This window comes from Citrobacter sp. Cf136 (genome assembly GCF_030333815.1).
GTDB lineage: Bacteria > Pseudomonadota > Gammaproteobacteria > Enterobacterales > Enterobacteriaceae > Citrobacter > Citrobacter freundii.
Genome location: NZ_JAOWFE010000038.1, coordinates 1 through 56273, shown reverse-complemented (window position 1 = coordinate 56273; position 56273 = coordinate 1). Strand labels below are relative to the sequence as shown.

Annotated in this window: 50 protein-coding genes, 2 rRNA genes and 1 pseudogene; 22 read left to right on the top strand and 31 right to left on the bottom strand. The window is 53.1% G+C overall.

Features of this window, described 5'->3' with window-relative positions:
- The 4 genes and pseudogenes from OGV98_RS18380 to malK form a co-directional block, all read right to left on the bottom strand.
- Positions 1–197, bottom strand: a pseudogene (locus OGV98_RS18380) (type VI secretion system tip protein VgrG); the annotation flags it as partial.
- A 229-nt stretch (positions 198–426) separates the two neighbouring features.
- Positions 427–1374 (bottom strand): maltose operon protein MalM, encoded by a 948-nt coding sequence (gene malM / locus OGV98_RS18375; RefSeq protein WP_210943498.1) that lies wholly within the window; start codon positions 1372–1374, stop codon positions 427–429.
- A 113-nt stretch (positions 1375–1487) separates the two neighbouring features.
- Positions 1488–2843, bottom strand: coding sequence for a maltoporin (locus OGV98_RS18370; RefSeq protein WP_003031683.1), 1356 nt, complete (start codon positions 2841–2843; stop codon positions 1488–1490).
- A 78-nt stretch (positions 2844–2921) separates the two neighbouring features.
- Positions 2922–4031 (bottom strand): maltose/maltodextrin ABC transporter ATP-binding protein MalK, encoded by a 1110-nt coding sequence (malK, locus tag OGV98_RS18365; protein ID WP_138828106.1) that lies wholly within the window; start codon positions 4029–4031, stop codon positions 2922–2924.
- A gap of 360 nt (positions 4032–4391) precedes the next feature.
- On the opposite strand from malK, the gene malE reads away from it, so the two are divergent.
- The 4 genes from malE to xylE all read left to right on the top strand — a co-directional run bounded on the left by malE (position 4392) and on the right by xylE (position 9963).
- Positions 4392–5582 carry a maltose/maltodextrin ABC transporter substrate-binding protein MalE gene (gene malE, locus OGV98_RS18360; protein WP_003031680.1) on the top strand — a complete coding sequence of 397 codons (1191 nt, stop codon included), beginning with the start codon at positions 4392–4394 and terminating at the stop codon, positions 5580–5582.
- A 131-nt stretch (positions 5583–5713) separates the two neighbouring features.
- Positions 5714–7258, top strand: coding sequence for a maltose ABC transporter permease MalF (malF, locus tag OGV98_RS18355; RefSeq protein ID WP_210943499.1), 1545 nt, complete (start codon positions 5714–5716; stop codon positions 7256–7258).
- Positions 7259–7272: 14 nt separating this feature from the next.
- Entirely contained in the window at positions 7273–8163 is an 891-nt protein-coding gene (gene malG, locus OGV98_RS18350; protein WP_003031677.1) for a maltose ABC transporter permease MalG, read from the top strand.
- Between the two features lie 324 nt (positions 8164–8487).
- A complete protein-coding gene (gene xylE, locus OGV98_RS18345) occupies positions 8488–9963 on the top strand; it encodes a D-xylose transporter XylE (RefSeq protein WP_049003154.1) in 1476 nt (491 codons plus the stop codon).
- 45 nt (positions 9964–10008) lie between these two features.
- Here xylE and psiE read toward each other — a convergent pair whose 3' ends face one another.
- A complete protein-coding gene (gene psiE, locus OGV98_RS18340) occupies positions 10009–10419 on the bottom strand; it encodes a phosphate-starvation-inducible protein PsiE (protein ID WP_003031674.1) in 411 nt (136 codons plus the stop codon).
- A 140-nt stretch (positions 10420–10559) separates the two neighbouring features.
- Between psiE and OGV98_RS18335 the strand changes: the two genes are divergently transcribed.
- Positions 10560–11069 (top strand): GNAT family N-acetyltransferase, encoded by a 510-nt coding sequence (locus tag OGV98_RS18335; protein ID WP_199400556.1) that lies wholly within the window; start codon positions 10560–10562, stop codon positions 11067–11069.
- Between the two features lie 10 nt (positions 11070–11079).
- Positions 11080–11535: an acyltransferase gene (locus OGV98_RS18330; RefSeq protein ID WP_163199255.1), complete on the top strand. Its 456-nt coding sequence runs from the start codon at positions 11080–11082 to the stop codon at positions 11533–11535.
- Between the two features lie 97 nt (positions 11536–11632).
- On the opposite strand, the gene OGV98_RS18325 is transcribed toward OGV98_RS18330, so the two are convergent.
- The 5 genes from OGV98_RS18325 to pgi all read right to left on the bottom strand — a co-directional run bounded on the left by OGV98_RS18325 (position 11633) and on the right by pgi (position 17533).
- Positions 11633–13729: a YjbH domain-containing protein gene (locus OGV98_RS18325; protein ID WP_049003145.1), complete on the bottom strand. Its 2097-nt coding sequence runs from the start codon at positions 13727–13729 to the stop codon at positions 11633–11635.
- On the bottom strand, positions 13729–14466 hold the full coding sequence (locus tag OGV98_RS18320; protein WP_199999162.1) for a capsule biosynthesis GfcC family protein: 738 nt from the start codon (positions 14464–14466) through the stop codon (positions 13729–13731). The genes OGV98_RS18325 and OGV98_RS18320 overlap by 1 nt, the downstream gene beginning before the upstream one ends.
- Complete coding sequence (locus OGV98_RS18315) at positions 14463–15101, bottom strand: YjbF family lipoprotein (RefSeq protein WP_174775170.1); 639 nt, start codon at positions 15099–15101, stop codon at positions 14463–14465. The genes OGV98_RS18320 and OGV98_RS18315 overlap by 4 nt, the downstream gene beginning before the upstream one ends.
- Positions 15102–15220: 119 nt before the next feature.
- The gene (gene yjbE, locus OGV98_RS18310) at positions 15221–15463 is read right to left on the bottom strand and encodes an exopolysaccharide production protein YjbE (RefSeq protein WP_003826562.1); all 243 of its coding nucleotides are present in this window, start codon (positions 15461–15463) and stop codon (positions 15221–15223) included.
- 420 nt (positions 15464–15883) lie between these two features.
- A complete protein-coding gene (pgi, locus tag OGV98_RS18305; protein ID WP_003031668.1) occupies positions 15884–17533 on the bottom strand; it encodes a glucose-6-phosphate isomerase in 1650 nt (549 codons plus the stop codon).
- Positions 17534–17847: 314 nt separating this feature from the next.
- On the opposite strand from pgi, the gene lysC reads away from it, so the two are divergent.
- Positions 17848–19197 carry a lysine-sensitive aspartokinase 3 gene (lysC, locus tag OGV98_RS18300; RefSeq protein ID WP_003031667.1) on the top strand — a complete coding sequence of 450 codons (1350 nt, stop codon included), beginning with the start codon at positions 17848–17850 and terminating at the stop codon, positions 19195–19197.
- Positions 19198–19239: 42 nt separating this feature from the next.
- Here lysC and OGV98_RS18295 read toward each other — a convergent pair whose 3' ends face one another.
- Both OGV98_RS18295 and OGV98_RS18290 read right to left on the bottom strand, forming a co-directional pair.
- Positions 19240–20025 carry a nucleotidyltransferase domain-containing protein gene (locus OGV98_RS18295; protein WP_003031665.1) on the bottom strand — a complete coding sequence of 262 codons (786 nt, stop codon included), beginning with the start codon at positions 20023–20025 and terminating at the stop codon, positions 19240–19242.
- Between the two features lie 5 nt (positions 20026–20030).
- Positions 20031–21158 (bottom strand): slipin family protein, encoded by a 1128-nt coding sequence (locus OGV98_RS18290; RefSeq protein ID WP_049016177.1) that lies wholly within the window; start codon positions 21156–21158, stop codon positions 20031–20033.
- Between the two features lie 448 nt (positions 21159–21606).
- Here OGV98_RS18290 and rtcR point away from each other — a divergent pair, with 448 nt between their 5' ends.
- The gene (gene rtcR, locus OGV98_RS18285; RefSeq protein ID WP_205688219.1) at positions 21607–23193 is read left to right on the top strand and encodes an RNA repair transcriptional activator RtcR; all 1587 of its coding nucleotides are present in this window, start codon (positions 21607–21609) and stop codon (positions 23191–23193) included.
- 20 nt (positions 23194–23213) lie between these two features.
- Here the strand turns inward: rtcR and OGV98_RS18280 are convergent, their stop codons facing one another.
- The gene (locus OGV98_RS18280) at positions 23214–23552 is read right to left on the bottom strand and encodes a helix-turn-helix domain-containing protein (RefSeq protein ID WP_003841397.1); all 339 of its coding nucleotides are present in this window, start codon (positions 23550–23552) and stop codon (positions 23214–23216) included.
- A complete protein-coding gene (locus tag OGV98_RS18275) occupies positions 23549–23905 on the bottom strand; it encodes a type II toxin-antitoxin system RelE/ParE family toxin (protein WP_057102310.1) in 357 nt (118 codons plus the stop codon). The genes OGV98_RS18280 and OGV98_RS18275 overlap by 4 nt, the downstream gene beginning before the upstream one ends.
- A 191-nt stretch (positions 23906–24096) precedes the next feature.
- Here OGV98_RS18275 and OGV98_RS18270 point away from each other — a divergent pair, with 191 nt between their 5' ends.
- Positions 24097–24369 carry a YjbD family protein gene (locus tag OGV98_RS18270; protein ID WP_003826541.1) on the top strand — a complete coding sequence of 91 codons (273 nt, stop codon included), beginning with the start codon at positions 24097–24099 and terminating at the stop codon, positions 24367–24369.
- Here the strand turns inward: OGV98_RS18270 and rluF are convergent.
- Positions 24366–25241: a 23S rRNA pseudouridine(2604) synthase RluF gene (rluF, locus tag OGV98_RS18265; RefSeq protein WP_008786901.1), complete on the bottom strand. Its 876-nt coding sequence runs from the start codon at positions 25239–25241 to the stop codon at positions 24366–24368. The genes OGV98_RS18270 and rluF overlap by 4 nt on opposite strands.
- 343 nt (positions 25242–25584) lie before the next feature.
- Between rluF and OGV98_RS18260 the strand changes: the two genes are divergently transcribed.
- The 8 genes from OGV98_RS18260 (at position 25585) to OGV98_RS18225 (ending at position 32131) form a co-directional block, all read left to right on the top strand.
- Positions 25585–26538, top strand: a complete 954-nt coding sequence (locus OGV98_RS18260; RefSeq protein ID WP_048234163.1) for a sugar-binding transcriptional regulator — start codon at positions 25585–25587, stop codon at positions 26536–26538.
- Positions 26539–26608: 70 nt separating this feature from the next.
- Complete coding sequence (locus OGV98_RS18255; protein WP_003031649.1) at positions 26609–27415, top strand: SDR family oxidoreductase; 807 nt, start codon at positions 26609–26611, stop codon at positions 27413–27415.
- Between the two features lie 9 nt (positions 27416–27424).
- Positions 27425–27832 (top strand): mannose/fructose/sorbose PTS transporter subunit IIA, encoded by a 408-nt coding sequence (locus OGV98_RS18250; RefSeq protein WP_003031647.1) that lies wholly within the window; start codon positions 27425–27427, stop codon positions 27830–27832.
- Positions 27832–28326 (top strand): PTS sugar transporter subunit IIB, encoded by a 495-nt coding sequence (locus tag OGV98_RS18245; RefSeq protein ID WP_003844693.1) that lies wholly within the window; start codon positions 27832–27834, stop codon positions 28324–28326. The genes OGV98_RS18250 and OGV98_RS18245 overlap by 1 nt, the downstream gene beginning before the upstream one ends.
- Before the next feature lie 65 nt (positions 28327–28391).
- On the top strand, positions 28392–29189 hold the full coding sequence (locus OGV98_RS18240) for a PTS mannose/fructose/sorbose transporter subunit IIC (RefSeq protein ID WP_003841402.1): 798 nt from the start codon (positions 28392–28394) through the stop codon (positions 29187–29189).
- A gap of 11 nt (positions 29190–29200) precedes the next feature.
- On the top strand, positions 29201–30025 hold the full coding sequence (locus OGV98_RS18235) for a PTS system mannose/fructose/sorbose family transporter subunit IID (RefSeq protein WP_106902780.1): 825 nt from the start codon (positions 29201–29203) through the stop codon (positions 30023–30025).
- Positions 30026–30093: 68 nt separating this feature from the next.
- The gene (gene sorE, locus OGV98_RS18230) at positions 30094–31317 is read left to right on the top strand and encodes an L-sorbose 1-phosphate reductase (protein ID WP_106902779.1); all 1224 of its coding nucleotides are present in this window, start codon (positions 30094–30096) and stop codon (positions 31315–31317) included.
- Between the two features lies 1 nt (position 31318).
- Positions 31319–32131, top strand: coding sequence for a shikimate 5-dehydrogenase (locus OGV98_RS18225; RefSeq protein ID WP_003844691.1), 813 nt, complete (start codon positions 31319–31321; stop codon positions 32129–32131).
- A gap of 33 nt (positions 32132–32164) precedes the next feature.
- Here the strand turns inward: OGV98_RS18225 and OGV98_RS18220 are convergent, their stop codons facing one another.
- From OGV98_RS18220 to OGV98_RS18210, 3 genes are all read right to left on the bottom strand, one after another.
- Positions 32165–32482: a CcdB family protein gene (locus tag OGV98_RS18220; RefSeq protein ID WP_003841409.1), complete on the bottom strand. Its 318-nt coding sequence runs from the start codon at positions 32480–32482 to the stop codon at positions 32165–32167.
- Complete coding sequence (locus OGV98_RS18215) at positions 32482–32775, bottom strand: type II toxin-antitoxin system CcdA family antitoxin (protein ID WP_003844689.1); 294 nt, start codon at positions 32773–32775, stop codon at positions 32482–32484. Before OGV98_RS18215 ends, OGV98_RS18220 begins: the two co-directional genes overlap by 1 nt.
- A gap of 96 nt (positions 32776–32871) precedes the next feature.
- Entirely contained in the window at positions 32872–33237 is a 366-nt protein-coding gene (locus OGV98_RS18210; RefSeq protein ID WP_061549631.1) for a hypothetical protein, read from the bottom strand.
- 141 nt (positions 33238–33378) lie between these two features.
- Here OGV98_RS18210 and OGV98_RS18205 point away from each other — a divergent pair, with 141 nt between their 5' ends.
- Positions 33379–33540, top strand: a complete 162-nt coding sequence (locus tag OGV98_RS18205; RefSeq protein ID WP_003841416.1) for a phage protein — start codon at positions 33379–33381, stop codon at positions 33538–33540.
- A gap of 159 nt (positions 33541–33699) precedes the next feature.
- Here OGV98_RS18205 and OGV98_RS18200 read toward each other — a convergent pair whose 3' ends face one another.
- The 4 genes from OGV98_RS18200 to OGV98_RS18185 form a co-directional block, all read right to left on the bottom strand.
- On the bottom strand, positions 33700–34686 hold the full coding sequence (locus OGV98_RS18200) for an aldo/keto reductase (protein WP_210943502.1): 987 nt from the start codon (positions 34684–34686) through the stop codon (positions 33700–33702).
- 25 nt (positions 34687–34711) lie between these two features.
- On the bottom strand, positions 34712–35740 hold the full coding sequence (locus OGV98_RS18195; protein ID WP_210943503.1) for an alpha/beta hydrolase: 1029 nt from the start codon (positions 35738–35740) through the stop codon (positions 34712–34714).
- Positions 35741–35753: 13 nt separating this feature from the next.
- Positions 35754–36983 (bottom strand): MFS transporter, encoded by a 1230-nt coding sequence (locus OGV98_RS18190; RefSeq protein ID WP_210943504.1) that lies wholly within the window; start codon positions 36981–36983, stop codon positions 35754–35756.
- A gap of 133 nt (positions 36984–37116) precedes the next feature.
- On the bottom strand, positions 37117–37605 hold the full coding sequence (locus OGV98_RS18185; protein ID WP_226796415.1) for a cyclophilin-like fold protein: 489 nt from the start codon (positions 37603–37605) through the stop codon (positions 37117–37119).
- A 92-nt stretch (positions 37606–37697) separates the two neighbouring features.
- Here OGV98_RS18185 and OGV98_RS18180 point away from each other — a divergent pair, with 92 nt between their 5' ends.
- The 3 genes from OGV98_RS18180 (at position 37698) to pepE (ending at position 40080) form a co-directional block, all read left to right on the top strand.
- Positions 37698–38597 (top strand): LysR family transcriptional regulator, encoded by a 900-nt coding sequence (locus tag OGV98_RS18180; protein WP_035897671.1) that lies wholly within the window; start codon positions 37698–37700, stop codon positions 38595–38597.
- A gap of 415 nt (positions 38598–39012) precedes the next feature.
- On the top strand, positions 39013–39291 hold the full coding sequence (locus OGV98_RS18175) for an addiction module antidote protein (protein ID WP_057102318.1): 279 nt from the start codon (positions 39013–39015) through the stop codon (positions 39289–39291).
- A gap of 99 nt (positions 39292–39390) precedes the next feature.
- A complete protein-coding gene (pepE, locus tag OGV98_RS18170; protein ID WP_003841421.1) occupies positions 39391–40080 on the top strand; it encodes a dipeptidase PepE in 690 nt (229 codons plus the stop codon).
- Between the two features lie 65 nt (positions 40081–40145).
- Here pepE and OGV98_RS18165 read toward each other — a convergent pair whose 3' ends face one another.
- A complete protein-coding gene (locus OGV98_RS18165) occupies positions 40146–41777 on the bottom strand; it encodes a Na/Pi cotransporter family protein (RefSeq protein ID WP_210943505.1) in 1632 nt (543 codons plus the stop codon).
- Between the two features lie 192 nt (positions 41778–41969).
- Positions 41970–45653 carry a methionine synthase gene (metH, locus tag OGV98_RS18160; RefSeq protein WP_032948291.1) on the bottom strand — a complete coding sequence of 1228 codons (3684 nt, stop codon included), beginning with the start codon at positions 45651–45653 and terminating at the stop codon, positions 41970–41972.
- A 195-nt stretch (positions 45654–45848) separates the two neighbouring features.
- On the opposite strand from metH, the gene iclR reads away from it, so the two are divergent.
- The gene (iclR, locus tag OGV98_RS18155; RefSeq protein ID WP_003841425.1) at positions 45849–46673 is read left to right on the top strand and encodes a glyoxylate bypass operon transcriptional repressor IclR; all 825 of its coding nucleotides are present in this window, start codon (positions 45849–45851) and stop codon (positions 46671–46673) included.
- 21 nt (positions 46674–46694) lie between these two features.
- Here iclR and aceK read toward each other — a convergent pair whose 3' ends face one another.
- The 7 genes from aceK to OGV98_RS18120 all read right to left on the bottom strand — a co-directional run.
- A complete protein-coding gene (gene aceK, locus OGV98_RS18150) occupies positions 46695–48443 on the bottom strand; it encodes a bifunctional isocitrate dehydrogenase kinase/phosphatase (RefSeq protein WP_003841427.1) in 1749 nt (582 codons plus the stop codon).
- A gap of 102 nt (positions 48444–48545) precedes the next feature.
- On the bottom strand, positions 48546–49850 hold the full coding sequence (gene aceA, locus OGV98_RS18145; RefSeq protein WP_003031609.1) for an isocitrate lyase: 1305 nt from the start codon (positions 49848–49850) through the stop codon (positions 48546–48548).
- A gap of 31 nt (positions 49851–49881) precedes the next feature.
- Positions 49882–51483: a malate synthase A gene (gene aceB / locus OGV98_RS18140; RefSeq protein ID WP_003844674.1), complete on the bottom strand. Its 1602-nt coding sequence runs from the start codon at positions 51481–51483 to the stop codon at positions 49882–49884.
- Between the two features lie 268 nt (positions 51484–51751).
- Entirely contained in the window at positions 51752–52681 is a 930-nt protein-coding gene (gene metA / locus OGV98_RS18135) for a homoserine O-acetyltransferase MetA (RefSeq protein ID WP_003841431.1), read from the bottom strand.
- Positions 52682–52817: 136 nt separating this feature from the next.
- Positions 52818–53231 (bottom strand): YjaA family stress response protein, encoded by a 414-nt coding sequence (locus OGV98_RS18130; RefSeq protein WP_202580872.1) that lies wholly within the window; start codon positions 53229–53231, stop codon positions 52818–52820.
- 84 nt (positions 53232–53315) lie between these two features.
- Positions 53316–53431: ribosomal RNA gene (gene rrf, locus OGV98_RS18125) — 5S ribosomal RNA — on the bottom strand.
- Between the two features lie 90 nt (positions 53432–53521).
- Positions 53522–56273 (bottom strand): 23S ribosomal RNA (locus OGV98_RS18120); the annotation flags it as partial.

The window sequence follows — 56273 nt, the reverse complement described above, 5'->3', positions numbered from 1 at the left end:
GCCCCCTGCCAGACAGTGAGGGTGGCGTTTTTCTCGAGAAAATCTGTGGCGGTGAGGTCAGGCAGGCCGCTGGCGATATCGACACTGAGTGTAAAGGGGGTGGAGAGATTCTGGCAGAGGGTGAAGCTGACGACGGCGGTATCCGTCGCCAGTAACCCGTCCACGTCGAGCGTAAAGCGCAGTCCCTGCTGTGACATGAGTTACTCCGTGACGTATTCATACGTTTGCAGAGAACCATACGTCCCGAACAATGCAGGGAAAAGTACGTTGTATAAAAAGCAGCTTAAATTCAGAAAACGTTTAGATTACTTTCCATTTCAGAGTGGAATTTATCAAATTACATACACATGCCGAATCATTACAGATAAAAAAAGGTGCGCCAGGAGACGCACCAGTTGTTGCAAAATCAGCACTGCGGGGAGACGTTTACCCCTTGCCTTTTACACTGCTGATAAAGGTGGATCGGGCAGATTTGGATCCCAGACGTTCAGCTTCATCAAGCAGCTTCAACGCTTTATCGACATCGCCTTTCGCCACGGCATCCTTAATGCCCTGGTTAAAATAACTTTCCGTGTCATTTAACATCGGCTCACTTTTCTTCACCGGTTGTGGCGCTGGAGCAGCAACGGCTGCCGCCGGAGCCGCATAAGTAACTGCAGGCGCTGCGGTATTACCCACCGTGACAGGGCCAGGGCCGGATGAGCCAAACAGCGGCCCTACCAGCACGCTGGAGGAGGAACTGGTTTTGACTTTCAGCTTCAGCAGACCGTCGGTGGTATGACGGGCGATCGGGTCAGGAATATCCGGAACAGCGTTACCTACACCCTTGGCATAGGCTTTTGCCGGGTCAAGCAGGGTCGTGGTCTGCTGGAGATCTTTATCTGTGGTAAAGACCAGAACATAGAGCTTTTGCTGGCCCAGCGCTGGCGTCAGACGCATTACGCCTTCCAGACGATCGGCACTCATCACGCCGGGTTCCTGGTAGGTGAAATAGCTGCTGGGGAAGAACGCAGATGGCGTCATGTTCTGATCAAGAATTAAAACGTTTGGTGCAAATACACTGGTTTGTTTGTTGACTTCACTGGTCAGCGTCAGAGTTAACTCACCAATATTCGCGGGTACGCTGTACGCAGCGACTGGGCTAGTAATACCAGCAACATCAAGACGCTGACCCGCTGTCGCTAGCTGTGTCGACTGGGTTTTGGATTGATCAACCGGCGTCCAGGTTAACTGTTGTAGCGCAGCAGTGGGAATAGCTGGAGCCGCGGTGGTGTTCTGCGGAACAATATTTACATCGGCCAGGCTGATGCCAGGCGCGCTGGCAAATAACCCTGCAGATAAACAAAGGGCAACGAGACTTTTCTTCATTTTCATTGTTATCACCTCAGATAGCATGGGTTCAGCGGTGGCCAGGCAATAGCGCGCTAAACCGTAATCAAGAGGGGCTGGCGCCCCTCTTTCGGTCTTTACGTCAGGTTAGTGCTGAATTACCACCAGATTTCCATCTGGGCACCGAAGGACCACTCATCGCTGTCGCCACGGCTGGTTGTGCTGATACCAGAGTTGGTTGCAGCGGCGTATTTGGTTACGTCGTTACCATTTTTAACGTAGCCCCACTCTTCATCCCATTTGGCATAGGTTGCAAAGACACGAATTGCCGGGCGGGACCAGATGCTGTCGCCAGCCTGCCACTGTTGCGCCAGGGTGATTTTGTACTGGCTGTTGCGATCGCCAGTTTGCTGAGATTTGACGTTGTCGTAACCGACTTCCAGCAGGGTGCTCATGATCGGTGTCCATTTGTACATCGGACGAATACCGACGGTGTACCATTCGGTCCCCAGGTCGTTATCCATATCGAGGTTCTGGTACATACCGACGTACATCAGATCCCATTTGTCGCCCAGGGAGATTGCACCGTGGTCAAGTACGCGGAACAGGCTACCGTTGTTATTAATAACGTTATTGGCGTAATTCGTTTTACTACCGTCTGGGTTAGTAACGGTGAAGGAGGATGAACCGTAAGACCCTTGGTTCAGACCTTTACCCTGAGTGGTCATAGAATCTGTCGCGTACTGAACAACAAACTTGTTGTAGCCCTTCAGCATGCTCTGGGTATGTTCAGCGGTGAACATCCAACCATCTTTAGATGCGCCGTCTGCCAGGTGGTAATCATCGGTGGTATTCGCACGGCCATAGTCAACGCCCAATTCCAACATCCCATCCGGGTTAGTTGCCAACTGTGCTAAACGAACGTCAAATACGTCGTTGGCGGTGTCTTTGGTACGATCATAGATATTCTGGCTGCTGAAAGCATATGAACCACCCGCTTCCTGTGAACGGCTCGCGGCCAGAGACAGTTTACCGAAGCCCAGATCGATGTTTTCAATACCAGCACCAGGACCTGAAATATCCCAGTAGTAGAAGTCGATCATGTGAACATCATGACGCTGATAGAAGCGCTTACCTGCCCAGATAGTGGAGCCTGGCAGCCATTCAATCAGGTTTTTACCCTGCACGTTGGCTTCACGGAAGGCCGGGTCAGTCCCTTCCCAGTCATTCTGCTGTGCGACGGAATAGGCAACGTTAGTGTCGAAGTAGAAGCTCTTATCGCCCTCTTTCCACACTTCCTGACCTAATTTAATTTCCGCATAGGTTTCACATTCGTTACCAAGACGGTATTTACTTTGGGCGCCGGTTGCCTGGAAACACTGTTGTTCACCGCCGCTACCCGTCCAGCCAATGCCGGAACGTGCATAGCCATGGAAATCCACAGCCATTGCCTGAACAGACATAATGCCTGCCGCCACAGCAACCGCCAGAGGGAGTTTGCGCAGAGTAATCATCGTTCTATCTCCTGAGATCATTGCTTTTCTTTAAACGCTTCACCTTGACGGTTTTGCGCTTTTTTTTAATGGGATACCTTAAACGCCCGGCTCGTGATGCAACCGACGACATGCACTGCCATCCTCACGGAACAGATGGCAACGCTCTGGCGGCAGGCCGATAGCGAATGTGGCACCCTCTTCTACCAACACCACGTCATTCTGGCGGTAAACCAGGTTTTGACGGATGGCGGGGATCTGGATATGAATTTGTGTTTCGTGACCAAGCTGCTCGACCACCTGCACTTCACCTTCGAGGGTGACATCGGCGATATCGCTGGGCAGCAGATGTTCCGGGCGGATACCTAAAGACATGTTGGCGCCAACCTGCACCGCATGGCTGTCTACCGGGAGCCATATTTGCTGGCGGTTAGGCAGTTCAACCTGCACCTGATCGATGGCCGTCCCGGTGACTTTCACCGGCAGGAAGTTCATCTTCGGCGAGCCAATAAACCCGGCAACAAAGCGGTCAGCCGGGTAGTGGTATAGCTCCAGCGGTTTACCGACCTGCGCTACGCGACCGGCATCCAGCACCACAATTTTGTCAGCCAGGGTCATCGCTTCGACCTGATCGTGGGTGACGTAAATCATCGTGCGACCAAGACGTTTATGCAGGCGGGAGATTTCAATTCGCATCTGGACGCGCAGCGCGGCGTCGAGGTTTGACAGCGGTTCGTCCAGCAGAAATACACGCGGTTCGGCGACCAGCGTACGGCCAATCGCCACACGCTGACGTTGTCCGCCGGAAAGCGCTTTTGGTTTACGCTCCAGCAGGTGTGCCAGTTGCAGAACTTCCGCAACCTGGTTCACACGCTGGTTCATCACTTCTTTTTTCGCCCCGGCCAGTTTGAGGCCGAATGACATGTTTTCCGCGACAGATAAATGGGGGTATAACGCGTAGGACTGAAAGACCATACCCACACCGCGTTCGGCGGGCGGAATGTCGTTCATCCGGGTCTCCCCGATAAACAAGTCACCACTGGTGATGGTTTCAAGCCCGGCGATCATACGCAGCAAGGTCGACTTACCGCAGCCTGACGGTCCGACAAACACCACGAATTCCCCTTCGTGAATGTCGAGATTGATATCTTTCGATACCACCACGTCACCCCAGGCTTTCGTTACATTTCGCAGCTGTACGCTCGCCATGCCCTTCTCCCTTCGTTACAACCTGTCATCGACAGCAACATTCATGATGGGCTGACTATGCGCGATCACTTGACTGCGTGAATCCTCCACCCCCCGGCTTTTTTATGGGGGAGGAGGCGGGAGGATGAGAGAGCAGCGTCTGAGACCCGGGCTACCCGCCTCAGAGGAATTTCGTGATGCAGCCTGCAAAAATCGGTGGGTTTTTATGTGCGCCAGTACGCAATACTCACATTTATGTAACACAGATCACATAAAGAGCGGGTGGGGCGTAGGGGTAAGGAGGATGGAAAGAGGTTGTCGTATAAAGAAACTAGTAACCGTTAAGCCACCTCTGCAAAATCACCAAACAGGATGGGAACTATGAAAATCAAAACTGGCGCACGCATCCTCGCATTGTCTGCATTGACGACGATGATGTTTTCCGCCTCGGCTCTCGCCAAGATTGAAGAAGGTAAGCTGGTTATCTGGATTAACGGCGACAAAGGCTATAACGGCCTCGCTGAAGTGGGCAAAAAATTCGAGAAAGACACCGGGATCAAAGTCACTATTGAGCACCCGGACAAACTGGAAGAGAAATTCCCGCAGGTTGCCGCGACCGGCGACGGCCCGGACATCATCTTCTGGGCTCATGACCGTTTTGGCGGTTACGCTCAGTCTGGCCTGCTGGCTGAAATCACGCCTGACAAAGCGTTCCAGGACAAACTCTATCCGTTCACCTGGGATGCCGTACGCTATAACGGCAAACTGATTGCCTACCCGATCGCGGTTGAAGCGCTGTCGCTGATTTACAACAAAGACCTCGTGCCAAACCCACCGAAAACCTGGGAAGAAATTCCTGCACTGGATAAAGAGCTGAAGGCGAAAGGTAAATCTGCGCTGATGTTCAACCTGCAAGAGCCGTACTTCACCTGGCCGCTGATTGCCGCCGACGGCGGTTACGCATTCAAGTTTGAAAACGGCAAGTACGATGTGAAAGACGTGGGCGTGGATAACGCCGGCGCGAAAGCGGGTCTGACCTTCCTGGTTGACCTGATCAAGAACAAACACATGAACGCGGATACCGATTACTCCATCGCCGAAGCGGCCTTTAACAAGGGCGATACCGCGATGACCATCAACGGTCCGTGGGCGTGGTCCAATATCGACAAGAGCAAAATCAACTACGGCGTCACGCTGCTGCCAACCTTCAAAGGCAAAGCGTCTAAACCATTTGTTGGCGTTCTGAGCGCCGGTATCAACGCCGCCAGCCCGAACAAAGAACTGGCGAAAGAGTTCCTCGAAAACTACCTGCTGACCGATCAGGGTCTGGATGAAGTGAACAAGGACAAGCCGCTGGGCGCCGTTGCGCTGAAATCCTTCCAGGATCAGTTAGCAAAAGACCCACGCATCGCCGCCACCATGGATAACGCCCAGAAAGGCGAAATCATGCCGAACATCCCACAGATGTCCGCATTCTGGTATGCCGTTCGTACCGCAGTGATCAACGCAGCCAGCGGCCGTCAGACCGTCGATGCCGCGCTGAAAGATGCACAAGGTCGTATCACCAAGTAATGCTGTAGCACACGTGCCGGATGGCGGCATAAATGCCTTATCCGGCCTACAACACACCGTAGGCCTGATAAGCGCAGCGCCATCAGGCACGCTGACCAACAGGTTTTCATTGTTGTTGAGGATTGAACCCCATGGATGTCATTAAAAAGAAACACTGGTGGCAAAGCGACACGCTGAAATGGTCAGTGATGGGTCTGCTTGGGCTGCTGGTCGGTTACCTTGTTGTTTTGATGTACGCTCAGGGGGAGTACCTGTTTGCCATCATGACGCTGATTTTAAGCTCTGCTGGCCTGTATATTTTCGCTAACCGTAAAGCCTATGCCTGGCGCTATGTTTACCCGGGCGTTGCCGGTATGGGGCTGTTTGTCCTGTTTCCGCTGATTTGTACGATCGCCATTGCCTTTACCAACTACAGCAGTACCAACCAGCTGACCTTTGAACGTGCTCAGGAAGTCCTGATGGATCGTTCGTATCAGGCTGGGAAAACCTACAACTTTGGCCTGTATCCGGCGGGTGATGAGTGGCAACTGGCTCTCACCGACGGTGAAACCGGCAAGAATTATGTTTCCGACGCCTTCAAATTTGGCGGCGAACAGAAACTGCAACTGAAAGAAACGGATGCTTTGCCAGCGGGCGAGCGTGGGACGCTGCGCATCATCACGCAGAATCGCCAGGCGCTGAACCAACTGACCGCCATCCTGCCGGATGAAAGCAAAGTGATTATGAGCTCGTTGCGCCAGTTTTCCGGCACGCAGCCACTTTATACGCTCGCTGATGACGGTACGCTCACCAACAGCCAGAGCGGCGTAAAATACCGCGCCAATAACGATATTGGTTATTATCAGGCGATTAACGCTGACGGTAGCTGGGGTAGCGAAAAACTCAGTCCAGGCTATACCGTGACCATCGGCTGGGATAACTTCACTCGCGTGTTTACCGACGAAGGCATCCAGAAACCGTTCTTCGCCATCTTTGTCTGGACGGTGGTCTTCTCCGTTCTGACCGTGATCCTCACCGTTGCTGTGGGGATGGTGCTGGCCTGTCTCGTACAGTGGGAGTCTCTCAAAGGAAAAGCGATTTACCGTGTCCTGTTGATTCTTCCGTATGCCGTACCGTCGTTTATCTCGATTCTGATTTTCAAGGGCTTATTCAACCAGAGCTTTGGTGAAATCAACATGATGCTGAGCGCACTGTTTGGTATCAAACCGGCCTGGTTCAGCGACCCAACCACCGCGCGTTCGATGATTATTATCGTCAACACCTGGCTCGGTTATCCATACATGATGATCCTGTGCATGGGTCTGCTGAAAGCGATTCCTGACGATCTGTATGAAGCCTCGGCGATGGATGGTGCAGGTCCGTTCCAGAACTTCTTTAAGATAACGCTACCGCTGCTGATTAAGCCGCTGACACCGCTGATGATCGCCAGCTTCGCCTTTAACTTTAACAACTTCGTGCTGATTCAGCTGTTGACCAACGGTGGCCCGGACCGACTCGGCACCACCACGCCAGCCGGTTATACCGACCTGCTCGTGAGCTACACCTACCGTATCGCCTTTGAAGGCGGCGGTGGTCAGGACTTCGGTCTGGCGGCGGCGATTGCCACGCTGATCTTCCTGCTGGTCGGCGCGCTGGCGATTGTGAACCTGAAAGCCACACGTATGAAGTTTGATTAAGGGAGACAACGAACATGGCTATGGTACAACCCAAATCTCAGAAACTGCGTCTCTTAACAACGCACCTGCTGCTGCTGATTTTCATCGCGGCGATCATGTTCCCGTTGCTGATGGTTATCGCTATCTCGCTGCGCGAAGGTAACTTTGCCACCGGCAGTTTGATCCCGGAAAACATCTCCTGGGAACACTGGAAACTGGCACTGGGCTTTAGCGTTGAACACGCGGATGGCCGCGTGACGCCACCGCCATTCCCGGTATTGTTATGGCTGTGGAACTCGGTGAAAGTAGCCAGCATTACCGCGATCGGTATCGTGACGCTTTCCACCACCTGTGCTTACGCCTTTGCTCGTATGCGTTTCCCGGGCAAAGCAACCCTGCTGAAAGGGATGCTGATTTTCCAGATGTTCCCGGCGGTGCTGTCTCTGGTCGCGTTGTATGCTTTGTTTGACCGCCTGGGCCAGTACATCCCGTTTATCGGCTTGAACACGCACGGCGGCGTGATCTTCGCCTATCTTGGCGGTATTGCGCTGCATGTATGGACGATTAAGGGTTATTTCGAAACCATCGACGGTTCGCTGGAAGAAGCGGCCGCGCTGGATGGCGCAACGCCTTGGCAGGCATTCCGCCTGGTGCTGCTACCACTTTCCGTTCCGATTCTGGCGGTCGTGTTTATTCTGTCTTTCATTGCCGCTATTACCGAAGTACCGGTCGCGTCACTGCTGCTGCGTGATGTGAACAGCTATACCCTCGCGGTAGGTATGCAGCAGTACCTCAATCCACAGAACTATTTGTGGGGCGACTTTGCCGCCGCAGCTGTACTTTCAGCCATTCCTATCACTCTGGTGTTCTTGCTGGCGCAGCGCTGGCTGGTCAACGGACTGACGGCAGGTGGTGTGAAAGGTTAAGTTTTACCGAAGTAACTGCCCGGCAACGGGCAATGCCACTGCAACCCTCAACTTATGTTATCCCAACCTGTGACTGTTATTCGGCGCTCTACGGAGCGCCCTTTTTTTATGTTATTTTGTATTACGCTTACGATTATTTCCTTTCGTGCTCCCCATCACTGCAATTCTATTTTTCACCCGAACGCAATAAAATTAAACAGAATTAAGATCACAGAAAAGACAAAACGTAATTGCAATGTAAAAAATGATAATTGTCTTCCCTGCCTGTTAAATTCAACATCACGGCACTGATCAAAAGAGCTGTATCCTCTAAGGCAGGTCTGAATGAACACTCAATATAATTCCAGTTATATTTTTTCGATTACATTAGTGGCAACATTAGGAGGGCTATTATTCGGCTACGACACTGCAGTCATATCCGGAACGGTAGAGTCCTTAAATACCGTATTTGTCGCCCCACAACACTTAAGTGAATCCGCCGCCAACTCGCTGTTGGGCTTTTGCGTCGCCAGTGCGTTGATTGGCTGCATCATCGGCGGTGCGTTGGGCGGCTATTGCAGTAACCGATTTGGCCGCCGGGACTCGCTGAAAATCGCGGCGCTGCTGTTCTTTATTTCTGGTATTGGTTCCGCCTGGCCGGAACTAGGCTTTACAACTATTAATCCAGATAACGCCGTACCCGTTTATTTAGCCGGATACGTTCCCGAATTTGTTATTTATCGTATCATTGGGGGTATTGGGGTAGGTTTAGCTTCAATGCTCTCACCAATGTATATTGCTGAACTGGCACCCGCACACATTCGTGGGAAACTGGTGTCATTTAACCAATTCGCCATTATTTTTGGTCAACTGTTAGTGTATTGCGTTAACTATTTTATCGCCCGTTCGGGTGATGCGAACTGGCTGAATACCGATGGCTGGCGCTATATGTTTGCGTCCGAAAGTATTCCCGCTCTGCTGTTTTTACTGCTGCTGTACACCGTACCAGAAAGCCCGCGCTGGCTGATGGCGCGTGGCAGACACGAACAAGCGGAAGGTATTCTGCGCAAAATTATGGGCAGCACCCTCGCCACCCAGGCCATGCAGGAGATCAATCAGTCTCTGGAACATGGTCGTAAAACCGGTGGTCGCCTACTGATGTTTGGCGCAGGCGTTATCGTCATCGGCGTAATGCTGTCTATCTTCCAGCAATTCGTCGGTATTAACGTCGTGCTCTACTACGCCCCGGAGGTGTTTAAAACGCTGGGAGCCAGCACCGACGTGGCCTTGTTACAGACCATTATTGTTGGCGTGATCAACCTGAGCTTCACCGTGCTGGCTATCATGACGGTGGATAAATTTGGTCGCAAACCGCTGCAGATTATTGGCGCTCTGGGCATGGCCATCGGTATGTTCAGTCTCGGTACCGCGTTTTATACCCAGGCTTCCGGGCTGGTTGCTCTGCTGTCGATGCTGTTTTACGTCGCCGCATTCGCCATGTCCTGGGGACCAGTTTGTTGGGTGCTGCTGGCCGAAATCTTCCCGAACGCGATTCGTGGCAAAGCGCTCGCCATTGCCGTTGCAGCTCAATGGCTGGCGAACTACTTCGTCTCCTGGACCTTCCCGATGATGGACAAAAATTCGTGGCTGGTTTCCCATTTCCACAACGGTTTCTCCTACTGGATTTACGGTTGCATGGGCATTCTGGCCGCGCTGTTTATGTGGAAGTTTGTGCCGGAAACCAAAGGCAAAACGCTGGAAGAACTTGAAGAACTGTGGGAGCCCTCCGCAGAGAAAACCCAGCCTGCCTCTGCGCAGTAATCCTGACCAGCAACACGCCGCAGCCCGATTGCGGCGTGTTGTCTTTTACTCTCGCTTCAGCCGTTTGGAATTACACAGCCACAGGGTGATCACCAGCAGCAGGATCGCCGCAGAATAGATCAGCACATCCATCGGCGCTTTATGATCGACGATGATCAACCGCACAATCGCGGTGATCCCGATATAGACAAAGTAGCGCAACGGAAAGTGAAACCCTGACTGAAAGTACTTCACAATCAACGCGATAAATTCAAAGTAGAGGAAGTAAACCACCAGCCCTTCCACCAGCTCATACTTGCTGGTTTGTTCCGGCGCGAACAGCACGTCCGCCAGATGCAGCGTTTCTTTCCCGAGGAATACAACCAGGATCAGGCCCAGACTCAGCAGTCCCAGATTCAACACGGTCTGTAAAATAGTGGAGATAAACTCCACGCGCGGACGAGATAGCGACGTCATAACAGCACCTCTTACTCAGTGGCGAGGTTCCTGTATAACGCAAAAATGTGACAGAGATCTACATTTTTTGTTTATGTTTTGTGCAGCTCAATAATAATGCAACAATGCTCCTGCCTCTAATATCCTGAACGGAATACGAAATGCTTAAAGTTCAAATGGCAACCGCTGATGATGCCGCTCTGTTAAGCTCGATGGGATATACCAGCTATCGACATCATTTTGCGCATCTATGGAAAAATCCGCTCGAACTGGATGCTTATCTTGAACAGGAGTATTCCTTGCCCACGATCGCCCGGAGTTTGGCAAGTATGGAAACCTTCTGGCTTATCGCTTTTGCCGACACGCCCGTTGGCTTTGCGAAATATAGCTTGCGGCAATCCATTGAACCCGAAGGCCAACCAGGAACGCTACTCCATAAGATCTACCTGATGCCAGGAGAAACCGGTAAGCAGTATGGCGAGCAGCTATTTTCCGAGGTTGTCCGCCAGGCCAAAGCGCAAAATGAGCAACGGCTCTGGCTTGACGTACTGGCTGAAAATCCCCGTGCACGGCAGTTTTATGAGCAGCAAGGTATGATATTTGTGAAAGAAATCGCTTTCACTACCAACTCTCAAACCAGCGTCTTGTACGTCATGGAAAAACAGCTTTAAGAGAATGAATATGGTGAATACTCGACAATCTGCTATCCGCAACGTTACCTGCGGTGAGAATGTGGTGATTTATGAACCCGCCAATCTCTACGATTGCATATTGGGTGACAACGTTTTTGTCGGACCATTCGTTGAAATCCAGGGCAACACGCAGATTGGCGCAGACAGCAAAATTCAGTCGCACACCTTCATCTGCGAATATGTCACCCTCGGCGCCCGCTGTTTTATCGGGCATGGCGTGATGTTCGCCAACGATATGTTTCGCGAAGGAAAACCCAACGCCGACCGCAACAGTTGGGGAAGAATTACGATTGGCAACGATGTTTCGATCGGCAGCGGGGCGACCATTCTGGCGGTCACTGTCTGCGATGGCGCGGTCATCGGCGCAGGAAGCGTAGTGACCAAATCGATCACCGAGAAAGGCGTGTACGCGGGAAATCCAGCAAAATTATTGCGTCGCCTGTAACTTCCCTGATGACGGCGTAAATACCTTATCCGGCCTGCAATACAGGCACTTTGTAGGCCGGATAAGCGTAGCGCCATCCGGCTGGCAAACGGCTCGATTACCGAAAATTCACGCTGCGATCGCTGGTCATATCGTACAGACCAAACTTACGCCCAAGCTGCTGACCGCCATCACGCGTTAACGGCGTCCAGCCAATCGCCGCACGGCTGCGGGTCGGACCAGACGAGAACAGATCCAGCGGCACGGAAACGTACACCCCTTTAGTAAAATCACCCTCGCCATACTCATCCGGCGAGGCGTTAGTGATAGTCGCATAACCACCCACCACGACACCGCTGTCGAAGCGTTTGGCGATCTCCAACGTTCCGCCCTTATCCCCGGCCAGATACTGACCCACGCTGGCTTTCACCAGCACATCCTGGGCGAAAGAAGGATTCCAGTACGCAGTCAAATGCCCGGTCTTCACGCTGTAGTCGGTGAATTTCATCATGTCCTGCGCGCTACGCCAGTCACGCTGTTTCACGTAGTTGGCATCAACACCAAACGCCCAGTTGCTGTCCAGCGGACGATAGAGCACTTCTGCCCCCGCGCCGCCGTACATGGTCTCCAGATAGCCGCCGTACACCTGTCCGTAAAAGCCGTTGCCGAGTGACTGGAAGTAGTTGGCCTGCAGGTTATTCACGTAAACATCGTTTTGCACGTAGTCACGTACATGGGTACGCACACGCGGCAAATGCGAATCCTGCGGCGGGTTGGTGTAGTTAAACTTGTCATAGTTATTGGCGAGATTGGCGAACAAACTCCCGGTGGTCAGCAGATGATCGGTCACCCACCAATCCGCCGTACCCATCACGCCCAACTGATACATATAGAAGTTTTCCGGGCCGCCCACCGACTGGTTAAGCACCGGATCGATGTGGAAATCGAAGCGCGACTTATCGATATACCAGCCCTGCTCGGTCGTTTTCGGCACCACCGGCTCCACGCGTTTTTGCGCCAACTGAGTCTCATGGCCCAACGGCTCGCCTTCCAGATGGCGCTTGAGGCTGGAAACCTCGGTTTCGGTCGTCACCTGCGGCAAGTTAAGGCGATTTTCCGTAATACGGATCGTGCGGATCCCGTCAGGAAGATCGTTCATCACGATCCGGTTGGCACGCTCGATCCCCTCGCGCGAATCACGGTATTTCACCTGTTCGCCTGTTACATACAGCGTATCGCCCTGCACCTGGATTTTAGGGTCCGCCAGCCCGGCATTGTATTTCAGCAGCGTTAGCTGATTCGCCACCACCGAATGTTGCAGGATGGCATCCTGCGGCTGCGGCTGATACTTCGGACGGGCGTTATCGTTATAGTGTGGTCGCAGATCGTTAAAGTTAGTCCGCAGCGTGAACCCAAACATAAAGGTGTTCCCGCGCTCATAGCTGAGGTTAACGTCGGCCCAATCGGTGACGCGATAAATAGCGCCGACGTTAAACTTGCTCTTCTGATCCAGCTTGCCCGCAAAATCCTGCTGGTAATTATTACCCTCATACTCCAGTTTCAGACGCAACGGCTGCCAGGGTGTCTGATATTCCACGCCGCCAAACAGCGACGCCGGGCCGTGGAACATCTGGCTGCCGTCAATGGAACCCGCCTGCTTGTAGCTGTTATCGCGATGACAGAATTTATCGCTGTATGAGCAAAACGGATTGCTGACGTTGCCGCTGGTCCCGAGGTATCCCCAGCCAAGACCGAGTGAGAAATCAAACGGTCCCCAGGCTTTGTTCGCCACAATATACTCCGCATCGAACAGGCCCGTTCCGCCAATATCGCGCGCACCTACCGCCACCTGCGGCATCCAGTAGCTCTCTTCCCACAGACGTAGTTTGAGATCAAAAGCTTTATCCTTGTAAGTCTGATCGCCAGAAAACGACTCCACGCTACTGTATTGTTTGGTACGCACATCGGTATAGCGCAGCGTGGTTTCCAGCCACGGGAAGAGCTGCACCGACGCAGAGTAATAGCGGTACTGATCGTTATCGCGGTAGTTAAGGCTCATTTCGCCCTCACGCGCCATGCGTGCGGTTGGGGTTTGCAGCAGCCCCACGCCGCCAAAATCGGACTGGGAAGGACCAATCGGCGCAGGATACGTTTCACCGTGACAGGCCGCACTGATACCCAGCGCCAACAGGCTGAGCAAATAAGTTTTTCTCATTATTCGGGTATCCGCTGGGTCAGGGTGCGAAGAATGTCGGCATTGATTTCATCCGGGGGGCTGCTCCAGACAGAGTCCGACAGCCCGACAAAAATGATGCTGCCGGGCATCGGCTCAATGTGACGTTTGTTCCAGTAGGCGACCGGTACTTTTTGTGTGCGTCCGTTGGGATAGACAACCCAGGCGTAGCTACGATCCGCGCCGCTGAGCCGATGCTGCCCATCGAGATAGCTGGCAACATCACGTCCGGGTATAAAAGGCTGTTTACCCGGGTGGCTTAGCAGGCCAAACAGCGTGATATCCGTGGGCTGCGGTCCGACCCACAGTGTGTAATTGCCCTGCAACGGCGGGTTGCCTGGCTCACTGGTACGCACTACATCTGGGTCGAGATTAATCGTCTGTCTACCGGTCACCTTCAGCGCCTGAATTTGCTGGCGTAATGCGTTGATAGCGCCAGCATCATCACCGCTTGCTTCAGCACTCAACGCCGCCAGACGAGCCAGTAATGCCTGCTGCTGACGTTGTGCCTCAGTTGTTGCCCGCTCTTCGCTGATAACCGCACCTGGCCACCAGCTATTGCTCAACCGCGGCTGTCCAACCAGGTCGAGCAGATGCTCAGCCCCGGTCAGCGTTTTTGCTTCTGTGCTACCTGTCGTAATCACTTTTACGCTGCCCGCAGCAAAAACAGATGCCGCGCACAGGCTGAATGTCAGCGCAGTAATCATTTGTTTCATCATGGTTTTGCCGCCTTAATCAGCGTGGTTTTCACCGGGAAGAAACCTGCGCCAAGATACTGTTCCGACTGGCGAATCTGCCCTTCACTGTCGATCCAGTAGCGGTTATGCCAGCGCGTTTGATCGGTGGTGACCTCTTCATCAAGGATCCGTACCGGCGTGTTATCGCTGCCGACTTTGATGGTGTCTGCGCCATCCCATGTGAAAACCGAGCGCGCGGTGACATAGCGTACCTGCTGATGTTCAGTCCAGCCCATCGTGCGGGTCCACGTTGCACCGTCGACTATCTGATTTGGCTTGATGAGCGGGTCTGCCGCCAGATTATTCACCTCGATTAGGTTGTCCCCGCCAAGGTGCGTTTTCACAATGCGCCCATGCTGCGTGACGAGAATAGCCCGATCCTGAGTCACCCATTTCTGCTGTCCGTTTTCTGCAAATGCGAGTACCACAAACAGTTGGGGACCGCCGTTGAGCTGCATGTACTGGCTGGCGTAAGGCATGTTTTGAATTTCATCGTCCGTCATCTGTACGCCGGGAGTACCAAACACGCTATCCCACAGCGAATGACCCAGCCCTTCGGTAGTGGCTGAGCACGCCTGCAGCAGCAGGCAAACCATTATGATCGCTGGTCGCTTCACGACGTTTCTCCGCATTATTGCCGGGTGGCGCGACGCTTACCCGGCCTACAAATCCCACAGACTTTTGGCAATTCCAAAATAACCACACCGAAGTGTGGTTAGAATTAAACGTACCTTTATTACTGGGTACTGGTGGTTGTGGTAGTTGTGGTTCCGGTATTAGAACCATCGCCGCCGCCGGTCGCCGCCAGGGCAACCCCCACCGCAGAACTTACGGTGCTCACGCTGGTTGCGGAGGAACTTCCTGCCGAAACCGACGCAGCAGCCGACCCTGCAGCCTCACCCACCTGAACGGGGGCGGCATAGACAGAGGTCGCCGCAAGCGCAGATATAGCCCAAAGGCCATACAGAACTTTTTTCATCACAAATTCCCTTCATTGTATGAATGGAGATTTACCCAAAAGAATTTCGGGCGAGATCGAGTATACACAAGCGAAGTATGCAAATTAGGTCGAGAGGGAATTTAGGACAATTAGATAACGAGAGAAAAAATGATTAACAGCAAATAATAAAAAACAAATTAATTCAAATAGTTAAAATATAATAGTAAAAACACAATATCCGGTAAATCTGAAAATATCAGAAACAGGGTAACGTTGAATAAATTATTTTAGGATTAAGCTCAATTAAAGGGTGAAGTAAAAACGTAGATATCCTGGAGTAATCTTATAAAAAAGCCGATATTAATATCGGCTTTTTTATTTCATTAATGCCGGATGGCGGCGAAACGCCTTATCCGGCCTACAGGATATGTGCCTGTAGGCCGGATAAGCGCAGCGCCATCAGGCGCGCCAGGCTTTGTAACGGTTAATCAACCCATTAGTAGAAACATCATGGGAAGAAACAGTTTTATCATCGTTCAGCTCTGGCAGAATGCGGTTCGCCAGCTGTTTGCCCAGCTCAACGCCCCACTGGTCAAAGGTGAAGATGTTCAGGATCGCGCCCTGAGTGAAGATTTTGTGTTCGTACAGCGCAATCAGCGCACCCAGGCTGAACGGCGTGATTTCGCGCAGCAGGATGGAGTTCGTTGGACGGTTACCTTCGAACACTTTGAACGGCACAACGTGCTCAAGCGTAGCCGGATCTTTACCCTGGTCGCGATATTCCTGCTCAACCACTTCACGAGATTTACCAAAAGCCAGCGCTTCGGTTTGCGCGAAGAAGTTAGACAGCAGTTTCGGATGGTGATCCGACAGCGGGTTGTGGGTGATTGCCGGCGCGATGAAATCGCACGGCACCATTTTGGTACCCTGGTGGATCAACTGGTAGAACGCATGCTGGCCGTTAGTACCCGGCTCACCCCAGATGATTGGGCCGGTCTGGTAATCCACCGCATTGCCGTTACGGTCAACGTATTTACCGTTGGATTCCATGTTGCCCTGCTGGAAGTAGGCCGCGAAACGGTGCATATACTGGTCATACGGCAGAATCGCTTCGGTTTCGGCACCGAAGAAGTTGTTGTACCAGATACCGATCAGCGCCAGCAGCACCGGCAGGTTTTTCTCAGCCGGGGTGGTGGAGAAGTGTTTGTCCATCGCATGCGCGCCGGAGAGTAGCTCAACAAAGTTGTCGAAGCCTACGGACAGGATGATGGACAGACCGATTGCAGACCACAGGGAGTAACGACCGCCAACCCAGTCCCAGAACTCGAACATATTGGCAGTATCAATACCAAACTCGCCAACCGCTTTACCGTTAGTGGAAAGCGCTGCGAAGTGTTTGGCTACGTGCTTGTTGTCGCCAGCGGTCGCCAGGAACCAGTCGCGCGCGCTGTGGGCGTTGGTCATGGTTTCCTGGGTGGTGAAGGTTTTGGAAGCGACCAGGAACAGCGTGGTTTCCGGGTTCACTTTTTTCAGCACTTCGGCAATGTGCGTACCATCGACGTTAGACACAAAGTGCATGTTCAGGTGATTTTTATACGGACGCAGCGCTTCGGTCACCATGAACGGGCCAAGGTCAGAACCGCCGATACCGATATTTACTACATCAGTGATGGCTTTGCCGGTATAGCCTTTCCAGCTCCCGGAGATGATCGCTTCAGAGAAAGATTTCATCTTCTCCAGTACCGCATTCACTTCCGGCATCACATCTTTGCCGTCAACGATGATCGGCGTATTGCTACGGTTACGCAGCGCCACGTGCAGCACGGCACGGTCTTCAGTACGGTTGATTTTCTCACCGGAGAACATGGACTTGATGGCACCCGCCAAATCGGTTTCTTTCGCCAGATCCTGCAGTTTAGCCAGCGTCTCTTCAGTGATGCGGTTTTTGGAGAAATCCACCAGCATCAGATCGTCAAACGTCGCGGAAAACTTAGTGAAACGATCGCTATCTTTCGCGAAAAGATCCGCGATAGTAACGTCTTTCATTTCTTCAAAGTGTTTTTGTAGTGCCTGCCAGGCTGAGGTCTGCGTTGGATTGATGTTTTTCATTAGCAATACTCTTCTGATTTTGAGAATTGTGACTGAGATCGATTGTAACGCCAGTCACAGAAAAGTGTGATTGTTTTAATGCCATTGCCAGGGCATCCGCCAAACGTGGCTAAAAAGTATAGCGGTTATCAGCGTTGTTATTAGTACCGTTACTCAACGCAGTTGCAGCATGAAAAATCCGCATAATCCCAGCGTTGACAGTGCAAGCTACACATTTTATTTATAAATACGGTATTTGCATTTGCGCCTGCACCGGTTTTCGTTCTGCCTTATGTGCCATGGTCGCTCTATTCATTCCCTGACACGAGGTAGTTATGACTGATGTAGTTGTCTCCAAGTTTGGTGGTACCAGCGTGGCGGATTTTGATGCCATGAATCGCAGCGCTGATGTAGTGCTTTCTGATGCTAACGTCCGTGTGGTGGTACTTTCCGCTTCTGCGGGAATCACCAACCTGCTGGTCGCACTGGCTGAAGGGCTGGAGCCAACCGCGCGCTTCGAAAAACTCGATGCCATTCGTCAAATTCAGTTCAATATTCTGGAACGCCTGCGTTATCCAAACGTGATCCGTGAAGAGATCGAACGTCTGCTGGAAAACATCACCACACTGGCAGAAGCGGCGTCACTGGCGACCTCAACCGCGCTGACCGACGAACTGGTCAGCCACGGTGAACTGATGTCTACCCTGCTGTTCGTCGAGATCCTGCGTGAACGCAACGTGCAAGCGCAGTGGTTTGACGTGCGTAAAGTGATGCGCACTAACGATCGTTTTGGTCGTGCAGAACCCGACGTCACGGCGCTGGCTGAACTGGCAACGCTCCAGTTGGCCCCGCGTCTGAGCGAAGGTCTGGTGATTACTCAGGGCTTTATCGGCAGTGAAGGCAAGGGCCGCACCACCACGCTGGGACGTGGCGGCAGCGATTATACCGCCGCCTTACTGGCAGAAGCCCTACACGCAACGCGCGTTGATATCTGGACCGACGTTCCCGGCATTTACACGACCGATCCGCGCGTGGTTCCGGCTGCGCAGCGTATTGATGAAATCGCCTTTGAAGAGGCCGCGGAAATGGCGACCTTTGGCGCGAAAGTACTGCATCCGGCAACCCTGTTGCCAGCCGTACGTAGCGATATTCCGGTGTTTGTGGGCTCCAGTAAGGATCCAAAAGCAGGCGGTACGCTGGTATGTAATAAAACCGCGAATCCACCGCTGTTCCGGGCGCTGGCATTACGCCGTAAGCAGACGCTGCTGACACTGCATAGCCTGAATATGCTGCACTCTCGCGGCTTTTTAGCGGAAGTTTTCGGCATCCTGGCGCGCCACAATATCTCGGTCGATTTAATTACCACATCCGAAGTCAGCGTCGCGCTGACGCTGGATACCACCGGTTCAACGTCCACCGGCGATACACTGTTAACACAGTCTCTGCTGATGGAACTGTCTGCCCTGTGTCGGGTTGAAGTGGAAGAAGGCCTGGCGCTGGTGGCGTTGATTGGCAATGACCTGTCCAAAGCCTGTGGCGTGGGTAAAGAGGTGTTCGGCGTACTGGAGCCATTCAACATTCGAATGATTTGCTACGGCGCGTCCAGCCATAACCTGTGCTTCCTGGTACCCGGTACTGAAGCCGAGCAGGTTGTACAGAAGCTACACCATAACTTGTTTGAATAAGTAGACGTCAACGCCCGATGGTTCTTAGGCCATCGGGCATTTTCACCGCATCACCGTTTCATATAACAATCTGTCCAGCTCCCTGACATCGCCTTCCCGGCAATCCGGTAACGCCGGTGGAATCTCTCCTCTTTCCAGCTCGGCGCGGATAAACGCATGCAACAGTGGACGACGCGGGCCGTACTCCGCTTCACCCGCACACTGCTTGCGCTCCAACAGCTCATCAATTTCATGACGCAATGGCGCATCCAGTTCACTTCCCGCCAGCAGGTCGGCAAAACGCATCGGCGGTACGCCCTTGCCCGCTTCCACCCAACGCACCGCCAACAGGGGTCGCAGAACGTAGAAGTACTTCTTCAATCGCACGTCGTCACCCTGCAAATAACCACGGAAGTTTTTCCGCGCCATAGAGTAGTAGTGCCAGCGGGCACGTAGCGGAGAAAACCATTTGGGCACCAGCGCTTTCAGCGCCGAAACGGTCACGTCATCCTGCTGATAGACCACCGGCGAATCCAGCCACTCGATAAGCGTCGGGTTTGCGCCTTTGAGTAACCCCAGCGCCTTGCGCCATTCCCAGCCGCACACGTCCAGCTCATCATCTATCGGCAGCTCAATAACATCGCGTGGCGCTTCGATCCGCAGATACCATTCAGGGGGATGAACATAGAGAAATCGCACGTCGTAGTCGCTGTCCGGCGAGGCAAATCCCCAGCCACGGCTGCCGGATTCACAGGCATACAGCACCCTGACGCCATAGCGCTGCTCAACCTCTTTTAGCTGGCGCAATACCCTTTCACGCATTGCGCCGTCCACTGTGTTGTAACTCATTATTCTTATCCTTTTATGTTCACAAGGCCGTGCAGCACCTGATCCAGGCCCCCGAACACCGAGATTTTATCGATACGCTCAGCAACTCTTTCGAGGGTTTCCAGTTCTTTTAAGCGCAGCGCTACCGGGTTGTTTTCCATCACTTTTGCCGTATTTAACAGCGATCGCGTGGCGGCAGTCTCTTCACGACGTCGGATCACGTTGGCCTGGGCGGATTTTTCCGCTTCAACCAGTTGCGATAAAATAGCCTTCATATCGCCGGGCAGGACAATATCCTTCACCCCCAGTGAAGCCACTTCGATACCAAACGGCGTCATGCGGGCTTTCACCTGCGCGCTCACCACTTCATCGATCGCCTGCTTATCTTCCAGTAATTCGTCCAGTGTGCGCGTTCCCACCGCTTCACGCAGCGCAAACTGCAACTCACGGTAAAGGTGATCCAGCGGTTTAGTCAGTTGACCAAATGCCAGCAGCACATCGCTATAACGCCAGTTCGCCGCCAGGTTTAAACGCAGGTTGACCTTATCTTTGGTCAGGATCTCCTGACCGCCAACCTCCAGCACCTGCAAACGGGTATCCACCACTTCCGCTTCAATCAGATGGTTTACCTTCCAGTATGCTGTTAACCCCGGCAGCAACAGCGCCTGAGTTTCACCATCAATTTTCAGTACACCGACGTGCCACGCCGGGACCTGCACCGTTAAGATAGCTTCGCGACCTTTCACCACACCGCTGCGACGGGGCTGTAACACCGCGTTCATCACGTCAACAGGAACCAAAACCTGACGTGTGTCCATCCGCACCAGCTTCAGTGCTTCATCAGCCTGCCAGTACAGACGGCGCGTTGCCGGTGGCAAAATTTCCTGCAAGACGCCGTTCACATACAGCGCACCTGCTTCAGTATCGGTTAAATCAGCCACCACACAGTACTGCTCCACCCATGTAGGCTGGAAGCGACGTAAATACTCCGCGAGCGCTTCCGGAATTTCGCTGCCATCGGTATTGATTACCAGAACGTCCGGAGTGTTAAACCATGGCAAACGGTGTTCACCTGCATCCAGTACCTGATAGTAATCACCCTGTCGGGATAACAGGCCAAGCTGGCCTTTACGAATAGTGATTTTTTTCATCATTTTTTATTCCTTATTGTGAGTCAGGCGCGGGTGCAGGGGCGAAGCGACAGGGGAATTCCTTTTTGCCTGTCACACGGCATCATTACCGGCAGCCTGTTCTGGAGCGTGCTAACTGCACATCACTCCGCTTTATTTCTATGATTAACAACCAGTTTTCATTCGGGGATGAAATTGGGAATCGAACCCACTGTGTGTCATCGGCTGACGGAACACTCCCGGAAAACAGCCTGTGCCGTTCCTGACGTGCCGGCGGGGTTTAACCCCCTGCGCTTTCAGCGTGATTGACGCAAGTGTTATTGCCAGAAGCGTGCCAGGAATTAAAAAAGGCATATTTAATTGTTAATTAATTGATTTTTATAATTTTAATTATTGATGCCAATAATGGCGGTTGTCTCGACGGGTTAATTTTTTTATCTTTTATTCTCTTATTTATCTTTTTGGATAAACCATGAAAAAACGGCGGGTAGTGATTGGCGTACTGGGAACGGTGCTCGATAAGCGCGGCAAGCGGGCCAATCGGTTTAAGAAGTGGCGACCCACGGTTGGGCTATGCCAACAACCCGATTTCCCTGTCGACAGGCTGGAACTCCTCCACCAGCCACGCGATGAGAGCATGGCGCAACGGTTGATTGAAGACGTCGCGCTGCTTTCGCCGCACACCCAGGTTCGCCCGCATGCCGTCACCATTAACGATCCGTGGGACTTTGAAGAGGTCTACGCCGCGTTTCTCGACTTTGCCACGCATTATGAATTTGATACGGAAAACGAAGAGTATCTGGTGCACATCACCACCGGGACTCACGTGGCACAAATCTGCTGGTTTTTGCTGACGGAAGCCCGCTACCTGCCCGCCAGCCTGCTGCAAACCGGCCCGGCGCCACGCGGTTCATCAGATGAGGCCGTCGCCGCTGGCGTCTGCTCGGTTATCGATCTCGATTTAAGCCGCTACGCCACGCTCACCAGTCGTTTTCAGCGCGAACAGCAGCAGTCGGTCTCTTTTCTGAAAGCCGGGATTGATACGCGCAACGCCACCTTCAATAAACTGATCGATCGCATTGAGCGGGTCGCTCTGCGTTCGACCGACCCGATCCTGCTCACCGGCCCTACCGGCGCGGGTAAATCCTTCCTGGCGAAACGTATTTTTCAGCTACGCCAGTCGCGGCATCTGGTGGCGGGAAAACTGGTGGCGGTTAACTGCGCGACCTTGCGCGGCGATAATGCAATGTCCACGCTGTTCGGTCACGTGAAGGGGGCGTTTACCGGTGCGCTCACGGCGCGTAGCGGATTACTGCGAGAGGCCGATGGCGGCGTGCTGTTTCTCGATGAGATAGCCGAATTAGGGTTGGACGAGCAGGCCATGCTACTCAAAGCAATTGAAGAAAAAACCTTTTTCCCGTTTGGGTCAGACAAAGAAGTACGCAGCGATTTTCAGCTGATTGCCGGCACCCATCGCGACATGCGGCAATGGGTCGCTGAAGGCCGTTTTCGCGAGGATCTCTACGCGCGTATCAACATGTGGTGCTTCGCCCTGCCCGGTCTGGCGCAGCGGCGGGAAGATATCGCGCCGAACGTCGAGTATGAGCTGCAACGTTTCTCCAACAGCAAACAGACGCAAATCCGTTTCGATAAAGAAGCCCGCGCTTCCTATCTGGCATTTGCCTGCTCCCCACAGGCGCAATGGCGCGGCAACTTTCGCGAACTCAGTTCATCCATCGCGCGCATGGCGACACTTGCCGAACAAGGTCGCATCACCTTATCCCTTGTCGAAGAAGAGATTGCGCTGCTAAAGGAGAGTTGGCAGATAGCAACTCCGCAGCCTGAAGTGAATATGGACATTGACCTGTTCGATCGCCGCCAGTTAGAAACGGTACTGGAAGTGTGCCGCCGCTGCGCGTCGCTGTCGGAAGCCGGACGCGAACTGTTTGCCGTCTCACGGCAGAAAAAAGCCAATCCTAACGATGCAGACCGCCTGCGCAAATATCTCGCTCGTTTCGGGCTAAGCTGGGAAAGCGCTCACAGCGATCAGATACAATGAAACAATATCTAGATCTAATATTACCCAATCTGAACTGTTACTGGTTTTCCTAACTTCACCAGCATCATGACCAGCGCATCAAGAGTAAATTTGTTGGTTTTCTGATTAACAACATCTGAAACACGGGGCCGGGAAATATTCAGTTTCACAGCAGCTTCCGCTTGTTTCAGATGGTTTTCATGAATCCATCCGGAAATTTCTTGCATCAACTGCTGCTTCAGGAGAATGAGTTGTTCGACCTCGCATTCAGCATCATGCTTTAAGCTCTTCGCTTCCGCTTCTGCAAACCCCAGTTCGGCAAAAATATTGACATCCGGAGAGGTTACATGGCGAACCTTATTATCAACGGTATTGTTCATTTCTGATTCCTGTCTTCTTGCAAAGCCGTTCGATATCTAACTTTAGCAATGTGGTTATCGTGCTCAGAAGTACGTTTTGTCTTTTTATTGAAGCAATGCAGTACATAGACCGCGTTAGCATAGCGAGCAATGTAGATAATTCGGTATGCGCCAGATTCATACCTGAGCCTTACCTCCTCAACACCGCGACCTATCTCTGGCATCGGCTTCCAGTCAGCCGCTTCTAATCCCGCCTGTAAACGATGTAACTGAAAACCAGCGGTTTTACGTATATCTTCAGGAAAGCTTCGTAAATCATCAAATAAACTGCCAATCCAGACAATGGGCTTTAAGGCCCGCCTTATTGAAAGCATAACACATCCCTGTATAAAATTTTATACAAACAATAAAATGTGTAACCCACACGTTTTCCTGTCATTACGCTAAATCAGAATAGAAATTCCGTCACTTCAACAAGCTATATTTTGCGAGGCTCTTTCAGGATTAGTTTTATTCTGCACGAATTACCGTACACTGAGGATATCGGCTAACAGAGGGCACCCGTATGGCACTCCCCCGCATTACCCAAAAAGAGATGACCGAGCGCGAACAGCGTGAACTGAAAACGCTGCTTGACCGCGCGCGCATTGCGCATGGCCGGCTGCTGACCAACGCAGAGACCAACAGCATCAAGAAAGAGTACATCGATAAACTGATGGCCTTGCGCGAAGCGGAAGCGAAAAAAGCCCGCCAGTTAAAGAAAAAGCAGGCTTATAAACCGGATGCGGAAGCATCGTTTTCCTGGTCAGCGAATACGCCAACGCGCGGCAGACGTTAACGTCCTTTCTTCTTACGCCCCGGCGAGGTAAAGCGTTTACCGTTTGCTGCCGGGCGTGATTTCTCTTTCTCCGCAGATTTTTCGATTTTCACTACCGGGCGCTTAATGCCTGCGGTTTTTGGCTTCGCTTTCGCCTTCGGTTTGGCCTCTGAGGACGAGTTCTCAATCAACTTGAACAGATCGATCAGTTCGTCATCCGTCAGGTCGCGCCATTCACCAAGCGGCAGGCCGGACAAGCCAACGTTCATGATACGCGTACGCTCAAGTTTGGTAACTTCATAGCCAAAGTGTTCGCACATACGACGGATCTGACGGTTCAGCCCCTGAATCAGCGTGATGCGAAACACAAACGGCGCTTCTTTCTTCACCTTACATTTCTTGGTGACGGTACCGAGGATTGGCACACCAGCCCCCATACCACGGATAAAGTCATCAGTGACCGGCTTATCTACCGTCACCAGATACTCTTTTTCGTGATCGTTACCGGCACGCAGGATTTTATTCACCAGGTCGCCGTGGTTGGTCAGAAAGATTAGCCCCTGGGAATCTTTATCCAGACGGCCAATGGGGAACACGCGCTTGCTGTGATTCACGAAATCAACAATGTTGTCGCGTTCGCTGTCTTCGGTGGTGCTGACAATTCCTACCGGCTTGTTCAGCGCGATAAAAACCAGATCTTCCGCTTCACGCGGCTCAATCAACCGACCATTCACTTTTACGACGTCGCCAGGCATCACCTGATCGCCGATGGTGGCGCGTTTACCATTCAGGAAGACATTCCCTTGTTCGATAAAGCGATCCGCCTCGCGACGCGAGCAGATTCCGCTTTCACTGATGTATTTATTTAATCGGATGGATGAATCGGGCAGCATAATTTCTCCTTTGACAGCGAAATATACCCTACCTTGCGGACGATAAAAAATAATCGTGCTCGACTGCCCACGCGCTATTTGTGATCCGTCACACCTTTTGACACAAAAGTGTCAGCGATCCATCCCTGCAATTTTGTTGGGTGAAAACAAGCAGAATCAATACATTAGAGAGACAAGCACATCTGTGCCGACAGCACGCCATCACCACATCAAATGTGCAACACAATCGGTCATTACAGGGCACTGAAATAAGTGAAAATAGCTTTGAGATGGAGAACAATTGGGGTTATATCAGATCAAGAAGACAATTTCGTGATTTGCACAAATGTGCAGGAGTCCAAAAATGGCGACGGAAAACAGCGATGATATCCGCCTGATCGTAAAGATAGCGCAGCTGTATTACGAACAGGATATGACACAAGCGCAAATCGCCCGCGAGCTGGGTATTTACCGCACCACGATCAGCCGTTTGCTAAAACGTGGACGCGAGCAGGGTATCGTCACCATCGCCATTAATTACGACTACAACGAAAATCTGTGGCTGGAACAGCAGCTAAAACAGAAATTTGGCCTGAAAGAAGCGGTGGTGGTCTCCTGCGACAGTGAACAGGAAGACGAACAACTCACAATGATGGGTGTGCATGGCGCACAGTTGCTGGAACGCTTACTGGAACCTGGGGACATTATCGGGTTCTCATGGGGCCGCGCGGTGCGGGGACTGGTGGAAGGGTTATCCCCAGCCAGCCAGTCGCGCCAGCTGATCTGCGTGCCGATTATCGGCGGACCGTCCGGCAAGCTTGAAAGCCGTTACCACGTCAATACGTTGACCTACGGCGCTGCGGCAAAGCTTAAAGGGGAATCACACCTGGCAGATTTCCCGGCACTGCTGGAAAACCCGCTGATCCGTAACGGGATCATGCAGTCACGACATTTTAAATCGATTTCCGCTTATTGGGATAATCTGGACATCGCGCTGGTTGGGATTGGATCTCCGGCAATACGTGATGGCGCCAACTGGCACGCTTTTTACGGCAGTGAAGAGAGTGATGACCTGCATGCTCGCCGGGTCGCCGGAGACATTTGCTCGCGCTTTTACGATATCAACGGTGCAACCGTAGAAACCAATATGAGTGAAAAGACGCTCTCCATCGAAACCAATAAATTAAAACAGACGCGTTACTCCATTGGCATTGCAATGGGTGAAGAAAAATACAGTGGGATATTAGGCGCATTACGTGGGAATTATATTAATTGTTTAGTCACCAACAGCCATACCGCTGAATTATTGTTGAAGTAAATAAATTCTAATTGGTCCTGCCATAATTAATTTTATGTGGGATCCCCTTATCTGAAATCGGGAGTTAATTATGCAAACGTGGTTAAACTTGCAGGGCAAAGTCATTATTGTTACCGGTGGTGCATCCGGAATTGGGCTAGCGATTGTTGAAGAGTTATTAGCGCAGGGCGCTAATGTGCAAATGGCAGATATTCACGGTGGTGACGGTAAATATGAAGGCCATAATGGATATCATTTCTGGCCGACAGATATTTCCAGCGCCAAAGAAGTTAATCATACCGTTACCGAAATTATCCACCGCTATGGGCGTATCGATGGTTTGGTGAATAACGCAGGCGTTAATTTTCCGCGGCTACTGGTCGATGAAAAAGCACCCGCCGGGCAATATGAACTCAACGAAGCCGCTTTTGAAAAAATGGTGAATATCAACCAAAAAGGTGTGTTCTTAATGTCGCAAGCAGCGGCACGCCAAATGGTAAAACAGCGTAATGGCGTGATTGTGAATGTCTCTTCAGAAAGCGGGCTGGAAGGTTCAGAGGGCCAAAGTTGCTATGCCGCCACCAAAGCCGCATTGAATAGCTTTACCCGTTCCTGGTCGAAAGAGTTGGGCAAACACGGCATTCGTGTGGTGGGCATTGCACCTGGCATTCTGGAAAAAACCGGACTGCGGACCCCCGAATATGAAGAAGCGCTGGCCTGGACTCGCAACATTACCGTCGAACAGCTGCGCGAGGGCTACACCAAGAACGCGATCCCAATTGGTCGCTCAGGGCGCTTAAGCGAAGTCGCTGATTTTGTTTGTTATCTTTTGTCTGAGCGCGCCAGTTACATAACCGGAGTAACCACTAACATTGCGGGCGGAAAAACGCGCGGCTAAGGAGGTTTTATGGTCAATGCAATCTTCTGCGCTCACGGCAAACTGGCCTGCGCCATGCTGGAATCGGTACAGATGGTCTACGGTGATGCCAACGTTGAAGCCGTGGCATTTGTCCCCGGAGAGAACGCCAGCGACATCGTGGAAAAGCTGAAAAAGTTAGTAAGTATTCACACTGGCGATGAATGGCTGATTGCCGTCGATTTGCAGTGTGGCAGTCCCTGGAATGCTGCCGCGACGCTGGCAATGCACAATCCGGCGATACGGGTCATTAGCGGGTTATCACTGCCGTTGGCGCTGGAGCTGGTAGACAACCAAAGCAGCATGAATGTGGATGAACTGTGCGAACACCTGACGACCATTGCTCAACAAACCTGTGTCGTCTGGAAACATCTGGAAACGGCCGAAGAGGATTTCTGATGAACATTACCCTTGCTCGTATTGATGACCGCCTGATCCACGGTCAGGTCACCACCGTCTGGTCGAAGGTGGCAAATGCCCAACGGATTATTATCTGTAATGACGACGTTTATAACGATGAAGTACGTCGTACATTATTACGTCAGGCCGCCCCGCCGGGAATGAAAGTGAACGTTGTTAATATCGAAAAGGCGGTCGCAGTTTACCATAATCCGCAATACCAGAACGAAACCGTTTTTTATCTATTTACCCGCCCGCAGGATGCATTAGCAATGGTAAAACAAGGGGTAAAAATCACCACATTAAATATTGGCGGCATGGCCTGGCGACCAGGTAAAAAACAATTAACCAAAGCCGTTTCTTTAGATAACGACGATATTCATGCGTTTCGTGAGTTAGATAAACTGGGTGTCGCGCTGGATTTACGCGTCGTCGCATCCGATCCATCTATTAATATTCTCGAAAAAATAGAAGAACAATCGTTCGCTGAATAAATAAAAATGCCTGTGTACTTATGCTTTAACAGGCAGGGATGATCACATTCACAAGGTGACATATTATGGAAATAAGTACCCTACAAATTATCGCCATATTCCTATTTTCCTGTATTGCCGGGATGGGCAGCGTGCTGGATGAGTTCCAGACCCACCGTCCGCTAATTGCTTGTACCGTTATCGGCCTGATCCTCGGTGATTTAAAAACCGGGATTATGCTCGGCGGCACGCTGGAGTTAATCGCTCTTGGCTGGATGAACGTCGGCGCAGCGCAGTCTCCCGATTCGGCGCTCGCCAGTATTATCTCTGCCATTCTGGTTATCGTCGGTCAGCAAAGCATTGCTACCGGTATCGCCATCGCCCTGCCGGTGGCGGCGGCAGGCCAGGTACTGACGGTATTCGCCCGTACCATTACCGTGGTGTTCCAGCACGCGGCGGATAAAGCCGCCGAAGACGCCCGTTTTCGTACCATCGACATGCTGCACGTTTCCGCTCTCGGTGTACAGGCGCTGCGCGTTGCCATTCCCGCATTAATCGTCTCGCTGTTTGTCAGCGCCGATATGGTCAGCAATATGCTCAACGCCATTCCGGAATTCGTCACCCGCGGATTGCAGATTGCCGGTGGCTTTATCGTGGTGGTCGGCTACGCCATGGTGCTGCGCATGATGGGTGTGAAGTACCTGATGCCCTTCTTCTTCCTCGGGTTTATCGCTGGGGGTTATCTCGATTTGAGCCTGCTGGCTTTCGGTGGGGTTGGCGTGATTATCGCGCTGGTCTACATCCAGTTGAACCCACAGTGGCGTAAAGCCGAGCCGCAGGCGCAACCCGCCTCTTCTCAAGCTATCGATCAGCTTGATGACTAATGGAGCCAGCCATGGAACAGAAAAAACTGACCAAATCCGACCTGTTTAGCATGTTCGTTCGCTCCAACCTGCAACAGGCGTCATTCAACTTTGAACGCATTCATGGGTTGGGCTTTTGCTACGACATGATCCCTGCCATCAAGCGCCTGTATCCGATGAAAGAAGACCAGGTTGCAGCACTCAAACGGCACCTGGTGTTCTTCAATACCACACCTGCCGTTTGCGGCCCGGTGATTGGCGTGACCGCCGCGATGGAAGAAGCTCGCGCCAACGGTGCGGAAATTGACGACGGTGCCATCAACGGTATCAAAGTTGGGCTGATGGGTCCGCTGGCCGGCGTCGGCGATCCGCTAGTATGGGGAACGCTGCGCCCGATTACCGCCGCGCTCGGCGCATCGCTGGCGCTGTCCGGTAACATTCTCGGCCCACTATTGTTCTTCTTTATTTTCAATGCAGTACGTCTGGCAATGAAGTGGTACGGCTTACAGCTTGGCTTTCGTAAAGGGGTCAACATCGTCAGCGACATGGGCGGCAACCTGCTGCAGAAACTGACCGAAGGCGCATCGATTCTCGGCCTGTTTGTGATGGGAGTATTGGTCACCAAATGGACCAGCATCAACGTGCCGCTGGTGGTATCGCAAACGCCTGGCGCAGACGGCACCACCGTCACCATGACCGTGCAGAACATTCTCGACCAACTCTGCCCCGGCCTGCTGGCGTTGGGTCTGACGCTGCTGATGGTGCGTCTGCTCAACAAGAAAATAAATCCGGTATGGCTAATCTTCGCCCTGTTTGCGCTGGGAATTATCGGTAACGCACTGGGCTTCCTGTCCTGATTTTTTCGCTCCGGCAATGCCGGGGCAACTTCAACAAATAGTCCTCGAAAGAGGAAGAGGTGGTAACAATGCAAACAACAACAGCTTTACGTCTTTATGGTAAACGCGATCTGCGCCTGGAAACTTTCGACCTTCCTGAAATGCGGGATGACGAAATTCTGGCCTCAGTCGTAACCGACAGCCTGTGCCTTTCTTCCTGGAAAGAGGCTAACCAGGGCGAGAACCACAAAAAGGTGCCGGACGATGTGGCCACCAACCCGATCATCATCGGTCATGAGTTTTGCGGCGACATTATTGCCGTAGGCAAAAAATGGCAGCATAAGTTTCAACCCGGCCAGCGCTATGTCATTCAGGCTAACCTGCAACTGCCGGATCGCCCGGACTGTCCCGGCTACTCCTTCCCGTGGGTGGGCGGTGAAGCCACGCACGTCATCATTCCTGATGAAGTCATGGAGCAGGACTGCCTGTTGGCCTACGAAGGTGAAACCTATTTTGAAGGTTCGCTGGTTGAGCCGCTATCCTGCGTGATTGGCGCATTCAACGCCAACTATCACCTGCAGGAAGGCTCTTATAACCATAAGATGGGCATTCGTCCGCAGGGACGTACACTGATACTCGGCGGCACCGGGCCGATGGGACTGCTGGCGATCGACTATGCACTGCATGGCCCGGTTAACCCGGCGATGCTGGTGGTAACCGACACCAATAACGACAAGTTGAGCTACGCCCGCAAGCACTATCCATCAGAACCACAAACGTTGATCCATTATCTCCACGCCCAGGATGCGGCGTATGACACGTTGATGGCGCTGAGCGGCGGTCACGGATTCGACGACATCTTTGTGTTTGTGCCAAACGAACAGCTGGTTACGCTGGCCTCTTCCCTGCTGGCTGCCGATGGTTGCATGAACTTCTTTGCTGGTCCGCAGGATAAGCAATTTAGCGCGCCGATTAACTTCTACGACGTACACTACGCCTTCACCCATTATGTTGGGACGTCTGGCGGCAATACCGACGACATGCGCGCGGCGGTTAAACTTATCGAAGAGAAGAAGGTTCAGGCCGCAAAAGTGGTGACGCACATTCTGGGGCTGAATGCGGCAGGTGAAACCACGCTGGAACTGCCAACAGTCGGCGGCGGGAAAAAACTGGTTTACACCGGCAAAGCCTTACCATTAACCGCGCTCACCCAGATTGATGATCCAGCCTTGCGCGATATCCTGGAGCGTCATCAGGGGGTCTGGTCGCAGGAAGCCGAACAGTACATATTGTCTCACGCCGAGGAAATTTAACATGATTAACCGCGACACCCAGTTGTGCATGTCGCTTGCCGGTCGCCCTGGCAACTTTGGCACTCGCTTTCACAACTATCTGTATGAAAAATTAGGTTTAAATTTTATCTACAAAGCCTTTACCACGCAGGATATTGAGGCCGCAGTGAAAGGTGTTCGCGCACTCGGAATTCGCGGCTGTGCGGTCTCTATGCCGTTCAAAGAAAGCTGTATGCCGTTTCTGGATGCCATCGACCCTTCCGCAAAAGTGATTGATTCCGTCAACACCATCGTCAATGACAACGGTACGCTGACAGGATTTAACACCGACTACATTGCGGTAAAAAGCCTGATTGCCAGCCACCAGCTCAATAGCAGCGCACGCGTGATGATTCGCGGCAGCGGTGGAATGGGTAAAGCGGTTATCGCCGCGTTTCGCGATGCCGGTTTTCACGATGTGATCGTCGCCGCACGCAATCGCGAGAGCGGCCCGGCGCTGGCAAAACAGTACGGTTTCCAGTGGCAGCCCCAGTCGGAAGGGATTGCCTGCGATATTCTGGTCAACGTGACGCCCGTCGGCATGGCTGGCGGCAAAGAGAGTCATGAACTGGCCTACAGCGAAGCGATGGTCGCTGCCGCCAGCGTAGTGTTTGACGTCGTCGCCCTACCGCCGGAAACACCGGTGATTAAGCTGGCACAGCAGTTGGGTAAAAAGACCATCAGCGGTGCAGAGGTGATTGCCTTACAGGCCGTAGAGCAGTTCGCCATGTATACCGGCGTACGCCCGGATGACGCGCTAATCGCCGAAGCGGCAGAATTTGCGCGGGCGGGGTAACGAAGCAGGAACAGAGCGCCAGGGATGGGCGCTCTAATAGCCATTAATCAGAAAATCAATCGCATCTCGAAGTTCTGCCCTGTTTGCGGTCAGGTCTCCCACAAAGTTACCCACATTCTTCACAGGTATTCCTGTCATCATGTACGTCATCACCACATAGGCTTGCCCACCAATGCTAACAACCGGGCAAATTTTAGCTGGCGGGACTTCGTTGGGAAACTGGCTTAGCGCTATAACGGGTGCGACCAGTACATGCTGCAAAACAGCGGCCACCGGATGCTGTAAGCTAATTAAAAACGGATAAACGCTTTTTCCACTGCCTGTATTCTCATAAGCGCAATACTGCTCCATCAGAATGTCCTTTGAAAATCACTGAACGAACCGTTTTCTTCCACCCATTGATTTAATGCCTCTATCGATTTTTTATTATCCCGCAGCCATTCTTCACGTTTGTTCTCGCGAAATTTTTCGATTAGGGCTTCGGTTAAAACCGCTGACAGATTGATTTTAAGCTTGCGCGCCTCTTCCAGTATCTCTGGAGCCAGAGAGACATTGACTGATTTTTTTACCTTAGACACAGTGCGCATGATAACCCCCATAGCAGTGCGCATGACATGCCTAAGATTAGCGTAATAAGCGAGCATTTCCTATTCCCCGACCAGCAAATCATCACGTCACACTAAGGTGGTTGCACAGGCCTGTCACGCCCCGAAGAAGAAGTCTGCGAGGCGCTTTCCAGATTAGTTTAGGGAGTCGCTAGCGAACAGTTGTTGATCGGCTTTCGCTTCCAACCGCGCCAGCGCGGGAATCAACTGGCTGATATTTACCAGACTGTGTCCTAACTGGCATACGCTCTCATGGGAAAAATGTCCCTGACTTTCACCTGACATAGTCAGCAGGCTCTCGCCCATAAAATTCAGCGTATGGTACAACCCTGCCAGCGCCTCTTCACAGCCAAACGATAGCGCCAGATTTTCTTCGGTGGTGAGATGGCTGCAATCAAGATGGCGGAACGCCTCGGCGAGTGGAAAATAAAGCAGATCGGCCTGTGAAATGAGAGAAGAAGACGCAAAACAGGCGTTAGTGGTACTATTAGCATCAGCCATAGCATTACCTCGTATAATGTTGTGGTTAGACGCCCTGATCGTGTTCCCGCACTTTCGGGGCGTTGTCATTTTTGGTGTGTGAGAGTAATGTGTCATCACACATACTCACACTACTCTTGTGTAATTAAGGTGTCAACACACATGAACGAAAGAAGAGGCAATCCCCCGTTTCAATTCCGTCTGGATCCGGAACTGCGCAAAGCGATGGAAGAAGCACAACGGCAGGATGGCGATGAATCGTTGGCAGCCTGGATTAAACGTGTGATCAGAAAAGAACTGAAGCAGAAAGGGATTGAAGTCTAGCGATCGGCATTATGTATCGTTTTCTGGAGGTCTGCTTAGAGCGAGGAGCGGACCTCAAAGCAGTAAGACCAGAACAAGATCTTCAGGTAATAAATAAATCTGACTTAAATAACATAATTACCGACCCGAAGGTCGGTAATTGTTAACACTGATAACCTTTTACCACGCGTAAACTTCAGGTGCCTCTCCGCCTAGCCCCGGCCAGATGGTATCCAGCCTTTTGAGCGTATCGTCTGAAAGAGACAGCGTCAGGGCATTGAGATTCTGACGGAGCTGTTCAACTGTACGCGGACCACTGAGCACGGCGCTAACCACCGAGTTCTGCAGTAGCCAAGCCAGCGCGACGTCTGATGGTGTTTCCCCCAGCTCATCACACAGTGTTTCCCAGGCCTCCAGTTGTGGCCGCAGGCGGTTGATTTGTGCCTGCAACTGCGGTGATGCCCGGCGGCCACCGGCAATTTTCTTCAGAACACCGCCCAGCATCCCCATCCCGACCGGGCTCCAGGGGATCAGGCCAATACCGTAATGACGCAGCGCCGGAATGACTTCCAGCTCAATCGTGCGCTGGGTCAGATTGTACAGGCTCTGTTCCGATGCCAGCCCCAGCAGGTTGCGCGCGTCAGCCTTGCACTGTGCAGTGGCAATATCCCAGCCAGCAAAGTTACTGCTGCCCACGTAGCTGATTTTACCCTCACGGATGAGCTGTTCCATCGCCTGCCAGATCTCCTCCCAGGGCGTGTTCCGATCGATATGGTGCATCTGATAGAGATCGATATGGTCAGTTTTCAGCCTTTTCAGGCTGGCCTCACAGGCCCGGCGGATATGGTAGGCAGACAGGTATTTGTCGTTCGGACCCGTGTCCATCGGCTGGTAAACTTTCGTGGCCAGCACTACCCGGTCACGCTGACCACTGCGCGCTAACCAGTTACCGATGATTTCTTCGGATGTTCCGTAACCCTTTGCCATATCCGGTGACTGCGGCCCGCCATAGACGTCAGCGGTATCGAAAAAGTTGATACCCGCATCAACCGCTTCATCCATGATCCTGAAGCTGGTCGACTCATCCGTCAGCTCACCGAAATTCATGGTACCGAGACCGATGCGGCTCACCCGCAGGCCGGTACGCCCCAGATGTTTGTAGTTCATGTCAGATGCTCCTTAACTGAACGTGTTATTGCAGATTCTTACGGAAAAAGTCTGCCAGCTTGTCAAAAGGGATGACGTCGGTACGGTCATACAGATCGACATGCCCTGCGCCCGGTACGACATACAGTTCTTTAGGCTGACCGGCGCGTTTGAAAGCGTCCTCACTGAACTCTTTTGAGTGAGCCTGATCGCCGGTAATAAACAGCATCGGGCGCGGCGAGATGGTTTCAATATCATTGAACGGATAGAAGTTCATAAACTTGCCAATACTGCTCAGCATCGGTTTCGTCGTCAGTTCTTCTTTCTGACCCTGCGGGGTGTAGCCGCCACGTCCTGTGCGGTAGAAATTAAAGAACTCACGCTGAATATCCGGTGTGGAGTCATCCAGTTTGTTCACGGTGCCGGGGATATAAGCCGTCTCACCGCCCTTAAACTCAGCTAACCGCTGCTCAACGGCTGTCTGGATAAAGGCCTTACGTTGTTCTCCCGTCTGGGAATGATTAAGGCCATTACGGAACGCGCTCCCCATGTCATACATGCTGACTGTGGCAATGGCTTTCATACGCGGGTCAATCTTAGCGGCGCTGATCACAAAACTTCCGCTGCCGCAGATACCCAGCACGCCAATGTTTTCTGGATCGACAAACGGCTGTGTACTCAGATAATCGACCGCAGCGCTGAAATCATCTGTGTAGATTTCCGGTGAAATCAGGTGCCCCGGTTTGCCCTCGCTTTCTCCCCAGAAAGAGAGATCGATAGCCAGCGTAACAAAACCCTGCTCCGCCAACTTCTGTGCATAGAGGTTTGAACTCTGTTCCTTAACGGCTCCCATCGGGTGACCCACGACGATCGCCGGGTGTCGGGTGTTCTGGCTCATCGTTTTCGGGATAAACAGGTTGCCGACCACGGCCATCTGATACTGGTTTTTAAAGGTGACTTTTTGCTGCGTCACCTTATCGCTTTTATAAAAATTATCGGCCCCACGGGACATATCCGCCGCAGAGGCGGCAAATGCGCTGATGAGCATCCCCAGGGCTAACGTAAATCTGTTCATGATGGTTACCTTATCAGGACGAGCGTGATGAAAGACCACCGGCAGAGGCGTCTGCGCGTGAGGTCAGGAAAATCAGTACGGTTGCGATAATCAGCATCCCGGCACTGGCGAGGAAGGTACTCTGGTAGCCGTGATGGTCAAACAGCAGGCCGCCCACGGTGGAGCCCAGCGCAATGGACAGTTGCACCATCGCCACCATCAGCCCACCACCCGCTTCGGCGTTCTGTGGGAAGGTACGCGGTACCCATGCCCACCACCCCACCGGCGCAGCAGTGGAGAGCAGCCCCCACAGCCCGAGCAGTGCCGTCACGATGGCTACCTGACTGCCGAAGGCAATCAGTGCCAGCGCAGTGATGGCCATCAATACCGGGATGGTCATCAGGGTCGGGTAGAATCCGCATTCCAGCACCCGGCCAATCAGGGTAGTGCCGATGAAACCCGCAACGCCGATAACCAGCAGGACCAGCGTCACCGTTGCGGCATCCACTCGCGTCACGGTCTCAAGGAAAGGCCTGATGTAGGTAAAGAGCGTGAATTGCCCCATAAAGAAGATCCCCACACCCAGCATGCCCAGCGTGACCACCCGGCGACGAAACAGCGTGAATACGTTGCTGGAAACCGCAGCCTGACGGTTAACCGGCATGGAAGGCAGACTGAGTAATTGCCAGACAAACGCGATGATGGCGACCGGCACCAGGCAGAAGAAGGCGCCACGCCAGCCAACAACCGATCCGAGCCAGCTGCCCAGAGGAGCAGCCACGACGGTAGCCAGAGCATTGCCGCTGTTGAAAATAGCCAGCGCCAGCGGAACACGATGCACCGGGACCAGACGCATTGCCGTCGCGGCCGACATTGACCAGAACCCGCCGACCACAATGCCAATCAGGGCCCTGCCCGCCATATAGGTCATGTAATTGGGTGCCATCGCAATAACAGCACCGGAAATTGCCATAATGCAGGTCAGGCCGAGCAGCAGCGTTTTCCGGTTAAGCGTGCCTGCCAGCACGGAAATAAACAGGCTGGTTACCACTGCAAATGCCCCGGAAATAGCGATGCCCTGTCCGGCCATACCTTCGGTGACACGCAGGGTCTGCGCCATCGGTGTCAGGAGGCTGACCGGCATAAATTCGGAGGCGATCAGGGCGAAGACACACAGCGTCATGGCAAAGACACCACTCCAGTGCGCGGGATGTTTCCCGCTTCCGGTGTTTTTTTTTCTGTTCTCGTCTGTCTTATTACTCATTCAGGGATTTCTTTTCAGTAGATAACATGAAGTCTCCGTCGCGAAGCCTTAAGCGCTGCAGGAAGAGCTGAAACGGCATACGGGGACGGGACGGTGATAAGAGGAATAATCGCGGTGCGGAAGATGCTGTGGGTCAGTTGGCGACTCTGATCTGCACCGCAAGAGGTCCGTGGCGCTGCAGGACCTGCAGTCCGGAATCCACTTTCCCTAACGGGATCAGTGAACGGGCGTAAGCCCTGCCCCGGGCAAAAATCGCCAGGTTGCCCCAGGGCGCGTAGTAAGTGATATCTCCGGCTTCCGGCGTCATCCCGTCCGGTGCCTGTGCCGTAGAAAGCCTGCGCGGCAAGTTGCTTATGCGCTCTATATCGGCATAGTCTTCCAGCGTCAGGCTGAGGGGAAGCAGAGACGCAAAGTCCCGGCCTGTCGGCGTATCAAAGAGGGTGGCGGTGGCGGTTTCTCCCTCCACAATGATCTCAATTTTCATTAGCGTCTCCTGTGCCACTCCCCGGTCGTTGCCACCCGCCATAACGGACTGCGTGACGAAAAGCAGGCTGGCAAGGAGCAGCAACAGTGACGTTCTGCGGTAAGCGTTTTGCATAAGGGTTAGCGTTGACTTTTTCATCGCATTATTGTTACCAATATGCAGCGGGTTAACTAGCTAATGAATACTTAATACCCTTATAAGCAAAATTTATAAATGGACCGGAAACGAGCATGGCCAGACGCAATCTCAACGACTTACTCTCTTTCGTCACCGTGGCGCGTGAGGGCAGCTTTACGCGCGCTGCCGCCCAGCTCGGCGTGACCCAGCCCGCACTGAGCCAGGCGATTTCCGGGCTGGAAGAACGGATGCAAATCCGCCTGCTGACAAGGACCACGCGCAGTGTGTCAGTGACGGCAGCCGGGGAGCGCCTGCTGCAGTCTGTGGGACATCGTATTGATGAGATTGAAGCCGAGCTGGACATGCTGACGGCACTACGTGATAAACCTGCCGGGACCGTCCGTATTACATGTGGACCTAATGTTCTGAAGACCACGCTGCTGCCAAAGCTGACGCCACTGTTACGCGAATATCCTGATATTCATATTGAGTTTGATGCCAACCACGGGTTCCGGGATATCGTTGCGGATCGTTTTGATGCCGGCGTGCGGCTCGGAGACACTATTGACAAAGATATGATAGCCGTACCCATTGGCCCGAAACTGCGCATGGCGGCTGTAGCTTCCCCAGAGTATTTCGCCCGGTGCGCCGCCCCTCAGACGCCACGCGATCTGATGCAACACTGCTGTATTAATGAGCGCATGGTTCAATCGGGGAAAATTTACGCCTGGGAGTTTGAGCAGGAAAACGGCAAATTTCACGTTCGGGTTGAAGGTCAATTGACGTTTAACACATCGGAACACGTTGTTGATGCAGCTCTGGCCGGACTGGGCATTGCCTTTTTACCTGAAGAGGAGTTCGGCACACATCTGCAGGAAGGAAAACTGATTCGTGTGCTTGAAGAATGGTGCCGTCCTTTTCCCGGCTACTATCTTTATTATCCAAGCCGTAAACAGCCTTCCCCAGCGTTTTCACTCGTTGTGGATGCGTTGCGTATTAACCGGAAAATTTAACGCTGAATTATCGGGCCAATATTTGAAGAACGGACGTGAACGTCCGCTTCTGGCACAAAGCAGCCCCTCTCCCCTGTTATCGTTTCGCGTATCAACCGCAGCATCCTGGAAAATTACACATTACTGCGAGGCGCTTTCCTGTTTATGTCCACCAGCATTTCCTCTTACATCCCTGTTTTTTATTCTCTACTTTCAACTTGTCAATTCATAATGTAGTTTATAAAATACATGGAACGTAATCATGGAAATTCTTCAGACCACGGTTTTCCAACGCTGGAAACAGAATCTACGGGATCGCAGGGCCAAAACGCTCATTGCCGCACGACTTTTTCGACTGCCGAATGGTTTAGCTGGCGATGTTAAACCTATTGGAGAATGCTCGCCCGTTCACTGGACTATCAGGAGACCTTCCGCCATGAATAAACTTACTCACTACGATCCCGCTGCTGCGCTAGTTGATGATGAAGAAATTGCTGTATTTATGGCGGATGCCCTCGAAACAGGCGATGCAACGTACATTGCAAAAGCGTTGGGCGTGGTGGCACGCGCTAAGGGAATGGCGAACATCGCGGCAGAAACGGGATTATCCCGCGAACAACTCTACCGCTCGTTTAGTGAGAAAGGAAACCCGACGCTGAAAACCACGCTGGCAGTGATGAAGGCGCTCGGTATTGGATTGACACTTAGAAAATAGTCCCAGCCCTTCCAACATCGTGAGCCATATCAGTAAGGCGTCAGGCTGATAGTGGTAGCATTAGCGCGGTTTGTAATTTTCTGATTACATGGAGAAATGATGGAACTGCTTTTATTGAGTAACTCGACGCTGCCGGGCAAAGGCTGGATGGAACATGCGCTGCCGCTGATCGCAGAGCAACTGAATGGTCGCCGCACGGCGGTGTTTATTCCGTTCGCTGGCGTGACGCAAACCTGGGATGAGTACACGGCGAAAACGGCAGCCATCTTTGCGCCAATGGGCGTCAACGTTACGGGTATTCATACCGTTGCCGATCCGATTGCCGCCATTGAAAACGCCGAGCTGGTGATTGTCGGCGGCGGGAATACCTTCCAGTTGCTGAAAGAGAGTCGTGAGCGCGGGTTGCTGGCGCCGATCGTGGATGTCGTCAAACGCGGTGCGCTGTACATCGGCTGGAGCGCGGGTTCCAACCTTGCCTGCCAGACCATCCGCACCACCAACGACATGCCGATTGTCGATCCCAAAGGTTTTGATGCGCTGGGTCTGTTCCCGCTGCAGATTAACCCACATTTCACCAACGCGCTGCCGGAAGGCCACAAAGGCGAAACGCGTGAACAGCGTATCCGCGAACTGCTGGTTGTGGCACCGGAGCTGACGGTGATTGGCTTGCCGGAAGGTAACTGGATCAAGGTGAGTAACGGTAAGTCCGTGCTCGGCGGCCCGAACACCACGTATATCTTTAAAGCGGGTGAAGAGGCGGTTGCTGTTGAAGCAGGCCACTGCTTTTAGTTGATTTGTTGTCTGATGCCGGATGGCGGCATAAATGCCTTATCCGGCCTACCGCTTCAGCTCACTCAATAATCATCCCGCTCATCGTCTTCATCCGGTTGTTCCAGCACGCTGTAGGCCACGGAGCAAAACAGCGAGTTCAGACGCTGCATATCGCCCAACAGCGCCAGGTGTAGGGAACTGGTCTCGATGCTTTGCACGTTCTGCTGATGCAGACGGTCGACGTGCGCATGCGAATAACGACGGTTGAGAATACGAAAACGGTGCTTGCTGCGGCGTAGACGACGGGCACTGGTCACATCGCCTGAGAAGAACACCGACATCGCCAGCTGCAGATTGCTGAGCAGCTGATCGTAAAGTGCATCCAGCTCTTTCAGCCCTTCCACAGAGAATGCCCGACGGGCGGCCAGCGACTTATCGGCAATCTCGCTGCCCATACGTTCAACGATATCGGAAGCCTGTTCGAGGTTGAGCGACATTTCGATAATCTCCGCCCAACGGCGTGATTCCTCTTCCGCCAGTTCATCCTTTGGCATCCGCGCCAGATAGAGCTTAATCGCCGTGTACAGCACGTTGATGTCATCCGCCATCCTGCGCAACTCTTTCTCTTCGCGCGGCTCGCCGTGCATCACCTTCTTCAACCCGTCCATCATCTGCTCCATCGCATCGCCAATACGCAGCGCTTCGCGGGCGGCATTAGCCAGAGCGAGCGTCGGCGTATCCAGCGCACTGACGTCCAGATGTTTGGGCTTCAGATGCGCATCCAGCTCCGGATCATCGCGGATGATGCGTTTACAAAAACGCGCCATCGGTTCGGCGAACGGCACCATCGCCACGCAGCGCACCAGGTTGTAGAAGACGTGGAAGTAGATAACCAGTTCAGATTTCGGCAGCGGCAGTTCATCCATCAGATTGGCCAGCGGATGAACAAACGGCAGGATAATCAGGCTCCCCACCAGCTTGAACAGCAGGCTACCGAGCGCCACGCGACGGGCGGCGGCGTTAGCGGCGCTGTTGTTAAGCATCGCCAGCAGGCCGGAGCCGAGGTTGGCACCAATCACCAGACACAGCGCCACCGGGAACGAGATAATGCCTGCCGCGGTCAGCGTTGCCGTCAACAGTACCGCCGCCAGGCTGGAGTAACTGATAATCGCAAACATGGCGCCAATCAGCGCATCGAGCATGATATCGCCGGTGAGCGAGGCGAAAATAACCTGTACGCCGTTAGCCTGGGTGATCGGCGTTACCGCCTGCACAATCAGCTCCAGCGCCAGCAGAATTAAACCAAGACCGATCCCCACGCGCCCAAGTTGTCCAGCCCGCGACTGCTTCCGTCCGAGAAAGAAAATCACACCGATAAAAATCAGCAGTGGCGACAGCCAGGAGAGATCGAAGGTCAGGATACGCGCCATCAGCGCGGTCCCCACGTCGGCACCGAGCACAATCACCAGCGCAGGGGTCAGCGCCACGAGATCCTGCGCGACAAACGACGTCACCAGCATGGTGGTAGCGTTACTGCTTTGCACCAGGGCAGTGACGCCGATTCCGGCACAGAAGGCGAGCGGTTTCTTTTCAACGCTACGGCTGAGCACGGTGCGTAAGCGGGCGCCGAAGACGCGCATCACGCCGGTACGCACAATATGCGTACCCCAAACCAGCATCGCGACGGCAGAAAGCAGGTGTAACAGAGTTAACACGGAATCAGGTACTCCTTATCGTTATATGTTCCTGGGCTCGGCGCAGATAGCGTGCCTGATAAGGCGTTTACGCCGCCATCCGGCAAACAGCGCTCGCGAACCTTCTTTCAGTATAAGGGTTTAAACGTAATAAAGAGACAGGGCACTCATTGAGCGCCCTGTTTGTTGTAAAGAAAGATGACAGTTTGTGAATCAGTCGGCGTCGTAGCCGAGGTTCGGCGCTAACCAGCGCTCCACTTCTGCCACGCTCATCCCTTTACGAAAGGCATAATCTTCAACCTGATCGCGCTGGATTTGCGCCACAGCGTAGTACTTGCTGTCCGGATGACTGAAATACCAGCCGGAAACCGACGCACCTGGCCACATGGCGAAGGATTCGGTGAGCTTCATCCCGGTATGCGCCTCCACGTCCAGCAGTTCCCAAATGGTGGCTTTTTCGGTGTGTTCCGGACACGCCGGATAGCCCGGTGCCGGGCGAATCCCCTGGTAGTTTTCGCGGATCAGCTCCTCGTTACTGAGATTCTCGTTCGCCGCATAGCCCCAGTAGACTTTACGTACGCGCTCATGCAGATATTCTGCGAACGCTTCCGCCAGACGGTCAGCGATCGCTTTCACCATGATCTTGTTGTAGTCGTCATGCTGGGCTTCGAAGGCGTCCGCCAGCGCATCTTCTTCCAGACCACCAGTGACCGCAAAAGCACCGATGTAATCCGCTTTACCGCTCAATTTCGGCGCAACAAAGTCAGACAAGCAGTAGTTGGCGAAACCGACTTTTTCCGTCTGCTGGCGCAGGTGATGACTCACGTTGATGACGTGCGTACGCGTCTCGTCACGGTAAATCTCGATGTCGTCACCCACGCGGTTGGCCGGGAATAAACCCACCACGCCACGCGGATTCAGCGTCTTCTCAGCGCTGAGTTTATCCAGCATGTCGTTGGCATCTTTGAACAGGCGCTTCGCCTCTTCGCCCACTACTTCATCTTCGAGGATGCGAGGATATTTCCCGGCCAACGACCAGGTCATAAAGAACGGCGTCCAGTCGATGTAGTTGCGCAGGGTTTCGATGCTGGCTTCCACTTCCTGTACGCCCAGACGGTGCGCCACCGGCGGGGTGTAGTTTTCCCAGTCAAAGGCCAGATCGTTGTCGCGGGCAGCCTGTAACGTTACGGGCGGAGTACGCGGTTTCTTACGCGCATGCTGGATACGCACGGTTTCATACTCTTTACGCGTACGGGCGACAAAGTCATCACGCTGGGTATCAGAGAGCAGCGCAGCGACGACGCCAACGGTACGCGAGGCGTTCTGCACGTACACCGTCGGGCCGCTGTAGTTCTGCTCAATTTTCACCGCGGTGTGCGCTTTCGAGGTGGTCGCGCCGCCAATCAGCAGCGGAATAGTGAAGCCCTGACGCTCCATCTCTTTCGCCACGTTGACCATTTCGTCCAGCGATGGGGTAATCAGCCCGGAAAGGCCAATCAGATCGGCATTCACTTCACGCGCCGTTCTGAGGATTTTCTCCGCGGGCACCATCACGCCAAGATCGACGATTTCGTAGTTGTTACATTGCAGTACCACGCCGACGATATTTTTACCGATATCGTGCACATCGCCCTTCACGGTTGCGATGACCATTTTGCCGTTGCTGGAACCTTTCTCTTTGCTGGCCTCAATGTACGGTTCAAGGTAGGCCACCGCCTGCTTCATCACGCGAGCGGATTTCACCACCTGCGGCAGGAACATTTTGCCCTCACCGAACAGGTCGCCAACCACGTTCATGCCGTCCATCAGCGGCCCTTCAATAACCTCGATCGGGCGCGCGGCCTGCTGGCGAGCTTCTTCGGTATCCAGCTCAATAAACTCGGTTATGCCTTTCACCAGCGAGTATTCGAGGCGCTTTTTCACGTCCCAACTGCGCCACTCCGCCATCTGGGCATTCGCCGTGTCATCGGTTTTACTGCCGCGATACTTCTCAGCAAGCTCCAGCAGTCGTTCGGTGCCATCGTCACGACGGTTGAGGATCACGTCCTCAACCGCATCGCGCAGCTCGGTGGGCAGGTCGTCGTAAATTGCCAGTTGTCCGGCGTTGACGATCCCCATGTCCATGCCGTTGCGAATGGCGTAGTAGAGGAATACCGCGTGAATGGCTTCACGTACTGGGTCGTTGCCACGGAACGAGAATGAAACGTTAGAAACGCCGCCGGAGATCAGCGCATGCGGCAGTTCGCGTTTGATATCTTCACAGGCCCCGATAAAGTCCTGCGCGTAGTTGTTGTGTTCATCAATCCCGGTCGCCACCGCAAAGATGTTCGGGTCAAAGATAATATCTTCCGGCGGGAAGCCCACCTCTTCGGTAAGAATCTTGTACGCCCGACGGCAGATCTCAATTTTGCGCGCGCGAGTGTCGGCCTGGCCCTGCTCGTCAAAGGCCATCACCACCACTGCAGCACCGTAGCGACGCAGCAGCTTCGCGTGATGGATAAAGGTCTCAACCCCCTCTTTCATCGAGATGGAGTTAACGATGCCTTTACCCTGAATGCACTTCAGTCCTTTTTCGATTACTTCCCATTTCGAGGAGTCGATCATAATCGGCACGCGGGCGATATCCGGTTCACCGGCAATCAGGTTGAGGAAACGAACCATCGCCGCTTCGGCGTCGAGCATCCCCTCATCCATGTTGATATCGATGATCTGCGCGCCGCTTTCCACCTGCTGACGGGCGACATCCAGCGCTTCGCTGTATTTCTCTTCTTTGATCAGGCGTTTAAACTTCGCCGAACCGGTAACGTTGGTACGCTCGCCGACGTTCACAAACAGGCTGTCGTCGCCGATGTTCAGCGGCTCAAGGCCGGAAAGGCGGCAGGCAACCGGGATTTCCGGCAAGCGGCGTGGCGGCAGTCCGTCCACTGCGCGACTCATGGCGGCGATGTGTTCCGGCGTGGTGCCGCAGCAGCCGCCAACAATATTCAGGAAGCCCGCCTCGGCCCATTCGCGGATTTGCGCCGCCATGGTGTCGGCATCGAGATCGTACTCACCAAAGGCGTTCGGCAGCCCGGCGTTCGGGTGCGCGGTAACGTAGCATTCGGCAATACGCGACAGTTCCTGCACGTACTGGCGCAGTTCGTCCGGGCCTAAGGCACAGTTCAGACCAAAAGTCAGCGCATCGGCGTGGCGCAGGGAGTTGTAGAATGCTTCGGTGGTCTGGCCGGAGAGCGTACGCCCGGAAGCGTCGGTGATGGTGCCGGAGAGCATAATCGGCAGCTCAACGCCCAGCGCTTCGAATTCAGTTTTAACCGCGAAAATAGCGGCTTTGGCGTTGAGGGTATCGAAAACGGTTTCAATCAGGATCAGGTCACTGCCGCCTTCCACCAGCGCTTTGGTGGATTCGCGGTAGGCGGCCACCAGCTGATCAAAGGTAATATTGCGGTAAGCCGGGTCGTTGACGTCGGGCGAGATAGACGCCGTACGGTTGGTTGGGCCAAGCACGCCCGCGACGTAGCGCGGTTTGTTCGGCGTGCGTGCCGTCCATTCATCTGCCGCCGCGCGCGCCAGTTTGGCTGCCGCAAAGTTGATTTCCGCCGACAGGGATTCCATCTGGTAATCCGCCATGGCGATAGTCGTGGAGTTAAAGGTGTTGGTTTCGATTATGTCCGCGCCCGCCTCGAAGTAGGCGTTGTGAATCGCGGCGATCACCTCCGGTTTGCTGAGCACCAACAGGTCGTTGTTGCCTTTCAGATCGCACGGCCATTCGGCAAAGCGTTCGCCGCGGAAATCCTCTTCGCTCAGACGATATCCCTGGATCATGGTGCCCATACCGCCGTCCAGCACCAGAATACGTTCATTTAACTGCTGACGTAATTGTTCTACTTTGCTGCTCACACTCGCTCCCGACAACGCTCAACCAGACCGAAAAAAACTCAACAGGCCATACTGGCACAAACCTGAGAGGCGGAAAAGAGAACAACGGCCAACATGAGACATGTTCAGCTTCACTCATCCGATCAGTACAGGAATTCTTGCATTATAATTGAATAAAACGAAAATGATTTCCACGATACAGAAAAGGAGTCTGCCATGGTTGCCCCCGTTCCCGCGAAACGCGGTAGAAAACCCGCCGCTACTACTACGCCCGCAACCGGGCAGGTTCAGTCCCTGACGCGCGGCCTGAAGCTACTGGAGTGGATTGCGGAATCCAACGGCAGCGTGGCGCTGACCGAGCTGGCGCAGCAGGCCGGCCTGCCAAACTCCACGACTCACCGATTATTGACCACCATGCAGCAGCAGGGATTTGTTCGTCAGGTTGGTGAATTAGGGCACTGGGCCGTGGGTGCACATGCGTTTATCGTCGGCAGCAGCTTTTTGCAAAGCCGTAATCTGCTGGCGATTGTGCACCCAATCCTGCGCAAGCTGATGGAAGACTCCGGTGAGACGGTCAACCTCGCCGTGCTGGATCAAAGCGATCATCAGGCCATTATTATCGACCAGGTGCAGTGCACCCAACTGATGCGCATGTCCGCGCCTATCGGCGGCAAACTGCCGATGCATGCTTCCGGCGCGGGTAAGGCGTTTTTATCCCAACTGAGCGAAGAACAGGTGACAGGGCTGCTGCACCGCAAAGGACTACACGCTTATACCCACGCCACGCTGGTGTCGCCAGTGCATCTGAAAGAGGATTTGGCTCAGACGCGCAAGCGCGGCTATTCCTTTGATGATGAGGAACATGCGCTGGGTCTGCGCTGCGTGGCGTCGTGCATTTATGACGAGCACCGCGAGCCGTTCGCCGCGATTTCCATCTCCGGACCCATTTCGCGCATTACCGACGATCGCGTGACCGAGTTCGGCGCCATGGCGATCAAAGCGGCGAAAGAAGTGACGCTGGCGTACGGCGGATTTCGCTAAGATGGGGTTGCCGGGTGGCGGTTACGCCTTACCCGGCCTACGGTCGGTTTCATAACGCACGCTGAAACGCTGTTTGCGTCGGTAGGCGTAAACATCTTCCACATGCCCGTTTTTAATCCGCGTTTGCAAACCCCGCCAGTAGTCGGCGCTGAACAAGTCAGCGTGCATCTCTTCAAATAGCGGCCCGATACGCGGGTCGGCACATAGCCAGTGGCGAAACTCTTCCGGGAAGACATCTCCAGGCGATACGCTGTACCACGGCTCAGCGCTCATCTCATCTTCCGGGTAGCGTGGCGGCGGGATATGACGGAAATTAACCTCCGTCATGTAGCAGATTTCATCGTAGTCGTAGAACACCACGCGCCCGTGACGGGTGACGCCGAAGTTCTTAAACAGCATATCGCCGGGGAAAATATTGGCGGCGGCCAGCTGACGAATCGCGTTGCCGTACTCTTCAATGGCATCGCGCAGTTGTTGACCTTCGACTTGCTCCAGCCAGATATTCAGCGGCACCATCCGTCGTTCGATATACAGATGGCGAATGACAATCTGATCGCCAAGATCGGTAATTTTTTCCGGGGCTTCCTGCAATAACAGCGCCATCAGCGCCGGATCGATTTGCCGTTTATCCAGCACAAAATTCTCGAACTCCTGGGTGTCAGCCATCCGCCCCACACGATCGTGCTCTTTGACCAGTTGATAACAGGCGCGGACGTGGGCGGCAGACATCTCTTTTTGCGGCGCAAATTTGTCTTTAATGATTTTAAACACCCGGTCAAAGCCCGGCAGGGTAAACACCAGCATCACCATACCGCGGATCCCCGGCGCTTCAATAAACTGCTCATCACAGTTGGCCAGGTAGAGCAGATACTCCCGATAACTTTCCGTTTTTGCATGCTTCTGACAGCCAATCGCCATATACAATTCAGCGGTGGTTTTACCGGGCAGGATCTCGCGCAACCACTCCACCAGTGCCGCGGGCAGCGGGGCATACACCATAAAGTAGGAGCGGGCGAAGCCAAACACAATGCTCGCCTCCGCCGTCGTGGTCAGGCAGGTATCGACAAACAACTCACCTTCGTCTGTCCGGTGGATTGGCAGTAAAAACGGCAGCGTTCCAGAAGGGGTAATCAGCTTACCGACCAGCCAGGCTGCCTTGTTACGATAAAACAGTTCATTCGCCACCTGTAAATGGCAGCCTGGCAACACATCCGCTCCCAAGGTTTCGGTCAGGTGTTCGATGATGTAGTGGATATCACGATGTTTATTCTGCCACGGAAGACGCAGGGGCAGATCGCTAAGGACGCGAGTTAGCAGCCACTCCCAGCCGGTATCAGGAAAAAAGTCTTTCGCCAACGGGCGTGGGATCGTGCGGAAACGACGCTCTGGCTGAGAACTGAAAATAAACAGCCGCTCGGGAGTCAACGAGCGGTGATCAAATAACCGACAGTAAACGGAGTTAAAAAAGCTCTCCGCAATCTCGAAGCGCGGGTAATCCGGCAGTAGCCGGGTGTAATGCTCTTTCACGCGAAGTAAAAAATCCGCGTCGGTACTTTTGCCGTCTGTAATGCAGCGCAACTGCTCCACCACCAGACCTACGTGATGATCGTAAAGGTGAATACGGCTTTTCATCGCCTGCTGAACCGCATGCCAGTCGGCATGTTCAAAACGCTGCTGCGCGCCGGAGGTGACTTCCAGAAAACGCCCGTACTGGGCGTCGAAACCTTGCAAAATCGTCTGAGCAATCAGTAATTCCAGGCCACGCGTCATCGACTTCTCCCATCCGGCACAACGTCATGCCGGATGGCGCGTTCGCTTATCCGGCCTACATCCCTTCGTAGGCCCGGTAAGCACAGCGCCACCGGGCATTAATCAAAACTGCGATTCTTCGGTCGAGCCGGTCAGCGCGGTCACCGAGGAAGCGCCGCCCTGAATGATAGTAGTGACTTTGTCGAAGTAGCCTGTACCCACTTCCTGCTGATGGGACACGAAGGTATAACCATCTTTAGCCGCCGCAAATTCTGGCTGCTGAACCTTCTCAACATAGTGGCGCATGCCTTCACCCTGCGCATAGGAGTGTGCGAGGTCGAACATGTTGAACCACATGCTGTGGATGCCCGCCAGGGTAATGAACTGGTATTTGTAACCCATATCCGACAGTTGCTGCTGGAAGCTGGCAATGGTTTTGTCATCCAGGTTTTTCTGCCAGTTAAATGACGGCGAACAGTTGTAGGCCAGCAGTTTGCCGGGGAATTTCGCGTGAATCGCATCGGCAAAGCGCTTCGCCAGTTCGAGATCCGGCGTGGAGGTTTCACACCACACCAGATCCGCATAAGGTGCATAGGCCAGACCACGGCTGATCGCCTGCTCAATACCCGCATGCGTACGGTAGAACCCTTCGCTGGTACGTTCGCCGGTGATGAACTCGCTGTCGTATGGGTCGCAGTCAGACGTTATCAGATCGGCTGCGTCAGCATCAGTACGCGCAATAACCAGCGTCGGAACACCCATGACGTCGGCTGCCAGACGGGCGGCCACCAGTTTCTGGATAGCTTCCTGAGTCGGCACCAGAACTTTGCCGCCCATGTGACCACATTTTTTTACCGATGCGAGCTGATCTTCGAAGTGAACGGCCGCTGCACCAGCCTCAATCATCGATTTCATCAGTTCAAACGCGTTCAGGACGCCGCCAAAACCCGCTTCTGCATCAGCGACGATCGGCAGGAAGTAATCCACATAGCGCGGATCGTTCGGTTCAATACCTGTTGACCATTGGATCTGATCGGCGCGACGGAATGTGTTGTTGATCCGATCCACCACTGCCGGGACGGAGTTCGCCGGATACAGCGATTGGTCCGGGTACATGCTGGATGCCAGGTTGGCATCTGCCGCCACCTGCCAGCCTGAAAGGTAGACCGCTTCAATACCGGCTTTCGCCTGCTGCAGCGCCTGACCGCCAGTCAGCGCGCCGAGGCTGTTGATATAACCTTTCTTCGATTCACCGTGCAGCAGACGCCACATTTTCGCCGCGCCAAGCTGAGCCAGCGTGCATTCCGGGTTGACCGAGCCACGTAATTTCACCACTTCCTCCGCGCTATATGGACGGGTGATGCCTTCCCAGCGCGGTTGAGTCCATTCTTTCTGTAATTCTTCGATTTGTTGAGTACGGGTTTTCATGTGCAGATGCTCCATATTGTTATGTGGTGGATTACGCCAGCAGGCGGTAGCCTGGCAGGGTCAAGAAATCGATCAATTCATCAGAGGTAGTGATTTGCTCCATCAGGCGCGCAGCATCGTCAAAACGCCCGCTGCTGTAGCGGTGTTCGCCCAGCTCGTCCTGAATCACCAGCATCTCTTCGGCCAGCATCTGACGGAACAGCGGTTTGGTAACCGGCTTGCCGTTGCTGAGCGTCTTCTGGTGGTGGATCCACTGCCAGATGGAGGTACGGGAGATTTCGGCAGTGGCCGCATCTTCCATCAGACCGTAAATCGGTACGCAGCCGTTACCGGAGATCCACGCTTCGATGTACTGCACCGCAACACGAATGTTGGCGCGCATGCCTTCTTCAGTACGCTCACCTTCACAAGGCGCCAGCAGTTGTTCTGCGGTAATCGGCGCATCTTCTTCACGGGTCACGAACAGCTGATTTTTGTTTTCACCGAGTACGTCGTTGAACACCGCCATAGCGGTATCTGCCAGCCCCGGATGAGCAATCCATGTGCCGTCATGACCGTTATTGGCTTCCAGCGCTTTGTCCGCTTTTACCTTGGTCAGAACCTGGTTGTTACGTTCCGCATCTTTGCTGGGAATGAAAGCTGCCATGCCGCCCATCGCGAATGCGCCACGTTTATGACAGGTTTTAATCAGCAGACGCGAATAGGCGCTGAGGAATGGCTTATCCATCGTCACCACCTGACGGTCCGGCAGCACGCGATCCGGATGGTTCTTCAGCGTTTTGATATAGCTGAATATGTAGTCCCAGCGACCGCAGTTCAGACCGACAATATGGTCACGCAGGGCGTGCAGAATTTCGTCCATCTGGAAGACGGCCGGCAGCGTTTCAATCAGCAGAGTCGCTTTGATGGTGCCGCGCGGCAGATTAAAGCGATCTTCTGCATAGCTGAACACTTCGCTCCACCATGCTGCTTCTTGCCAGGCCTGCGTTTTTGGCAGGTAGAAGTAAGGGCCGCTGCCTTTTGCCAGCAACGTTTTGTAATTGTGGAAGAAATAGAGGGCAAAATCGAACAGGCTGCCCGGGATGGATTCGCCACGCCAGGTGACGTGTTTTTCCGGCAGATGCAGACCACGAACGCGGCATACCAACAGAGCCGGATTAGGTTTGAGCTGGTAAATTTTGCCCGCTTCATTGGTATAGCTAATGGTGCCATTGACCGCATCACGCAGGTTTATCTGCCCGTCGATAACTTTGTTCCACTCAGGAGCCAGCGAATCTTCAAAATCAGCCATAAAGACTTTGACGTTCGCGTTCAGCGCGTTGATAACCATCTTGCGCTCAACAGGCCCAGTTATCTCTACGCGGCGATCCAGTAAATCATCAGGAATTCCGCGAATTTTCCAGTCACCTTCTCGAATGGAAGCCGTTTCCGAAATAAAATCAGGCAACTTACCGTCATCAATATCCTGCTGCTGCTGGATACGTGCAGCCAGAAGTTTATTGCGTTTTGGCGTAAATCTTGTCACCAGTTCAGTCAGAAACTCTACTGCTTCAGCGGTCAGAATTTGTTGCTCCTGTTCGCCACGCGGCCTGGTGAAGACCAGTTCATCGGTTGTCGTTGCCTGTTGATTCATTGCGTAGTTCCTCGTCATTGATCCAAACACATCCCCAATGCGAACGAAGGATCGTTGTGCGCTTTTCGTTCAGCACAACTAAGACTACTCATTTAAATTTCAAAATCAAAAACAATTTCCATTTTTAATTTAATTATCAATTAACTTATTGATAACAATATAAATAAAATTTAATTACACGGTGAGGTGCGTTTCGGAAATAAAAAAGGCACCCGAAGGTGCCTGATTCAATATGCTGAAACGCTTAAGGATCGTCTGCTACAGAAGATTAATCCAGCGTTGGATTCATGTGACGCAGATCATATGGCGTGATCTGGTAGACGTAATAGTTGAGCCAGTTGGTAAACAACAGATTACCGTGGCTACGCCAGGTTGCCCGCGGTTTGTTTTGCGGGTCATCTTTCGGGAAGTAGTTATAGGGCACTTCCGGCGTTAGGCCCGCTTCGACGTCACGAAAATACTCACTGCCGAGCGTATGGGCATCATATTCCGGATGGCCCGTCACAAAGGCAATTCGTTTATCTTTGCTGGCAAACAGGTAGGCATCTCCCTCTTCGGTTTCAGCAAAAATCTCGAGATCGGTGTAGTCGCGAATAAGCGCAGCAGGAAAATCGGCATAGCGCGAATGCGGAGCCAGGAACGCATCATCGAATCCACGCGTCAGCAGCGCATGAGGATGCAGAATATGGTGCTCATAGACGCCTGAGAGTTTGTCCGTACGGGTTTGCTTAGGAATTCCGTACAGGATATTCAGCGCGGCCTGCACCGCCCAACAAACAAATAGCGTTGAGGTAACGTGATCTTTCGCCCATTCAAGCACTTGTTGAATCTGCGGCCAGTAAGCCACGTCATTAAATTCGACCAGACCCAACGGCGCGCCGGTCACGATCAGTCCGTCAAAGTTCTGATCGCAGATATCCTCGAAATTACAGTAAAAGTTATTCAGATGCTCCGTAGGGGTGTTACGTGACTCGCGAGCATCGATGCGCAATAGCTGAACATCTACCTGTAGCGGTGAGTTAGACAGTAAGCGCAGGAACTGGTTTTCCGTTTCAATCTTCTTGGGCATCAGGTTGAGGATGAGCACCTTCAGTGGTCGAATTTCCTGACCGGAAGCGCGGGATGTCGTCATCACAAAGACGTTTTCCTCACGCAAGAAATTGACGGCGGGTAGCTCGTCCTGCACGCGAATTGGCATAACCTGATAACCTCACTACATACGTTTAAACGTTTAGACATCCAGATAGCTGAAGATACCCAGGAATCATGCGAATGTCGAGCGTGTATGTTGAAGGTGAGAAAGTTTCACGTCATAACCAATAGTCACAGCGTGTTCAGGAGTGCCGACTATTGCGGAAATCAGTTTCCCCCTGGAGAAAAGTGCTCCGCACCCCGGCATCGCTCAGAGGCACCTTACCAGAGATAACCTGAGGACACTTAGCCCTACCGTCTGCGGCACCAAAGGTCACTTCAAGGATAGCTCGCTCTTCAACCTGCGGCAGTCCACCTTCGTTCATCTCCAGCGCATGGGCCAGAAGCCCAAAAGAGTTCCGCCAAAAAAGCTGACGCCACTTAGAGCGTGGCATCAGTTGATCGACAAGGTCTTGTATCAGTTTTTCTGCTTCGAAGAACTCGGCAATCAGGAGTCGCTGATTGCTGAAGGTTCGGAATCCGGAAACTTCTTGCTGAGTGGTAGTATTGCGTACAACTACACGGTTTTTATATAGTTGAACGTAGAGAATGACCATCGGAATTTCCTTTATCAGTCCGTGATAAAATCGGAAACGCAAAAAAGCCCATCCGTCAGGATGGGCTTCTTCACTTTATTTGATGCCTGGCAGTTCCCTACTCTCGCATGGGGAGACCCCACACTACCATCGGCGCTACGGCGTTTCACTTCTGAGTTCGGCATGGGGTCAGGTGGGACCACCGCGCTACAGCCGCCAGGCAAATTCTGTTATTAACCCGCTTTTCGCCGGTTAATCTAATCTGTATCAAGCTGAATGTCGTCTCTTCGCCAAAACATCTTCGGCGTTGTAAGGTTAAGCCTCACGGTTCATTAGTATCGGTTAGCTCAATGTATCGCTACACTTACACACCCGACCTATCAACGTCGTCGTCTTCAACGTTCCTTCAGGAGACTTAAAGTCTCAGGGAGAACTCATCTCGGGGCAAGTTTCGTGCTTAGATGCTTTCAGCACTTATCTCTTCCGCATTTAGCTACCGGGCAATGCCATTGGCATGACAACCCGAACACCAGTGATGCGTCCACTCCGGTCCTCTCGTACTAGGAGCAGCCCCCCTCAATTCTCCAGCGCCCACGGCAGATAGGGACCGAACTGTCTCACGACGTTCTAAACCCAGCTCGCGTACCACTTTAAATGGCGAACAGCCATACCCTTGGGACCTACTTCAGCCCCAGGATGTGATGAGCCGACATCGAGGTGCCAAACACCGCCGTCGATATGAACTCTTGGGCGGTATCAGCCTGTTATCCCCGGAGTACCTTTTATCCGTTGAGCGATGGCCCTTCCATTCAGAACCACCGGATCACTAAGACCTGCTTTCGCACCTGCTCGAGCCGTCACTCTCGCAGTCAAGCTAGCTTATGCCTTTGCACTAACCTCCTGATGTCCGACCAGGATTAGCTAACCTTCGTGCTCCTCCGTTACTCTTTAGGAGGAGACCGCCCCAGTCAAACTACCCACCAGACACTGTCCGCAACCCGGATCACGGGTCCACGTTAGAACACCAGCCATTAAAGGGTGGTATTTCAAGGATGGCTCCATGCAGACTGGCGTCCACACTTCAAAGCCTCCCACCTATCCTACACATCAAGGACCAGTGTTCAGTGTCAAGCTATAGTAAAGGTTCACGGGGTCTTTCCGTCTTGCCGCGGGTACACTGCATCTTCACAGCGAGTTCAATTTCACTGAGTCTCGGGTGGAGACAGCCTGGCCATCATTACGCCATTCGTGCAGGTCGGAACTTACCCGACAAGGAATTTCGCTACCTTAGGACCGTTATAGTTACGGCCGCCGTTTACCGGGGCTTCGATCAAGAGCTTCTCCTTACGGATAACCCCATCAATTAACCTTCCGGCACCGGGCAGGCGTCACACCGTATACGTCCACTTTCGTGTTTGCACAGTGCTGTGTTTTTAATAAACAGTTGCAGCCAGCTGGTATCTTCGACTGATTTCAGCTCCATGAGTAAATCACTTCACCTACATATCAGCGTGCCTTCTCCCGAAGTTACGGCACCATTTTGCCTAGTTCCTTCACCCGAGTTCTCTCAAGCGCCTTGGTATTCTCTACCTGACCACCTGTGTCGGTTTGGGGTACGATTTCGTGTTACCTGATGCTTAGAGGCTTTTCCTGGAAGCAGGGCATTTGTTACTTCAGCACCGTAGTGCCTCGTCATCACACCTCAGCGTTAAAAAGGTACCGGATTTACCTGGAACCTCCGCCTACATGCTTAAACCGGGACAACCGTCGCCCGGCTAACATAGCCTTCTCCGTCCCCCCTTCGCAGTAACACCAAGTACAGGAATATTAACCTGTTTCCCATCGACTACGCCTTTCGGCCTCGCCTTAGGGGTCGACTCACCCTGCCCCGATTAACGTTGGACAGGAACCCTTGGTCTTCCGGCGTGCGGGTTTTTCACCCGCATTATCGTTACTTATGTCAGCATTCGCACTTCTGATACCTCCAGCATGCCTCACAGCACACCTTCAACGGCTTACAGAACGCTCCCCTACCCAACAACACATAGTGTCGCTGCCGCAGCTTCGGTGCATGGTTTAGCCCCGTTACATCTTCCGCGCAGGCCGACTCGACCAGTGAGCTATTACGCTTTCTTTAAATGATGGCTGCTTCTAAGCCAACATCCTGGCTGTCTGTGCCTTCCCACATCGTTTCCCACTTAACCATGACTTTGGGACCTTAGCTGGCGGTCTGGGTTGTTTCCCTCTTCACGACGGACGTTAGCACCCGCCGTGTGTCTCCCGTGATAACATTCTTCGGTATTCGCAGTTTGCATCGGGTTGGTAAGTCGGGATGACCCCCTAGCCGAAACAGTGCTCTACCCCCGAAGATGAATTCACGAGGCGCTACCTAAATAGCTTTCGGGGAGAACCAGCTATCTCCCGGTTTGATTGGCCTTTCACCCCCAGCCACAAGTCATCCGCTAATTTTTCAACATTAGTCGGTTCGGTCCTCCAGTTAGTGTTACCCAACCTTCAACCTGCCCATGGCTAGATCACCGGGTTTCGGGTCTATACCCTGCAACTTAACGCCCAGTTAAGACTCGGTTTCCCTTCGGCTCCCCTATACGGTTAACCTTGCTACAGAATATAAGTCGCTGACCCATTATACAAAAGGTACGCAGTCACCCCATAAAGAGGCTCCCACTGCTTGTACGTACACGGTTTCAGGTTCTTTTTCACTCCCCTCGCCGGGGTTCTTTTCGCCTTTCCCTCACGGTACTGGTTCACTATCGGTCAGTCAGGAGTATTTAGCCTTGGAGGATGGTCCCCCCATATTCAGACAGGATACCACGTGTCCCGCCCTACTCTTCGAGTTCACAACCTGTGCATTTTGGTGTACGGGACTATCACCCTGTACCGTCGGACTTTCCAGACCGTTCCACTAACACACAAGCTGATTCAGACTCTGGGCTGCTCCCCGTTCGCTCGCCGCTACTGGGGGAATCTCGGTTGATTTCTTTTCCTCGGGGTACTTAGATGTTTCAGTTCCCCCGGTTCGCTTCATTACGCTATGTATTCACG

Bases quoted from the DNA above. Each gene is read 5' to 3' on its own strand.
- OGV98_RS18330 (WP_163199255.1), top strand. From the start codon at position 11,080: ATGGTGAATACTCGACAATCTGCTATCCGCAACGTTACCTGCGGTGAG.
- iclR (WP_003841425.1), top strand. From the start codon at position 45,849: ATGGTTGCCCCCGTTCCCGCGAAACGCGGTAGAAAACCCGCCGCTACT.
- rluF (WP_008786901.1), bottom strand. From the start codon at position 25,241: ATGCTGCCCGATTCATCCATCCGATTAAATAAATACATCAGTGAAAGC.
- aceB (WP_003844674.1), bottom strand. From the start codon at position 51,483: ATGAATCAACAGGCAACGACAACCGATGAACTGGTCTTCACCAGGCCG.
- aceK (WP_003841427.1), bottom strand. From the start codon at position 48,443: ATGACGCGTGGCCTGGAATTACTGATTGCTCAGACGATTTTGCAAGGT.
- metA (WP_003841431.1), bottom strand. From the start codon at position 52,681: ATGCCAATTCGCGTGCAGGACGAGCTACCCGCCGTCAATTTCTTGCGT.
- OGV98_RS18200 (WP_210943502.1), bottom strand. From the start codon at position 34,686: ATGAACTACAAACATCTGGGGCGTACCGGCCTGCGGGTGAGCCGCATC.
- pgi (WP_003031668.1), bottom strand. From the start codon at position 17,533: ATGAAAAACATCAATCCAACGCAGACCTCAGCCTGGCAGGCACTACAA.
- OGV98_RS18225 (WP_003844691.1), top strand. From the start codon at position 31,319: ATGATTAACCGCGACACCCAGTTGTGCATGTCGCTTGCCGGTCGCCCT.
- malE (WP_003031680.1), top strand. From the start codon at position 4,392: ATGAAAATCAAAACTGGCGCACGCATCCTCGCATTGTCTGCATTGACG.
- OGV98_RS18175 (WP_057102318.1), top strand. From the start codon at position 39,013: ATGAATAAACTTACTCACTACGATCCCGCTGCTGCGCTAGTTGATGAT.
- aceA (WP_003031609.1), bottom strand. From the start codon at position 49,850: ATGAAAACCCGTACTCAACAAATCGAAGAATTACAGAAAGAATGGACT.
- OGV98_RS18270 (WP_003826541.1), top strand. From the start codon at position 24,097: ATGGCACTCCCCCGCATTACCCAAAAAGAGATGACCGAGCGCGAACAG.
- OGV98_RS18295 (WP_003031665.1), bottom strand. From the start codon at position 20,025: ATGAGTTACAACACAGTGGACGGCGCAATGCGTGAAAGGGTATTGCGC.
- OGV98_RS18245 (WP_003844693.1), top strand. From the start codon at position 27,832: ATGAACATTACCCTTGCTCGTATTGATGACCGCCTGATCCACGGTCAG.
- malF (WP_210943499.1), top strand. From the start codon at position 5,714: ATGGATGTCATTAAAAAGAAACACTGGTGGCAAAGCGACACGCTGAAA.
- OGV98_RS18325 (WP_049003145.1), bottom strand. From the start codon at position 13,729: ATGAGAAAAACTTATTTGCTCAGCCTGTTGGCGCTGGGTATCAGTGCG.
- OGV98_RS18290 (WP_049016177.1), bottom strand. From the start codon at position 21,158: ATGATGAAAAAAATCACTATTCGTAAAGGCCAGCTTGGCCTGTTATCC.
- OGV98_RS18205 (WP_003841416.1), top strand. From the start codon at position 33,379: ATGAACGAAAGAAGAGGCAATCCCCCGTTTCAATTCCGTCTGGATCCG.
- OGV98_RS18235 (WP_106902780.1), top strand. From the start codon at position 29,201: ATGGAACAGAAAAAACTGACCAAATCCGACCTGTTTAGCATGTTCGTT.
- yjbE (WP_003826562.1), bottom strand. From the start codon at position 15,463: ATGAAAAAAGTTCTGTATGGCCTTTGGGCTATATCTGCGCTTGCGGCG.
- OGV98_RS18250 (WP_003031647.1), top strand. From the start codon at position 27,425: ATGGTCAATGCAATCTTCTGCGCTCACGGCAAACTGGCCTGCGCCATG.
- OGV98_RS18190 (WP_210943504.1), bottom strand. From the start codon at position 36,983: ATGAGTAATAAGACAGACGAGAACAGAAAAAAAAACACCGGAAGCGGG.
- OGV98_RS18215 (WP_003844689.1), bottom strand. From the start codon at position 32,775: ATGCTCGCTTATTACGCTAATCTTAGGCATGTCATGCGCACTGCTATG.
- OGV98_RS18260 (WP_048234163.1), top strand. From the start codon at position 25,585: ATGGCGACGGAAAACAGCGATGATATCCGCCTGATCGTAAAGATAGCG.
- lysC (WP_003031667.1), top strand. From the start codon at position 17,848: ATGACTGATGTAGTTGTCTCCAAGTTTGGTGGTACCAGCGTGGCGGAT.
- malM (WP_210943498.1), bottom strand. From the start codon at position 1,374: ATGAAAATGAAGAAAAGTCTCGTTGCCCTTTGTTTATCTGCAGGGTTA.
- OGV98_RS18335 (WP_199400556.1), top strand. From the start codon at position 10,560: ATGCTTAAAGTTCAAATGGCAACCGCTGATGATGCCGCTCTGTTAAGC.
- OGV98_RS18195 (WP_210943503.1), bottom strand. From the start codon at position 35,740: ATGAACAGATTTACGTTAGCCCTGGGGATGCTCATCAGCGCATTTGCC.
- OGV98_RS18180 (WP_035897671.1), top strand. From the start codon at position 37,698: ATGGCCAGACGCAATCTCAACGACTTACTCTCTTTCGTCACCGTGGCG.
- malK (WP_138828106.1), bottom strand. From the start codon at position 4,031: ATGGCGAGCGTACAGCTGCGAAATGTAACGAAAGCCTGGGGTGACGTG.
- rtcR (WP_205688219.1), top strand. From the start codon at position 21,607: ATGAAAAAACGGCGGGTAGTGATTGGCGTACTGGGAACGGTGCTCGAT.
- malG (WP_003031677.1), top strand. From the start codon at position 7,273: ATGGCTATGGTACAACCCAAATCTCAGAAACTGCGTCTCTTAACAACG.
- OGV98_RS18275 (WP_057102310.1), bottom strand. From the start codon at position 23,905: ATGCTTTCAATAAGGCGGGCCTTAAAGCCCATTGTCTGGATTGGCAGT.
- OGV98_RS18280 (WP_003841397.1), bottom strand. From the start codon at position 23,552: ATGAACAATACCGTTGATAATAAGGTTCGCCATGTAACCTCTCCGGAT.
- OGV98_RS18320 (WP_199999162.1), bottom strand. From the start codon at position 14,466: ATGATGAAACAAATGATTACTGCGCTGACATTCAGCCTGTGCGCGGCA.
- sorE (WP_106902779.1), top strand. From the start codon at position 30,094: ATGCAAACAACAACAGCTTTACGTCTTTATGGTAAACGCGATCTGCGC.
- OGV98_RS18255 (WP_003031649.1), top strand. From the start codon at position 26,609: ATGCAAACGTGGTTAAACTTGCAGGGCAAAGTCATTATTGTTACCGGT.
- OGV98_RS18130 (WP_202580872.1), bottom strand. From the start codon at position 53,231: ATGGTCATTCTCTACGTTCAACTATATAAAAACCGTGTAGTTGTACGC.
- xylE (WP_049003154.1), top strand. From the start codon at position 8,488: ATGAACACTCAATATAATTCCAGTTATATTTTTTCGATTACATTAGTG.
- OGV98_RS18185 (WP_226796415.1), bottom strand. From the start codon at position 37,605: ATGAAAAAGTCAACGCTAACCCTTATGCAAAACGCTTACCGCAGAACG.
- OGV98_RS18370 (WP_003031683.1), bottom strand. From the start codon at position 2,843: ATGATTACTCTGCGCAAACTCCCTCTGGCGGTTGCTGTGGCGGCAGGC.
- pepE (WP_003841421.1), top strand. From the start codon at position 39,391: ATGGAACTGCTTTTATTGAGTAACTCGACGCTGCCGGGCAAAGGCTGG.
- psiE (WP_003031674.1), bottom strand. From the start codon at position 10,419: ATGACGTCGCTATCTCGTCCGCGCGTGGAGTTTATCTCCACTATTTTA.
- OGV98_RS18210 (WP_061549631.1), bottom strand. From the start codon at position 33,237: ATGGCTGATGCTAATAGTACCACTAACGCCTGTTTTGCGTCTTCTTCT.
- OGV98_RS18220 (WP_003841409.1), bottom strand. From the start codon at position 32,482: ATGGAGCAGTATTGCGCTTATGAGAATACAGGCAGTGGAAAAAGCGTT.
- OGV98_RS18240 (WP_003841402.1), top strand. From the start codon at position 28,392: ATGGAAATAAGTACCCTACAAATTATCGCCATATTCCTATTTTCCTGT.